Below are 57,671 nucleotides of genomic sequence, written 5' to 3'. Positions count from 1 at the left end.
TGGTCGAGGAGAGGGACTTGAGCTCTTCGGATACATCGACGACTGCCACGCCTCCAGCGTAACGGCTCCGCCAGGCGGGGTGCGCCGTGGCTGGAACGGGGCTCTGGCTCACCGGCGCCCGGTGCGGGCGTCCCTGGGGGCTCCGCCCCCAGGCCCCCGGACTGTGCCCACCCACCACCCGACTCGGTCTCTCAAGAGGTGACCCACTTCGAGCCCGTCCGATTCGGCCGGCCGAGAAGTGCATCACCCCAGTCCCTCCGACTCGGTCCCGCAAATCCTGGGGCGCATCAATCAGCCCGTCCGGCGTCTGAGGACGAGGCCCCTTCAGGGCCGAAGCGGGGGTCTGGGGGCGCAGCCCCCAGAGACGGGACGGGTGGGGGCGGCGGGGGCGAGAACCCTCAAGGCGAAGCCGGTGCCGAGTTCTTCGTGTCCGGGGAGTTCGCTCCGGAGTCGTCGCCCGACGTGGCCACCCACGTACCGACCCCCACCGCCGCGATCAGCGCCACCGCCGCCGCCCCGAGGGTCAGCCGCCTGCGCCGGGTCGCCGCCCGGTGCCGGGCCGAACCGGGACGCGGGGCGCCCGCCGGGCGCGGGGCCCGTGCCGTGCCGCGCGGCCCGCCGGCGAGTTCGTCCGGCGCGGGTACGCGCATCGAGGTGTGGGTGTCCCGGTTGGAGTCGGCGGGCTTGGCGCCCGGCACCAGCGGTACGGCACCGCGCCGTACCCGCTCGCCGCGCGCGGGCGTGGCCACCGGGGCCTCCTCCGGCTCCGCGTCCTCCTGCTCGGTGTCGGGCTCGTCGACGTCCAGCGGGGGCATCCCGGCCAGCAGCGGCAGCTGTTCGCGCAACCGGGCCGCGAGCTCGGAGGCGCGCAGCCGGGACGCCGGGGCCTTCGCCAGGCACTGGACGAGCAGCGCCCACAGCTCCTCGGGGATCCCGGGCAGCGGTACGACGGTCTCGGTGACATGGCGTCGCAGGACCGCGCCGGGGTGACCGCCGCCGAACGGGGTGAATCCGGCGAGGAGTTCGTACAGGACGGTCGCCAGGGCGTAGATGTCGACGGCCGCGCGCGGGGGCAGGCCCTCGACGATCTCGGGGGCGAGGTAGTCGGGGGTGCCGATGATCTTCGTGGCACGGGTGCGGCGCGGGGAGTCGATGAGTTTGGCGACCCCGAAGTCCGTCAGCAGCGCGGGGTGCGCGCCGCCGGGGCCGAGCGGGCCCTGCATATCGAGGAGCACGTTCTCCGGCTTGACGTCCCGGTGCACGACGCCGGCCGCGTGGGCCGCCGCGAGTCCGTCCGCGATGTCGGCGACGATCGCGACCGCCGCCTCGGGGGCGAGCCGGCGTTCCCGGTCGAGGCGGGTGCGCAGGTCGGTGCCGCGGACCAGGTCCATGACGAGGGCGAGGTCGTTGCCGTCGACGACCAGGTCCCGTACGGACACGATGTTCGGGTGCTCCAGGCCGAGCAGGGCGGTGCGCTCCTGCACGAAGCGGCCGACGAGCTCCTGGTCGGACGCGAGGTCCTCGCGCAGCAGCTTGACGGCGACGGGCCCCTCGGGACCCTCGCCCAGCCACACCGTGCCGGCGCTGCCCCGCCCCAGGATCTGGTTGGCGGTGTACCGGCTGCCGATCTTCCGTGCCAAGACTGCTCCATCCAGACGCGTGTTGTCGTTAAAACTACGCGTCGGATGAGCCAACCTTCACCGCGGAGGCGGAAATCACCCACTGGGTGTCGACAAATCACCAACACAACGCCGGACTTGGGGCTTTACGGCCGTCGGCCAGCGGTCAGTTGCCCCCGGCGGAACTCAGATCCTTGACCCAGCCGCTCACCTGGCCGACGACGTGGCTGATCTCCCGCCAGTAGCTCCTGCCGGTGCCGATCCAGTCCTGCAGCGGGGTCAGCTCCCAGACCAGCCAGCCCGCGACGAACAGCAGAATGATCGTGAAAAGGCAGCCCTTCAGGCAGCCGAGCCCGGGGATCTTCATCGGGTTGGCGCTGCGCTGCCGCGGCTGCCGGGGCTCGCGCGCCGGTTCCTGGGGCCGCTGCTGCTGGGGCTGCCTCGGCGGGGCGTACTGCTGCGGCTGTTGCTGCTGCGGATAGCCGTAGCCCTGCTGCGGTTGCTGGCGCTGTGAGGGCCGCTGCTGCGGGCGCTGCTGGGCGGCCCGTCGGGGCTGCTGCGGCTGCTGCTGCGGGCGGGAGACCTGGCGCTGGGGGCGGCGGCGCAGCGGGTCCTCGCCCGGGTCGAGGTAGGGCTGGAACTGCGTCTGTTCGTTGCGGTCGCGGGCGGCGCGCAGTTGGTTCTGCCAGGGGTGCGGCTGCTCGGGGCCGGGGCCGGACTGGTTCTGCTGGCCCTGTTGTCCCTGCTGGCCGTACGGGTTCTGCGGCATGACCGTGGTGGGGTCGGCCGCGCCCCGGTTCGGCAGCACGGTGGTCGGGTCGGCGGCACCCAGCGGGCCGCCGGTGTGCGGGAGGACGCTGGTCGCCGCGTTCGGGTCGAAGCCGCCCGCGCCGTGCGAGAGGACCTGCGTCGGGTCGGCGGCGCCGGGTACGCCCGGTACGGCCGCGGGGGCCGGGTCGGGCGCCAGCAGCCTGCCGACGTTCTCGGCGGCGGCGATCTGCGCGGAGTTCGCGTGCACGCCGATGCCCTCGGCGACGGTACGCAGGCCGCGGGCGAGGTTCTCGGCGCTGGGCCGTTCGTCCGGGTTCTTGCGCAGGCAGCGCTCGATGACCGTCCACAGCGGGTCGGGGACGGTCGAGGGACGGCGCGGTTCGGCGCTGAGGTGCTGGTGCAGGACTTCGAGGGCGGAGCCGCCGGAGAACGGCGGGTGGCCGGTGACCAGCTCGTACATCAGGATGCCGGCGCCGTAGATGTCCACGGCGGAGGTCTGCGGGCGGCCCTCGGCGGACTCCGGCGCGATGTACGCGGGTGTGCCGACGAACTCGTGGGTGCGGGTCAGGCCCGGGGAGTCGGCGAGGCGGGCGATGCCGAAGTCGGTGAGCATCGGGTGCATCTGGCCGCCGTCCTGCTTGAGCAGGACGTTCGCCGGCTTCAGGTCGCGGTGGACGACGCCGTCGGCGTGGCTGGCGGCGAGCGCGTCGGCGATCTGCGCGGTGAGCAGCGCGGCGCCGACCGGGCTGAAGGGGCCGTTCTCGCGCAGGTACCGGTGGAGGTCGGGGCCCTCGACGATGTCCATGACGAGCGCCAGGAGATCGCCCTCGACGACCAGGTCGCGGACCCGGACGATGTTCGGGTGGGTCAGGCGCAGCAGCACCGACCGCTCGCGGAGGAACCGCATCACGATGTCGGGATCGCTCGCGAGTTCTTCCTTGAGGACCTTGATCGCGACGGTCTCACCGGGCTGACCCTGGACGGCCGCCTCGGCGCCCGCGGTCTCACGCTGGCGGGCCCGCCAGACGGTGCCCGTGGCGCCGCGTCCGAGCGGCTCCTCCAGGAGGTACTTGCTGCCTACCGGCCGCACGTCTGCGCTCCCTGCTGCTTGCCTGTGTTCCGGTCCACTGTAGTGCCGCCCCTCTTGGGGCTACCTACGTAAGCATCGCCGTACATGTTCGAAGGAAAGACGCTCACCCCGGTCTCCCGGTTGCCCCAATGGTCACCGAAGCCGGACATGACCGGTCTCACTCGATCACCGGTGCGGCACTGGTCAGGCACTTTTGGGGACAGAGCTGACCAATCAAGATCACTTGCTGCCGGGCCCCGGGCGCGTTGTCAGTGGCAGGTGCGAGGATGCCTGCAGAACTGGCCGATGTGCTCGTGTTGGGGTGGGGGGAAATCCGCGCCCGGGCAGGCAGAAGGGACCGCTGACGGCGATGCAGATCCGGCTGACCGTCGTAGACCCGCTGGGGCCGCCCGCGCAGCCGCGGGGCCGCTCCGCGAGCTGCGACGTGCTGGTCACCGCGCCCGCCGGCACGGCCCTGGCCGCAGTGGCGTCGGCGCTGGCCTCGGCGGTCTCCGCCGACCCGTCCGCGCCCGAGCGGAGCCGTGAGTCCGGAGCCCCGATCGTGCTCTACGCGGGCGTGGAGCGCCTGGACACCCAGCGCTGCACGCTCGGCGAACCCCCGCTGACGGACGGCGCTGTGCTCTCCCTGGGCGCCCCCGCCGAGCCCGAGGCACACCCGGAGCTGGACGACGCCCCGACCCAGCTCCATGTGGTCGCGGGCCCGGACGCGGGCGGGGTGCATCTCCTGCACGGCGGCCAGATCCACATCGGCCGCTCCGCCGACGCCGACGTCCCGCTGGACGACCCGGACGTCTCCCGGCTGCACTGCGCGGTCACGGTCGACCCCGGCGGCCGGGTCTCGGTCGCCGACCTGGGCTCGACGAACGGCACCACACTGGCGGGCACGCGCGTGGGCACCCGCCCGGTGCGCTTCGCCCCGGGCGCGCTGCTGCGGATCGGCGAGTCGGCCCTGCGGCTGACCCCGTCCGGCGGCCCGGGAGCGCGCGCCGAGACAACCCCCGACGGCGAGGGCCACGTGCGCGTGTCCCCCGGCACCCCCGCGGTCCTCCGCGCGCAGCCGCCCGTGGTGCCCGGCCAGGGTGCCGCCCCGAGCATCGAGCACCGCGTGGTCCCCGACGGCGGGGACACCCACGCAGGCCGCTTCGGGGCACTCGGCGAGGGCCCCGGGGACGAGCGCGCCGAGGAATCGTTCTCCGCGCGGACGACGACCTCCCGCATCCGCGCGCGCGACGAACCCGGCGACGACGGACGCAAGGGCACCCCCCTCAGGGGCACCGAGGTGCCGCAGGGTGTGCGCAGGCGCGGCGGCATCGGCAAGTGGGCCCGCCGCCTCACGGGCGCACGCGGTGAGTCACCCGCCGAGGACCCCGATTCCTCGTACGACATCCCGTACGGCGATTCCCACGACTCCTCCGACGGGGAGGGCGCCGGCAAGAACGCGCCGACCCCGCCCGTGCCCGCCCAGCAGCCGGACACCTGGCCCGATCCGGCCGCCCTGCTGCTCACCGCCCTGGGTCCGGGACCCCGGCTGTGGGAGCGCGGCCCCGGTCATCCCGAGGCGCTCACCGTCCGGCTGGGCACCGCCGACCGGGCGACACCGGACGGCTCGGCGCTGCTGCCCGCGGTGCCGGTGACCTCCGGGCTCCGCGAGGTCGGCGCGCTGGGCCTGGCCGGTCCGCGCGCGCGGCTCTCCGGGCTGGCCCGCGCGGTGGTGGCGCAGCTCGCCGCGCTGCACTCGCCCGACGCCCTGGAGATCGTGCTGATCAGCACGGACCGGGCGCGTTCGGCGGCCGAGCGGACCGCCGAGTGGTCCTGGCTCGGCTGGCTGCCGCATCTGCGCCCCGGGCACGGCCAGGACTGCCGCCTGCTGCTGGCCTACGACCGCGAACAGGCCACGGCCCGCACCGACGAACTCCTGCGGCGCCTGGAGGACCACGCCACGGACACGCACGTCGGGGGCCGGCCGAGGGCCACCTACGGGAGCTCCCTCGACGCCGGCCGGCGTACGCCGGGGATCGGCGCGCAGCGCGGTCCCGCGGAGGGACGGTCCGGCGCCGCACGGCATCCGGAGGACCGTCACCGGCCGGCCGTGAGCGCCTCCACCGCGTACTCAACCACCGACGACGCCCATCACGACCGCTCCGGCGCACCCGGCCCGCACGCTTTCGACGACCCGGGCTCCGGCGCCACCCGGCCCCGTTCGTCCGAGGCCGCCGACGCCGTGCGCGGGGCCGTACACCGCCCCTCCTGGGCCCGCACCGACGACGGGGACGGTTCGGCGGACGGGTTCACGGGGCCGTACACCGTGCTGGTGGTGGACGGTGACCCCGGTGGGGCCGATGTGCGCGAGGCGGTTGCGCGGCTGGCCCACGACGGGCCCCGGGCGGGCATCCACGTCGTGTGCCTCGCCGAGACGGAGGCGGCCTCGCCCACGTCACCGGTGACGGAGACCTACGAGGCGGCCTGCGCGGCGGCGCCGACGTTCCGGGAGTGCGGCGCGGTCGCGCTGCTCAGCGGTGACGTGGCGACGGCGCTGCGGCTGCTGCGGGTCGCGCACGACAAGGCGCAGCAGCCCGGTACGGCGGAGGGACGCCCTGGTGCGCCCGCCTCGCACGTGTCCGATTCCCGTTCGGCGGACTCCACTCCCGTGGGCCCCGTCGGCGAAGGCACCGTAGCCGCCGTGGACGCGGTCTCGCTCGCGTGGGCCGAGCGGTTCGCGCGGGCGTTGGCGCCGCTCAGGGCGGACGGTCCCGTCGGCGAGCGGCACGCGCGTGTGTCTGCGCCGTTGCCCCAATCGGCGCGGCTGCTGGACGAGTTGGGGCTGGCCCGGGCCACCCCGGCGTCCCTGCTGGCGCGTTGGGCGGACGCGGGTGACGACAAGGACGCGCTCGGCGGCCGGGCCTGGGCGGTGTTCGGGGCCGGACCGCGCGGGCCGGTCAGCGCGGACCTCGCCGCCGAGGGACCGCATCTGCTGATCGAGGGCCCGCCGGGCAGCGGGCGTACGGAGTCGCTGCGGGCGGTGGTCGCCTCGCTCGCGGCGGCCGAGCGTCCCGACCGGCTGGGCATCGTGCTGATCGACGGCCGGGACAGTGTCGGCGCGAGCAGCGGTCACGGCGAGGGCCTGCGGGTCTGCACGGACGTACCGCATGTCACCACCCATCTCACGGCCAACGACCCGGTGCGGATGCGGGAGTTCGCGCAGTCCCTGAGCGCGGAGCTGAAGCGGCGGGCCGAGCTGCTGGGCCGGATCGGCTTCGCCGAGTGGCACTCCCGGCACGAGGTGTCGGGCCGGATCGTCGCCCAGCGGGGCACGTCCGGTGCCGGGGATCTGGAGAGTCCCACGAGTTCGACGATCCGGCTGCGCCCGGCGGCGGCCCGGCAACAGACGGAGGCGGCACCGCCGTTGCCCCGGCTGGTGGTGGTCGTCGACGACCTGGACGCCCTGGTGAAGCCGCCGTTGGGCTCTCCGGGCCGCCCCGCAGCCGGTTCGGTCATACGCGCGCTGGAGGCGGTGGCCCGCGAGGGCGAGCGGCTCGGCGTGCACCTGGTGGCGGCCGCCGCGCTGGACGCCCGTACCGCCGAGACGGAACCCGCCCGGCACGCCACGCTCCGGGTCACCCTCGACCCGACGACCCAGGGTCCGGAGGAACCGGCGCCCGGCCGCGGTCGCCTGACCCTCCCGGACGGCCGGAGCACGCCTTTCCAGGGCGGTCGCGTGACGGGCCGTATCCCGCGCACGGCGACGCTCCGCCCCACGGTCGTGCCGCTGGAGTGGCAGCGGATGGGCGACCCCCCGGCCCGCCGCCCGGTCCGCGAACTGGGCAACGGGCCCACGGACTTGGCGCTCCTGGCCAGCGCGCTGGAGCGGGCGACACGTTCGGTGTCGGCGGCGGAGGTCCCGTCACTCCTCTGATCGTTCACAGATTGCCCACACAACCCCACGTCACGACCCAGTCACGATCCCGGCCTTGACAGCGGACGCCATCTTGCCGCGTTCAAGCACCGGGCGTAGACCAGTGCGCACGGAAGCGTTCGAGCGTTCGACGAGGAACGAAGAACGGGGCAGTGATGCGCAGCACGAGCAGCACAATCCGGACACGTACCACCGTACGTACAGCGGCAGTTGTCGCCGCGGGGGCACTGGCGCTCTCGCTGACCGCCTGTGGAGGCAGCGACAACAAGAGCGACAGCGGCAAGTCCAGCACCCCTTCGGAGAGCACCGGCACGGTGACCCTCCCCAAACTGAACGGCCAGAGCCTCGAAGTGGCCGCCGTGTGGACGGGTGCCGAGCAGAAGAACTTCAAGACGGTCCTCGCGGAGTTCGAGAAGCGCACGGGTGCCAAGGTCACCTTCGTGCCCGCCCAGGACCCGATCATCAACTTCCTCGGCTCGAAGATCGCGGGCGGCCAGCCGCCGGACGTCGCGATGCTCCCGCAGCCCGGCGCCATCAAACAGGCCGTCGACAAGAAGTGGGCCAAGCCCCTCGGACCCGAGGCGCTCGCGGAGTTGCAGAAGAACTACTCGCAGGGCTGGCAGGACATCGGCAAGGTCGGCGGCAAGCAGTACGGCGTCTACTACAAGGCCGCCAACAAGTCGCTGATCTGGTACAACGCCAAGGTCTTCGCGAACGCGGGCGCCAAGGAACCCAAGACCTGGCAGGAGTTGCTGACCACCGCGCAGACGGTCTACGACTCCGGGGTCACCCCCTTCTCGATCGCGGGCGCGGACGGCTGGCCGCTCACCGACTGGTTCGAGAACGTGTATCTGTCGCAGGCGGGCCCGGAGAAGTACGACCAGCTCGCCCAGCACAAGATCAAGTGGACGGACCCCTCCGTGAAGGAGGCGCTGACCACGCTGGCCCAGATCTGGGGCAAGAAGGCGTACATCGCGGGCGGTCAGAACGGCGCGCTGCAGACCGAGTTCCCCGCCTCGGTCACCCAGACCTTCACCGGCGGCGACCAGCCGAAGTCCGCGATGGTCTACGAGGGCGACTTCGTACAGGTCAACATCGGTGAGACGAAGGCGAAGGTGGGCACCGACGCCAAGGTGTTCCCGTTCCCGTCGGTGGGCTCCACCGCGCCGGTGGTCTCCGGCGGCGACGCGGCCGTCATCCTGAAGGACTCCAAGGCGGCCCAGGCGCTGGCCACGTTCCTGGCCTCGCCGGACGCGGCGACGATCCAGGCGAAGCTGGGCGGCTATCTCTCCCCGAACAAGAACGTGCCGGACTCGGCGTACCCGAACGCGGTGCAGCGGACGATCGCCAAGTCGCTGATCGCGGCCGGTGACGACTTCCGCTTCGACATGTCCGACCAGGCCCCGCAGTCCTTCGGCGGTACCCCGGGCAAGGGCGAGTGGAAGGACCTCCAGGACTTCCTGAAGAACCCGACGAACATCGCTGGCACGCAGGCGCAGTTGGAGAAGGACGCGGCGGCGGCGTACGCGAGCGGGAGCTGAGCCCGAGATGGCATCGGCAGCGGCGGAGGCCCCCCAGGCCTCCGTCCCTCCCCGCAACCGCAAGAGCGTGACCGGCACCCGCAGGACCGTGGCAGTGCTGTTCCTGCTGCCCGCCCTGGTGCTGCTGGGCGCGCTCGTGGTCTACCCGATCGGGTACTCGCTGGTCCGCAGCTTCGGCAACCAGGCCGGCGACGGTTTCGCCGGATTCGACAACTACAAGGCCCTGTTCACCGACGACGGCATCCGCACCGCCCTGAAGAACAACATCATCTGGGTGATCTTCGCGCCGACTGTCGCCACCGCCCTCGGTCTGATCTTCGCGGTGCTGACCGAACGGGTGCGCTGGGGAACGGCGTTCAAGCTGGTCGTCTTCATGCCGATGGCGATCTCGATGCTCGCCGCCGGCATCATCTTCCGGCTCGTCTACGACCAGGACCCGCACAAGGGCGTCGCCAACGCGGTGTGGGTCGGCATCCACGACACGTTCGTCTCGTCGTCGGCGTTCCCCAACGCCCACCCGGGCCGCCAGTCCCCGCTGAAGGCGGACCACGGTGGCTTCATCACCAGTACGACGGTCCACACCGGCCGGACCGTCACGCTCCCGCTGGTCGGCGTCGCCCCCGACCAGATGCCCGACAGCGCGAAGAAGGCCGTGGCGGCCGGGCCCGAGCCGGGGAAGATCACCGGCACGACCTGGCAGGACTTCACCCGCGGCAAGGGCGTCGGCAAGCTCGGCGCGGTCGACCCGTCCGAGCTCGGCTACGGCGGGATGCGCATCGAGGCCGTCAAGGACGGCAAGGTGGTCGCCTCGACGAAGGCCGCGGGCGACGGCACCTTCACACTGCCCGCGAGCGCCGACGGGTCCCAACTCCGGCTCCCGGCAAGCAACTTCAAGCAGCCGTACAACGGCGTCGAGTGGCTGGGCCCGTCGCTGGTCACGCCGGCCATCATCGGGTCGTACGTGTGGATGTGGGCCGGGTTCGCGATGGTGCTGATCGCGGCCGGACTCGCGGGTGTGCCAAGGGAGTTGCTGGAGGCGGCGCGGGTCGACGGCGCCAATGAGTGGCAGGTGTTCCGGCGGGTCACGGTGCCGCTCCTCGCACCGGTGCTCGCGGTCGTCGTCGTCACGTTGATGATCAATGTGCTGAAGATCTTCGACCTGGTCTTCATCATCGCCCCGGGCTCCTCGCAGGACGACGCCAACGTGCTCGCCCTTGAGCTGTACCGAAAGGGCTTCTCGGAGGGCCAGCCGGGGATCGCCAGCGCGATTTCGGTGTTCCTGCTCCTGCTGGTGATTCCGGTGATGCTGTTCAACGTTCGCCGGCTCAGGCGGGAGGTGCGGCGATGACGACAGATGCCGGAACTCTGGGAAAGACAGGGCCTGTTGAGGTCGTCAAGGCGCGGGAGTCGCTCGGTGGGCGGCTCGCGGCGGCGGCGAGCGGCGGGCTGGTCCGGGTGTTCCTGATCCTCGTCGGCCTGTTCTGGCTGGTGCCGACGATCGGGCTGTTGCTGTCCTCGCTGCGCAGCCCGGAGGACATGAACGCGAGCGGCTGGTGGAAGGTATTCAGCCAGCCCTCCCAACTCACCTTCCACAGCTACAAGACGCTCCTGGAGAACAGCGACATCACCAGCTCGCTGTGGAACACCGTCCTGATCACCGTCCCGGCGACGATCCTGGTCGTGGTGATCGGCGCGCTCGCGGGCTATGCGTTCGCGTGGATGGAGTTCCCGGGCCGCGACTGGTGGTTCCTGGGCGTGGTCAGCCTGTTGGTCGTGCCGGTGCAGGTGGCGCTGATCCCGATCGCCGAACTCTTCGGAAAGATCGGCCTGTTCGGGACCATCTTCGGGGTGATCCTGTTCCATGTGGGCTACGGTCTGCCGTTCGCGGTGTTCCTGCTGCGGAACTTCTTCGCGGAGATCCCGCGCGAGTTGCTGGAGGCGGCCCGGCTGGACGGAGCCGGTGAACTACGCCTGTTCGCCCGGGTCGTGATGCCGCTCGGCGGGCCCGCGATCGCGAGCCTGGGCATCTTCCAGTTCCTGTGGGTGTGGAACGACATGCTGGTCGCGCTGGTTTTCACCAAGTCCAGCACCCAGCCGATCACGGTCGCACTGCAGACCCAGGTACGCCAGTTCGGCAACAACATCGACGTGCTGGCACCCGGCGCGTTCATCTCCATGGTGATCCCGCTGGCCGTGTTCTTCGCGTTCCAGCGGCAGTTCGTGTCCGGCGTCATGGCGGGCGCGGTCAAATAGCTATAAACCGCACATAGTTCAAGGGGTGGGCCGTCACCGGCCCGCCCCTTCGCGTTCACCGCGCGTCCCCCGTATGCCGTACACGGCGTAACCAAGTCACTCCATCGGCCGTTCCCGGGCAGAACGCCCGCGCCGACCGACCCATGGATGTCCCTTGCCCAGGTTCAGTGTCATTGTCCCCGCGTACAAGGTCCAGGCGTACCTGCACGAATGCCTGGAATCGGTGCTCTCCCAGTCGTATCCCGATCTGGAGCTGATCGCGGTCGACGACTGCTCGCCGGACGCCTGCGGCGCGATCATCGACGAGTTCGCGGCCCGAGACGCCCGCGTACGCGCCCTCCACCTCCCCGAGAACCAGGGCCTCGGCCGCGCCCGCAACGCGGGCCTGGAACAGGCGACCGGCGACTATCTGGTCTTCCTCGACAGCGACGACACGCTCACGCCCGACGCGCTGCGGTCGATCGCCGACCGCGTCAAGGAGACCGGCGAACCCGACGTCCTCGTCTTCGACTACGCCCGCACCTACTGGTCCGGGGAGGCCCAACGCAACAAGGTCGCCGCCCAGTTGACCGAACAGGGCCCGGCCCCCTTCCGGCTGGAGGACCGCCCCGGCCTGCTTCGCGTCATCATGGTCGCCTGGAACAAGGCGTACCGCCGGGAGTTCGTCGAGCGCGAGGGCTTCGCCTTCCCGCCCGGCTACTACGAGGACACCCCGTGGACCTACCCGGTGCTGATGGCGGCGGAGACGATCGCGACCCTCGACCGGGTCTGCGTCCACTACCGCCAGCGCCGCCAGGGCAACATCCTCGGCACCACCAGCCGTAAGCACTTCGACGTCTTCGACCAGTACGACCGGGTCTTCGCGTTCGTCGACGCGCGCCCCGAACTCGCCCAGTGGCGGCCGGTGTTGTTCCGCCGCATGGTCGACCATCTGGCGACGGTGTTCACCAAGCCGGACCGGCTGCCGCGCGGCACCCGCGCCGAGTTCCTGCGCAAAGCCCGTGCCCACTACCGCCGTTACCGCATCCCGGGCACCTCGGTCCCGCTGCGTACCCGGATGCGGCACACGTTCGTGCACTTCGGCGTGCACCGCACGTTCCGGGCCGTGCAGAAGGCGATGAGCTGGCGGCGGCGGGCGGTGAAACTCACCGCCAAGCTGATGCGCAACCTCAAAGCGGCGGTGCTCCAGCTCCACTACCACGTCCAACTCCGGCTCCCGCTACGGGATCGCGCGGTGTTCGCCGCCTACTGGGGGCGCGGCCACAGCTGCAACCCGGGCGCGCTGGAGACCGCGTTCCGCACCCACGCCCCGCACATCCGCACCGCGTGGATCGCCCGCCCCGAGCACCACCACACGATCCCGGCCGCCACCCGCAGGCTGCGCCCGAACACGGTCGCCTACTGGACCGCGCTCGCCCGCTCCAAGTACCTGGTGAACAACGTCAACTTCGACCGCCGGCTGGTCAAGCGCCCCGGCCAGGTGCTGATCCAGACCCAGCACGGCACCCCGCTCAAGCACATGGGCCTCGACCTCCAGGAACGCCCGGCCGCCGCACGGGACATGGACTTCGGCGAACTCCTCAAGGGCGTCGACAAGTGGGACCACGTCCTGTCCCCCAACCGCCACACCACCCTGACCTGGGAGCGGGTCTACCCCGGCAGCTACACCACGCTCGCCTACGGCTATCCCCGCAACGACGTGTTCCAGCAGGCGACTTCGGCCGACGTGCACCGCCTGCGCGAGTCGCTCGGCATCCCGCAGGACGCGATCGCGCTCCTCTACGCGCCGACCCACCGCGACTACCGCCGCGTCCAGCGCGCCCACCTCGACCTCGACCGCGTACTGCGCCGCCTCGGCCCGCGCTTCGTCGTGCTGGCCCGCGCCCACTACTGGCACGAGGGCCCCCTCGCCCCCGCGTCCGGCCGGATCATCGACGTCACCGACCACCCCAGCGTCGAATCGCTCTGCCTGGCCTCGGACGCGCTGGTCACCGACTACTCGTCCCTGATGTTCGACTACGCCAACCTCGACCGCCCGATCGTCATCCACGCCGACGACTGGGAGGCCTACGAGGCGGCCCGCGGCACCTACTTCGACCTGCGCGCCTTCCCGCCGGGCGCGGTCGCGCGCAGCGAGGACGAGCTGATCGACATCTTCGCGACCGACCACTGGCGCGGCTCCCGCTCGACCCAGCTGCGCACCGCGTTCCGCGAGCGCTTCTGCCCCTACGACGACGGCCGCGCCGCCGAACGGGTCGTACGCCACGTGGTGTTGGGCGAGAGAGACCTCCCGCCGGTCGTCCCGCTCGCCGACCGCCACCCGGTCCCGTCGGCCGCCGCGAGCCTCACACGCTCCCCACTCGCCACCGTGCCGCAGCCCACGGCCTCCCAGCCCGTCACCGACCGCCTCTGAACGCCGTTCCCACACAGGGAGTTCGCATGCCGTCAAGTCCCTCGCGCCCCACACCGACGCGGCCGTCCACCTGGCGTCCGACCGGGCGCCCCGGCCGCGCGCACTGACCCGGAACCTCCCCTCCGGCCCACTGGAGAAAGAACAGAATGCCCCGCTTCAGCATCATCGTCCCGTCCCACGGGGTCGCCGGCCGGCTCTCCCAGGCCCTGGACTCGGTCCTTGCGCAGTCCTACGGCGACTTCGAGCTGATCCCGGTCTGCGACGCCCCCGGCTCCCCGGCCGCCGACGTCGCCGACACCCACGCCGGACGGGACTCCCGGGTGGCCTCGGTGCACTCACCACCCTCGGCGGGCCTGAGCGGGGCACGCAACACCGGCCTGCGGGCGGCGACCGGCGCCCACGTCCTGTTCCTGGACGGCGACGACACCCTCGCCCCGGGCGCGCTGGCCGCGCTGGACGCCCGCCTCACGGAGACCGGTGACGTCGACGTCCTGTACTTCGAGCACGAGCGCACCCCGTGGTGGGAGGGCGAGCCCACCAACCCGGCAGCCCCGCTTCTGGCGAAGACCCCGGCCGGCGCCTTCCCCCCGTCCCAGCCACCGCAGTTGACGGGCGTTCAGCTCCCGGCCTGGAGCGCCGCCTACCGCCGCGCCTTCCTCACCGACCACCAGCTCACGTTCCCCGAGGGCCCGTTCACCGATCTCGGCTGGGGCGGGCTGGTCACCCTCGCCGCCGAGCGGGTGGCGGTGCTGCGCTCGGTGGTCGTACGGCATCTGCTGCGGCGACAGGGCAGCCGGCTCAACCTGCCGGGCGCGCACCACCACCAACTCCTCGACCAGGTCGACATGGTGCTGACGCGTGCCGCCGGGAGCGAGCTGTCCGGCGCCCTGTTCGAGCAGCTCTTCGCGGTGGTGCTGAAGACGGCCTCCCGGCCCGAACGCCTCCCTTCCGGACACCGCGCCTTCTTCCGGCGGGCCGGGCGGCTGTACCGCTCGCACCGGCCCGCCGGTTTCCACGCGCCCGGCGGGAGTGTGGGAGTTCAGCACCGGCTGCTGGCGTCGGGCGCGTACTCGGCGTTCCGGGCGCTGCGCGGCGTCAACCGGTCGGCCTCGGAGGCGGCCGAGCGGGTCCCGCGCCCCCGGATGCTCCGCACCCGCCTGCGCTACGCGCGCGACCTGCGCCGCCCGCTCGACCCCAACCTGGCCGTCTACTGCGCCTATTGGGGCCGGGGCTACGCGTGCAGCCCGGCCGCGATCCACGCCAAGGCCGCTGAACTCGCCCCGCACATCCGCTCGGTGTTCCTCGTCGAGCCGGACGCGGTGAACGCCGTACCGAAGGGTGTCGAGCACGCCGTCATCGGCAGCCGGAAGTACTGGGAGGTGCTGGCGCGGGCCAAGTACCTGGTGAACAACGCCAACTTCGCGGAGGGCGTCGTCAAGCGGCGCGGCAGCGTGCATGTGCAGACGCAGCACGGGACCCCGCTGAAGAAGATGGGCGTCGACCAGTCGACGTACCCGGTGGTGGCCGCGGCGACCGGCAGCTTCGCCAAGTTGCTGGGCCGGGTGGACCGTTGGGACTACAACATCTCCTCCAACCGGCACTCCACGCAGATGTGGGAGCGCGCCTTCCCGGGCTCCTACGAGGCGCTGGAGTACGGCTATCCGCGCAACGACGTCTACTACACGGCGACCGCCGACGATGTGGCCCGCATCCGGAGGGAGTTGGGTGTCCCGGAGGGCAAGACGGCCGTCCTGTACGCGCCCACCCACCGCGACTACCGGGCCGGCTTCGACACCGGGCTCGACCTGGAGGCCTTCTGCGCGGCGGCCGGTGAGGACGTGGTCGTGCTGCTGCGCGCCCACTACTTCTACGACCAGGGACGCGCCAGGAGCAGCGGCCGGATCATCGACGTGACCGGGCACCGCTCCTCCGAGGACGTGTGCCTGGCCGCCGACGCGCTGGTCACGGACTACTCGTCGATCATGTTCGACTACGCCAACCTCGACCGGCCGATCGTCGTGTACGCCGACGACTGGGAGGTCTACCGGGAGACGCGGGGCGTCTACTTCGACCTCATGGAGGCCCCGCCGGGCCCGGTGACCCGCACGCCCGAGGAACTGGCCCAGGTGTTCCGCGAGCGCTCGTACGCGAACAGGGCGTCCACCGCCCTGCGGGCCGAATTCCGGTCCCGTTTCTGCGAGTTCGACGACGGACTGGCCGCCGAGCGGGTCGTACGCCGGGTGTTCCTCGGTGAGCCGCCGGAGGCGGTCCCGCCCGTGATCCCGCTCGCGGAGCGCGTCCCGGCCCCCGCCGCCACCCTCGTAAGGAGCTGAACCCGAAGTGCCCCGCTTCAGCGTCATCGTCCCCGTCTTCAAGGTGCAGGGCTTTCTGCGCGAGTGCCTCGACTCGGTCCTGGAGCAGTCCTACCGGGACATCGAGGTGATCGCCGTGAACGACTGCTCGCCGGACGGCTGCGGCGCGATCCTCGACGAGTACGCGGCCCGCGACCCACGCGTACAGGTGCTGCACCTGCCTCAGAACGTCGGCCTCGGCCGCGCCCGCAACGCCGGAATGCCCCTGGCCACCGGCGACTTCCTGTTCTTCCTCGACAGCGACGACACCCTCACCCCGGGCGCCCTGCGCGCGATGGCCGACCGGCTCGACGCGAGCGGCGACCCGGACGTCCTGGTCTTCGACTACGCGCGCACCTACTGGTGGGGCGGCACCCGGCGCAACGTCCTCGCGCACGTCCTGACCGAGGTCGACGACACCTTCACGGTCGCCGAACACCCGGAGATCCTCGACCTGTTGATGGTCGTGTGGAACAAGGTGTACCGCCGGGAGTTCGTGCACAAGCACGCCTTCGAGTTCCCGCCGGGCTACTACGAGGACACGCCCTGGACGTTCCCGGTGCTGCTCAGCGCCGAGCGGATCGCCACCCTCGACCGGATCTGCCTCAACTACCGGCAGCGGCGGCAGGGCAACATCCTCTCCACCACCAGCCGCAAGCACTTCGACATCCACGACCAGTACGAGCGGGTCTTCGCGTTCGTCGACTCCCGCCCGGAGCTGGCGAGTTGGCGCCCCTGGCTGCACCGCAAGATGGGCGAGCACTGTCTCGACATCCTCGGCAAGCCGGACCGCCTGCCCCCGTCCGACAAGGCCGAGTTCTTCCGCCGTACGGCCGAGCTGTTCGCCAAGCACAGGCCGGCGGGCGGGACGGTGGACCCCGAAGTCCGTGTCCTGGAGGGCAGTTACGCGCTGTACCAGGTCAAGCGGCAGACGGGGCGGGCCGCCCGGCAGCTCGAACGGCGGGCGATGCAGGCACGCAAGTCGGCGGCCGGACGGGTCAAGGGCGGCCTTGCGGCGCTGCACGCCCGCCGGTCCCTCGACCCCAACCTCGTCGTGTACTCGGCCTTCTCGCACCGCGGGGTCCTCGGCGATCCGGCCGCCGTCTACTACAAGGCGAAGGAGATCGCACCGCAGCTCCGGGGCGTGTGGGTCGTACAGGACGCGGAGCAGGCCGCGCTGCTCCCGCCGGACGTCGAGCACGTCCTGCTGAACACCCCGCGCTTTCACCAAGTCACCGCACGGGCCAAGTACTTCGTGAACAACGTCAACTGGCCCGGCACCCTCACAAAGCGCCCCGGCAGCGTCCACATCCACACCCACCAGGGCACCCCGCTCAAGTACATGGCGGCCGACCTGCTGGACAAGCCCGGTGCCCGCTACGGCGTCGACGTCCCGCAGATGCTGCGCCGCGCCGACCGCTGGGACCACAGCCTGGTCGCCAACCGGCACTCGGAGCTGGTGTGGGAGCGGGCGTACCCGTGCCACTTCGCGTCGGCGCGGACGGGCAGCCCGCGCAACGACGTCCTCGTCGGCGCAACACCGTTAGCGGGGGCGGCAGTTCGGGAGCGGCTCGGTATTCCCGCCGGCCACACCGTCGTGCTGTACGCGCCGACCCGCCGCGAGTACGTCCGGAGCGGCCACGTCGACCGGCTCGACCTGGCCCGGTTCGCGGAGGATCTCGGCCCGGAACACACCCTCGTCGTACGTCTGCATCCGTCGTTGTCGACCGGTCCCGCGCGGGGCATGGGTCTCGCGGATCTGCACCGGCGGGGTGTGCTGGTCGACGCGACCGACGAACCCTCCGTGGAAGACGTCATGGTGGCGTCCGACGCACTGGTCACCGACTACTCGGCCCTGATGTTCGACTACGCCAACCTCGACCGCCCGATCGTCATCCACGCCGACGACCGGGAGGCGTACGCGGCGAGCCGGGGCACCTACTTCGACGTCACCGCCGCACCACCCGGCCATGTGTCCGGTTCCTACCGGGAGTTGGCGTGGCTGTTCGCCTCAGGTGCCTGGCGGGACGAGGACTCGACGCGGCTGCGGGCCGAATTCCGGTCGCGCTACTGCGAGTTCGACGACGGGAACGCCGCCGAGAGGGTCGTACGGACACTGCTGCTGGGTGAGGACGACTGGCGGCCGCCGGCCGGATCCGTCACGCGCGTGCCCTCCCCCGCCGCCGGTCACGACCAGTTGGCGTCCTCATGAGGCCCCGCACGTGGGTGCTGGTGCTGGCCGCCGTGTTCGCGGTGCTCCAACTCGCCAATGTCACCGGCCGGGACACCCCCGACACCAAGAACTACCTGTCGTACGCGCTGAGTCTGAGCGGTGCGAGCAAGCACGAGGCGGCGACCGTCGCCATCGACTACTACTGCGCGAGCAGGGGGGACACCGCGCGGCGCGACCAGAGCGTGAACGTGCTGAACTTCCACGGCAAGGACCCGGCCGCGCGGGTCGCGAAGAAGTGCCGGGCCGCCCAATGGCGGGTGGTCGACGCGCAGTTGCGGGCCGGGAACAGCGGCGGGTTCATCACGCCGTTCATGCCCGAGCGATTCATGCGGATCTTCGAAGTACGGCCCGGGTACCCGGTGTTCCTGGTCCCGTTCGTCACGCTGCTCGGGCCGGTGTGGGGGCTGTGGACGTCGAGCGTCGTCCTCACGATCGCGGGCGGGATCCTCGTGTTCCTGATCCTGCGCACGCTGTCCGTGTCGGTCCCGCTCGCGCTGACCGGGCAGGCCCTCTACTACGTCCTGCCGTGCGGGACGACCGCGATGCGCCCCATGACCGAGGGCCTGATGACGGCCCTGACTCTGGCAGCGGTGTGGGGCTGCGCGCTGGTGTCGACGGGACGCCGTACGCGCGCCGGACTCGCCCTGGTCGGCGGCTCCTTGCTCCTGCTCTTCACGGTCAAGCACTCGCAGGCCCTGTTCCTCGGACTGTGCCTGGCCGGTGCGGGCGCGCTGATCGCCGTACGGCAGCGGCAGCGGGCGTGGGTGGTGGTCGCGGCACTCGGCGCGGCGGCGGCAGTAGGAACCCTGCTGCTGGCGGGACTCCTGCACTACCCCTCGCAGACCGACAGCCTCCAGGATCTGCTGACCGATCACTACGCGCTGCCCGACCGCACCCGGCTGTACCCCGAATTCCTGCACCTGGAAGCGAACTTCTGGCTGGAGTGGACGCGGCAGCAGCTGTGGCAGCCGGTGCTCGCGGCGGCGCTCGGCGCCGGTGTGTGGGGTGCCGCGCGGCGGCCGGTGTTCGGGGCGTTCCTGATCGGAGCCGCGTTCACCGGGATCCTCACGCAGGCCGCGCACCCGGACATCAGTGTGTGGGGCGGACGGCTGATCGTGCTGGTGTGGCTGCTGCCGGTGGTGGGGGTGCCGTTGTTGCTGGAGAGCGTGGTGCGGGGCACGGCGGTCGTCGCGGTGCCGGTGCAGGCGCACGGGCAGCAGGCTCAGCCGGTCCGGTGACGCGGTCGACCCCGGCGACGAGGTGATCAGCGCTCGTCGCCGGGGTCGTAGAAGCGTCGTACTCGATATGACTACTCGATGACGAGGTCGACCTCGATGTTGCCGCGGGTGGCGTTCGAGTAGGGGCAGACCTGGTGGGCGGTCTCGACCAGCTTGCGGCCGGTCGCCTCGTCCACCGTGTCGGGGAGCTCGACGCGCAGCGTCACCTTGAGGCCGAAGCCCTCGCCCTGCTTGCCTATGCCGACCTCGGCGGTCACGGCGGCGTCGGTGACGTCGACCTTCGACTGCCGGCCGACGAGGCCGAGGGCGCTGCCGAAACAGGCGGCGTAACCGGCGGCGAACAGCTGCTCAGGGTTGGTGCCCTGGCCATTGCCGCCCATTTCGACCGGAATGCCGAGCTGAAGGTCGATCTTGCCGTCGTTGCTGACCGCGCGGCCGTCACGGCCGTGGGTGGCGGTGGCTACGGCGGTGTAGATCGCGTCCATGGAAAACCATCCCTCTCGGAAATCTTTACGAGGCGTTCGGCCCAGGTGTCCGGGCCCCCTCACGACGGCAAGTAGAGCACACAATTCAATTGCACACAACTAAATGGCTCGCTAGCGCTATCCTGGAAGCATGACCACCACTCCCGCCGACACGCCCACCAGCGACTGGCTCCGCCTGGACCAGCAGATCTGCTTCTCCCTGAACGCCGCGTCACGCGCCTTCGGCGGCGTCTACCGCGTGCTCCTCAAGGATCTCGGGCTCACCTACCCGCAGTACCTGGTGATGCTGGTGCTGTGGGAGCACGGCGAGCTGCCCGTCAAGAAGCTCGGCGAACACCTGCGACTCGACTCCGGCACCCTGTCCCCGCTGCTCAAGCGGCTGGAGACGGCCGGCCTGGTACGGCGTGAGCGCAGCGCCCGCGACGAGCGCTCGGTGGAGGTACGGCTCACGGACGAGGGTGTCGCCCTGCGCGAACGCGCCCTCGACGTGCCGCGCCGCATCCTCGGCGCGACCGGCTTCGACGTCGACGAGATCCGCGCACTGCGCGCCCGCCTCGACGAACTCACCGACGCGCTGGACTCGGCGGCGCTGGAGCAGGCGTGACCATGTCCTGCGGGGGCGTTCGGCGGATGTAGAGGGCCAGCTTCACGCGGCCGCTCACGTACTGCCGCCGGCGCGCGAACTCCCCGTCCACGACGTCGAGTTTGACCCGGTCGACCGGGTCGCCCGGCACCCAGCGGGACGGCAGCAGATTCGACTGCGCGACGATCCACACCCGGTCCACACCGGCGAGCCTGGCCTCCAGCTCCCCCGGCGCCACCTCACGCCCGCTCAGCGTCCCGGACCTCGCCCCCGACTCCGCCAGCGCCAGATCCCGCACCCCGGCGAACGGCCCCGGATACGCCAGCGCCGTCACCCGCCAGAACGACGGCAGGAAGAGAACCGGGTCGCCGGGGCTCAGTTCGTGACCGGCCAGAGCGGAGACCTCGGCGAGGTTCTCTGGGCGGTGGGCCGCCAGGCGGTCGTTGCGGTAGGCGGGGAGGCCGTGGAGGAAGGGCACGGATACGGCCAGCACGCCGGCGAGGGCGATGAGACGGGTACGGGCAGGCCGTTTCGGGGGGCGCGGTGTGGGACTCTGTGGGGGGCTCGCGGCTCCCGTCGTGCGGTCGATTCCGGTCAGCGGTGGGTGAGTTGCGGCTCCGGGGTGGTGACCGCCCGGGGCCAGGGCGCCGACCAACTGGGGGCGGCGTTCGGCCACGGCCACCCGGCCCGCCCCGTGGGCGACTTCCGGACGCAGGAGACTGCCCAGCCACAGCCGCCCCACCACCCCCACCAGCCAGTCCGCCCCCGCCGCCACCAGCAACGGCGCCCCGGCCAGCGCGTACAGCACATACCGCTCATGGAACAGCGGCCGGAACTGCGAGACCGTCAGCAGGATCACCGGCGGCACCACCAGCAACGGCAGCGCGACCGACGCGAGCCGTCCCGCGCCGAGTCCCAGCAGGATCAGCAGGACCGAGGTCCAGAAGACGACTCCGGTCGGGGCGACGGCGAGGAAACCCCGGGCCAGCCGCTCGGTCGTGTCCCGGTCCGGCACCCGCAGCCACGCCACCTGCCCCGACTGCCGCTGGGACACCCACACCAAGGGCAGCAGGATGCCCACCGCCGCACCAGCCGCACGCCCCCAGCCGGCCCACACCGCCCTGGGCACCCGCGCCGCCCCCAGGGTCAACGCGTGCGCGCAGAGCACCAGTACGGCGAACTCGTGCAGCAGGAAGGTCACGGCGAGGACAGTGCCGTAGGGCCACCAGGACCGCCCTTCCAACGCCCGTACGAGGAGCAGCGTCGCCCCGGCGACCCCGGCCGCGACGATGGCGTACGACCGGCCCTCCTGCGCGTAGTGGCCGATCAGCGGGGTGATCGCGTAGAGCAGGCCGGCCCAGAGGCCGACCCGGGGGCGGGCCAGCCGTACGCCGAGGGCCGCGACCAGGCCCGCCGTCGCCGCCGCGCCGCACACCGACGGCAGGCGGAGGGCGACCTCGCCGGGGCGGACGGCGAGGACGGCGTGCATGAGCAGGTAGTAGAGGCCGTGCACCGCGTCGACGCCGTGCAGCAGCCGCCAGATCTGCGGCACCGTGCGCCGCGCCACCAGGAATGTGACACCCTCGTCACCCCACATACCGCCGCGGTCGAGCCCCCACAGCCCCAGCGCGAGCATGACGGCCACCGGCACGGCGACGGCCACGACCTCCGCACGTGTCCGTCGCCCGCGCCCGTGCCCGTACTCACCCTCAGCTTGGCTGTCCACCTGGCTGATTTTGTACCGTTAGCAAGCTCTTACCGACGATTGACGGTGTATTAGCATTCCTGCGGCATTCACCCGGCTTACGATCCGCTGTGATGAACGCCGTCCGCAGACACCGCCTCCCCGCCCTCACGCTCGCCTGGCTCGCCACCCGCGCGGGAATGCTGCTCCTCCTCGCGCACAACGGCCTGCCCCTGCTCGGCCGGGGCGCCGTCGCCCGGGAGGTGTGGCGCCTCTACTACCACTGGTACGGGGTCCTGTCCCAGGGCGCGTTCCCGGCCAACGACCACCTGTGGCAGTACCCGCCGGGGGCAGGACCGATCCTGTTGGCCCCGTCGCTGCTGCCGGGTCTGACGTACTTCCAGGCGTTCGTCGCCTTCACCCTCGCCACCGACGCGGTGATCACCGCGGTCCTGGCCCGCGCGGGCACCCGCCCCGGCCACAGCCTGCGCGGCGCCGCCTACTGGATCGTCTGCCTTCCCCTCCTCCTGCACATGCCGCTCGTCCGCTACGACGTGCAGGTCACGGCGTTCGCCGTCATCTCCCTGTTGACGTTGTCGCGCTCCACGCGCGCGTGCGGCGCGTTCGCGGCACTGGGCGCACTGGTGAAGGTGTGGCCGGCGCTGGTGCTGCTGGGGGTGCCGAGGGGGCGGGCAACACGGTCGGTGTGGTCGTGGGCGGTGGGGACGGGGGTCTTGTCGCTCATGATGCTCGTAGCCTTGTTCAACAATCCCTTCGCCTTCTTGCGCCAACAGGGCGGCAGAGGCGTACAGATCGAGTCACTGGGCGGCACGCTTCTCGGCCTGGCGACCCACGTCGGCTGGCCGGGGCGGGCGCGCTACCAGTACGGCGCGATGGAGTTCACGGGACCGCACGTCGCCGCCGTCGCCGACGCCTCCCTCGCCCTCACGGCGGTCGCCTTCGGATTCCTGCTGCTGTGGCGGATCCGGGCCCGCCGCTGGACCGACGCGACCCCCTACGACGCCGCGCTGAGCGCCGTCCTGCTGTTCACCGTGACCAGCCGGGTGATCAGCCCCCAGTACATGATCTGGCTGCTCGGCCTGGCCGCCGTCTGCCTGACCTCCCGGCACACCGTGCAGCGCCCGGTGGCCGCGCTGATCGTCGCGGCGACCGCGATCAGCTCCGTCGAGTTCCCCGCCCTGTACGGCGACGTCATTCACAGCACGTGGACGGGCTGCGCCCTGATGGTCGTACGCAACGGTCTGCTGGCCGCCGCGGCCGTTCTCTCCTTCGTCCGTCTGTGGCGGTCGTCGAGGGCGGTTCCGGCGACGCCGCACGCGCGCGTGCGGCCCTCCGGCCCGCACGGGGAGTCCCAGCAGTTGACCGCGGCACACTCCGGCGCCTGATTGACTGAGGCCCGGGGAGCGTGAGGGACGCGCCTCCACTGATCGAGTGACGGAGGGGACGGCCGCACATGACCTGGCTGATCACCGGCGGAGCCGGCTACATCGGGGCGCACGTCGTGAGGGCGATGACCGAGGCGGGCGAACAGACCGTCGTCTACGACGACCTGTCCACCGGCATCGCCGCGCGCGTGCCCGACGGCGTGCCCCTGGTGCAGGGTTCGGTCCTGGACGCGGAACTCGTGGCCCGCACCCTCGCCGACCAGGACGTCACCGGAGTCGTCCATCTGGCGGCGAAGAAGCAGATCGGCGAGTCGGTCGACCAGCCGCTGCGCTACTACCGGGAGAACGTCGAGGGCCTGCGCGTCCTCCTGGAGGCGGTGACCACGGCCGGTGTCCCGTCCTTCGTGTTCTCGTCCTCGGCGGCCGTCTACGGCATGCCGGACGTGGAGGTGGTCACCGAGGAGACGCCGTGCGTGCCCATGTCGCCGTACGGCGAGACGAAGCTGGCGGGTGAGTGGCTGGTCCGCTCGACGGGCCGGGCGACCGGTCTGTCCACGGCCTCACTGCGCTACTTCAACGTGGCCGGAGCCGCGAGCCCCGAACTCGCGGACACGGGCGTCTTCAACCTCGTCCCCATGGTCTTCGAGAAACTGACCGAGGACGCGCCCCCGCGCATCTTCGGCGACGACTACGCCACCCCGGACGGCACCTGCGTCCGTGACTACATCCACGTCGTCGACCTGGCCGAGGCCCACGTCGCCGCGGCCCGCGCCCTCCAGGCCTCCCCCGGCCGCGCCCTCACCCTCAACATCGGCCGCGGGGAAGGCGTTTCGGTCCGCGAGATGATCGACCGCATCAACGCGATCACCGGCTACGACCGACCCCCGACCGTCCACCCCCGCCGTCCCGGCGACCCGGCCCGCGTCGTCGCCTCGGCCGACCGCATCACCACCGAACTGGGCTGGAAGGCCAAGCACGACGTCCAGGACATGATCACGTCGGCGTGGGAGGGGTGGGTACGGCTGCATCCGGGGGCCGCGCGGGCCTGATGGGCAGTTCCTCCAGGGCGGAGCGCGCCGTGGGCGCCGTCCTCAGCTCCGCCGTGGGCGACGCGCTGGGCGCGCCCTTCGAGTTCGGGCCCGAGGGCGTCTTCTCCGCCCGCTTTCCGGCACCCGGTCACGGCGGCGAGATGTGCGGGGGCGGGGGCTGGGACCCGGGCGAGGCCACCGACGACACACAGATGGCCGTACTGGTCGCGGAGTCGCTGCTGGAGTGCGACGGGCTCCGGCTCCCGGACATGTTCGGGCGGTTCCGGCGATGGGCGGCGGCCGACCCGAAGGACATCGGCCTGCAGACCGAGGCCGTGCTGGGCAGCGGCGACCCCTGGGACCTGGCCGCCGCCCTGCACTTCCAGACCAGCCAACGGGGCGCCGGGAACGGCGCGTTGATGCGCGCAGCCCCGTCGGCCGTCCGCTTCTCCCGCGCGGGACGCGACGCCACGATGGACGCCGCCCGCCGCATCTCCGCCCTCACCCACGGAGACCGCGCGGCCTGGGAAGGCACCGCCGCCCTCCACGAGTTGATACGCGTCGCGCTGGAGGACCGCGACCCGCTCGACGCCGTCGAGGAGACCCTCGGGCACGTGCACCCCGACCACCGGGAGCGGTATGCCGTCGTCCTCGCGCCCGGCTGGCACCCCGGCCTGGCAACGGAGTTCAACGGTGCCGTCTGGCCCTGTCTCGGCTCCGCCCTCTGGGCCGTACGCACCACGTCCTCGTACGAGGAGGCGCTGCGCGCCGCGATCGACCTCGGCGGCGACACGGACACCGTCGCCGCCGTGACGGGCGGGCTCGCCGGGGCGGTGTACGGGAGCGCGGCGATCCCTGAGCACTGGAGCGAGGCCCTGCACGTACCGTTGCCGGGGTTCGGCGGGCGGGTGCTGCGGGCGGCCGAACTCGGCGAACTGGCGCGGCGGTTGGACCGACCGGAAGGCTGACTCGCCGGGTCGGTCGAGCTCTACAGCGCCTTCAGTCCCGCCGTCGTGGCCCGGGCCAGCGACCCCAGGTATCCCTTCGGCAGCTTCGGGCTGCGGATCACCACGGCACGCCAGTACAGGGGGCCGGAGATCAGGTCCAGAGCCAGGTCCTCGTCCATGCCGGAGCGGATCTCACCGCGGTGTTCCGCTGCCGCGAGGATCTTGCTGGCCACGCCCTCCTGACCCTCGCGCAACGCCTTCTGCATGGCGTCGGCGATCTCCGGGTTCCGGGCCGCCTCGGCCTGCAGGTCGGGGATGATCTGCGAGGCCACCGGGTGACGCAGGGCCCGCGACGTCACCTCGTACAGCATCCGGAGGTCACCCTCCAGCGAACCGGTGTCCGGTGTCGGCAGCCCCATCACCGCGATCGCCGACACGACGTCGAGCACCAGGTGCAGCTTCGAACGCCAGCGGCGGTACACCGCCGTCTTGCCCACCCCGGCGCGGCGCGCGATCCCCTCGATCGACATCCGGGCATACCCGACCGCCGCCAACTCCTCGAAGACCGCCGCCCGGATGGCTTCGGTCACATCCTCGCGGAGTACGGCCGCCCCGGCGGGGGTCCGGCGGCGCTGACGTGTCTTGGGCTCGTCGGCGTTCGTCGTCATAGCTCAAGCATAGGGGCGTTGCGACGAAACGGTTGCGTTCCGACGCGGGTGGGGCGCGTCGCGACGAAACGGGCGACCCCGACGACCCGATCACGTCCGTCACGACGAAACGGTTGCGTTCCGACGCCGAATCGGCCTACGCTCACGTTGCGACGATACGGTCCCGTCCCGACGTAAGGGAACGTAAAGAGAAGCGTAAGGAAACGCCGGGCAACGGAACACGGCAGCCGGACGCGCGCACCCCCTCCCCCCGAGCGAAAGCAGCGGATGTGAGCCAGGTCCTCCACACACCGCCCCATTCGCCGGCCCCGGCCGACGAAGACGACCTCGCGGCGCTCGCCGCCCGCCACGGCCTCACGGTCAGTGGCGCCCGCCCCTCCCTGCCCGAGTACGTCCGGCAGCTGTGGGAGCGACGCCACTTCATCACCGCGTTCGCCACCGCCAAGCTGACCGCGCAGTACAGCCAGGCGAAGCTGGGTCAGATCTGGCAGGTGATGACACCGCTGTTGAACGCGGCGGTGTACTACTTCATCTTCGGTGTGCTGCTGGGCACCAAGAAGCACGTGCCCGACTACATCCCGTTCCTGGTGACGGGCGTGTTCATCTGGACGTTCACACAGAGCTCGATCATGGCGGGCACCCGGGCCATCTCCGGCAACCTCGGCCTGGTCCGGGCGCTGCACTTCCCGCGGGCCGCGCTGCCGATCTCGTTCGCGCTGCAGCAGCTCCAGCAGCTCCTGTTCTCGATGGCCGCCCTGGTCGTCATCCTGATCTGCTTCGGCGTGCCGATCAGCTTCTCCTGGCTGCTGGCGATCCCGGCGCTGATCCTGCAGTTCACGTTCAACGCGGGTGTCTCGATGGTCATGGCGCGGATGGGCGCGAAGACACCGGACATCGCCCAGCTGATGCCGTTCATCCTGCGCACCTGGATGTACCTCTCCGGCGTCATGTGGAGCATCTCCAAGCTGACCAAGGGCGACAACCTGCCGCACGCGGTGACGATCGCCCTGGAGACCAACCCGGCGGCGGTCTACATCGACCTCATGCGCTACGCCCTGATCGACAGCTTCCACTCCAGCCAGCTCCCCCCGCACGTGTGGGCTGCGGCGACGGGCTGGGCACTGGTCGCCGGCGTCGGCGGCTTCATCTACTTCTGGAAGGCTGAGGAGACGTACGGCCGTGGCTGAGCAGACCATCGAGTACCACACCGAGCGGACCCCCGTGGCCGCCGACAGCACCATCCCGACCGTCGTCTGCGACGGCGTCGACATCATCTACCGGGTCAACGGAACCGGCGCCGGACGCGGCTCCGCGACCGCCGCCCTCAACCGCATGCTGCGCCGCGAGAAGGCCGAGAAGGCGGCGGGCGTGCGCACGGTGCACGCGGTCAAGAAGGTGTCCTTCGTCGCCTACAAGGGCGAGGCGATCGGGCTCATCGGCACGAACGGCTCCGGCAAGTCGACCCTGCTCAAGGCGGTCGCCGGCCTGCTCCCGGTCGAGAACGGCCGTATCTACACCCACGGCCAGCCCTCACTCCTCGGCGTCAACGCGGCACTGATGGGCGACCTGACCGGCGAGCGCAACGTCTATCTCGGCGGCCTGGCCATGGGCATGTCCCGGGAGCAGGTCAAGGAGCGCTACCAGGGCATCGTCGACTTCTCCGGGATCAACGAGAAGGGCGACTTCATCACGCTCCCCATGCGGACGTACTCCTCCGGCATGGGCGCCCGGCTGCGGTTCTCCATCGCCGCCGCCAAGGACCACGACGTCCTTCTGATCGACGAGGCGCTGGCCACCGGCGACCGGTCGTTCCAGCGGCGTTCGGAGGAGCGGATCCGCGAGCTGCGGCAGCACGCGGGCACGGTCTTCCTGGTCAGCCACAACAACAAGTCGATCCGCGACACCTGCGACCGCGTGCTGTGGCTGGAGCGCGGCGAGCTGCGGATGGACGGGCCGACGGAGGAGGTCCTGGAGGCCTACGAGAACTTCACGGGCGGGGCCGACAAGCCCAAGGAGAAGGCCGCCTAGAAGTCCTTCCGGGCGTCCTCGTCCTGGAACACCCAGGTGCGGTAGACCAGGAAGCGGAACGCCGACGCGAGCACGATCGACAGGGCCTTCACGGCATTCGCCCCGAGCGGACCGTGGAGGCCCAGTCCGTGGTAGCCGACGTAGAAGAGCCAGCTCTCCATGAGGACGCCGATGCCGCTGAAGGCGAAGAACAGCGCGACGCGGCGGGCGCCGGGGGCGTCGCGGTCGCGGTAGGTGTAGTAGCGGAAGCCGAGGTAGTTGGCGCCCATCGCGACGCAGCTGGCCAGGACGGTCGCGAGCATCGCGGGCCAGCGCAGGCCGTGCAGCAGGGCGTTGAAGACCGCGAAGTTGACCAGGACGCCGCTGCCGCCGACGATCCCGAATTTCACGACTTCCAGGACGACCTTCCGCACCGGCCGGACGGGGGCGGCGGTCGCGCGTTCCTCGGTGAGGTTCAGAGTCACATCACCAGGCTTAGCGGGGCTGGGTAAGCGCTCGCCCTGATTACCCCTAAGGCACCCCATGAAAGGCGCCCCGAGCCATTGCGGCCCGGGGCGCCTGTGTCGTCGTAGCGATCGTGGTGACTACGACGCGACGGTCGTAGGGACTACGAATGCGTCCGCAGCAGGGTGCGCATCGTCCGCATCGCCACCGACAGGTTGGCGAGGTCGAACATCTCCGAGCCCTGGATCTCGTCCAGGGTGGTGCGGGCGCGGCCGAGGATCGCGGCGTTCTTCTTCTCCCACGCGGTGAAGCGCTGCTCGGGGGTCGAGGTGCCGTTGCCCGCCGTGAGGATGTCGGCGGTCAGGGCCGCGTGGGCCGCGTACAGGTCCTCGCGGATGGAGGCGCGGGCCATGGACTGCCAGCGGTCCGCGCGGGGCAGCTCGATGATGCGGTCCATGAGCTGGGCGATGTGGAGGCGGTCGGCGAGGTCGTAGTAGACCTCGGCGACGTCCATCGGGTCCTTGCCCGTGCGGTCGGCCACCGAGACGATGTCGAGCGCCGGGAAGGCGGAGGAGAAGCCGGCCACGCGGGTGGCGAGTTCGGCGGGGACGCCGGCGCCGGTCAGCTCGTCGTAGATCTGCTGGTACCACTCCAGGTCCGCGCCGCGCAGCAGCTTGGGCAGCTGGGACCAGACCTGCTCGACGCGCTCGCCGAAGAAGTCGACGGTCTCGGCGAGCTGGAGCGGCTGCGGCCGGTTGTTGAGCAGCCAGCGGGTGCCACGCTCGCACAGACGGCGCGAGTGCAGCCGGATGCGGGTCTGGACGGGTGCCTCGACGGTGTTGTCGAGTGCCTCGACACCGTCCCACACCTCGGCGGCGTGGAAGATCGCGCGGGCCGCGGTCTGCGCCCGGACGATCTCCTCCAGGGAGGCCCCGGTCTCCTCGCGGAGGCGGTGCAGGAAGCTCGTACCGCCGGTGTTGACCGTGTCGTTGACGAGGACCGTGGTGACGATCTCGCGGTGCAGCGCGTGGGTGTCGATCTGCTCGGCGAACTTCTCGCGCAGCGCGGACGGGAAGTAGGCGTGCAGCAGGGTGCGCAGGTAGGGGTCGTCGGGCAGCGTGGTGTGCAGCAGCTCGTCCGAGACCGTGATCTTCGTGTACGCCAGCAGGACTGCCGTCTCGGGACCGGTCAACCCCTGCCCCTGGGCGAGGCGTTCGCGGATCTGGCGGTCGGTGGGCAGGAACTCCAGGGCCCGGTCGAGGTGGCCCTCGCGGACCAGGGTGCGCATGAAGCGCTGCTGGGCGTGGAGCATGTCCTTGGACTGGGCGAGCGCGTTGGCGATCGCGGTGTTCTGCGCGTAGTTGTTGCGCAGGACGAGCGCGCCGACCTCGTCGGTCATCTCGGCGAGGATCTTGTTGCGCTGCTTGACGGTCATGTCGCCGTCGGTGACCAGGCCGTTGAGCAGGATCTTGATGTTCACCTCGTGGTCGGAGGTGTCCACGCCCGCGCTGTTGTCGATCGCGTCCGTGTTGATCTTGCCGCCCTGCTGGGCGAACTCGATCCGGCCGAGCTGGGTCAGGCCCAGGTTGCCGCCCTCGCCGACGACCTTGACGCGCAGATCGGCGCCGTCGACCCGGATCGCGTCGTTGGCCTTGTCACCGACGTCCGCGTGGGACTCGGTGCCGGCCTTGACGTAGGTGCCGATGCCGCCGTTCCACAACAGGTCGACCTGCGACTTGAGGATCGCCTTCATGAGGTCGGCCGGCGTCATCTTGGTGACCTTGCCCTCGATGCCGAGGGCCTCGCGGACGTGGGCGTTGACCGGGATCGCCTTCGCGGTACGCGGGAAGACGCCCCCGCCGGCCGACAGCAGGTCGGTGTTGTAGTCGGCCCAACTGGAGCGCGGCAGCTCGAACATGCGGCGCCGCTCGGCGTACGAGACGGCCGCGTCCGGGGTCGGGTCGAGGAAGATGTGCCGGTGGTCGAAGGCGGCGACCAGGCGGATGTGCTCGCTGAGCAGCATGCCGTTGCCGAACACGTCACCGGACATGTCACCGACACCGACGACCGTGAAGTCCTCGCTCTGGGTGTCGACGCCCAGCTCCCGGAAGTGCCGCTTGACGGACTCCCAGGCACCGCGCGCGGTGATGCCCATCTTCTTGTGGTCGTAGCCCGCGCTGCCGCCGGAGGCGAAGGCGTCACCCAGCCAGAAGTTGTAGCTCTCGGCGACCCCGTTGGCGATGTCCGAGAAGGTCGCGGTGCCCTTGTCGGCGGCGACCACCAGGTAGGTGTCGTCCTCGTCGTGCCGGACGACGTCCGCCGGGGGGACGACCTCGCCGGCCACCAGGTTGTCGGTGATGTCGAGCAGCGCCGAGATGAACATCTTGTAGCTCGCGATGCCCTCGGCCAGCCACGCGTCCCGGTCCACGCTCGGGTCCGGCAGCTGCTTGGCGACGAAGCCGCCCTTGGCGCCGACCGGCACGATGACGGTGTTCTTCACCATCTGCGCCTTGACCAGACCGAGGATCTCCGTCCGGAAGTCCTCGCGCCGGTCCGACCAGCGCAGGCCGCCGCGCGCGACCTTGCCGAAGCGCAGGTGCACGCCCTCGACGCGCGGCGAGTACACCCAGATCTCGTACGCCGGACGCGGCGCGGGCAGGTCCGGGATGGCCTGCGGGTCGAACTTCATCGAGACGTACGCGTGCGCGTGCCCGCCGCGTGCCTCCTGGAAGAAGTTGGTGCGCAGGGTCGCCTTGATGACGGTCAGGAAGGATCGCAGGATGCGGTCCTCGTCGAGGCTCGCCACCTGGTCGAGCGCCGCGTCGACCTCTTCGAGAAGGGCGTCCACGATCTCGCGCCCGGCGCGCTGCCGGTCCGGCGACATCCGCGCCTCGAACAGGGAGACGAGCAGCCGCGTGGTGTGGACATTGTTGCGGAGGGTGTCCTCCATGTAGTCCTGGCTGAAGGTGGACCCGGCCTGCCGCAGGTACTTGGCGTACGCGCGCAGCACCATCGCCTGCCGCCAGTCGATGCCGGCACTCAGCACCAACGCGTTGAAGCCGTCGTTCTCCGCCTGCCCGGTCCAGGTCGCGGCGAACGCCTCCTGGAACCGCTCGCGGCCGTCGTCGCCGAGATAGTCCCCGTTGCCGTTCTGCGACTTGGGCATCCGCAGCCCGAAGTCGTAGATCCACGCCGTCGTACGGTCCGAGCAGCGCAGTTCGTACGGCCGCTCGTCGACGACCTCGACGCCGAGGCGGCTGAGGACCGGCAGGACGGCGGAGAGGGAGACCGACTCGCCCTTGCGGTAGATCTTGAAGCGGCGTTCGTCGGGGGCGGCGCCCACCGGCTCGTAGAGGCTCAGCGCGAAGGCCTGCTCCTCGGTGAGCTGTTCCAGGTGGACCAGGTCGGCGACGGCGGCGCGCGGGTTGTGGTCGGCCTTGTAGCCCTCGGGGAAGGCGTTGCTGTAGCGGCGCAGCAGTTCGGCCGCGCGCTCCTCGCCGCACTCGGCGTTCAGCGCCTCGCCGAAACCGTCGGCCCAGGAGCGGGCGGCCTCGACCAGGCGGGCCTCGATGCGGTCCTTGTCGGCGTCGGACAGCTCGGGCAGTTCGGTGCCCTGCGGGACGCGGACCACGAAATGCAGCCGGGAGAGGATCGACTCGGTGTTCCAGGCGGTGAAGTCGACGCTGGTGCCGTCGAGCTCCTCCTTCAGGATGTCGATGATCCTGAGGCGCACGCCGGTGGTGTAGCGGTCGCGCGGCAGGTAGACGAGGGCCGAGTAGTAGCGGCCGTACTCGTCCTGGCGGAGATACAGACGCAGGCGCCGGCGCTCTTGCAGGTAGAGCACGGACGTGACGATCGAGCGCAGTTCGTCGACCGGGGTCTGGAACAACTCGTCGCGCGGGTACGTCTCCAGGATCTGCAGCAGGTCGCGCCCGTCGTGGCTGTTGGGCGAGAAGCCGGCGCCGTCCAGCACCTCGTCGACCGTGCGCCGGATCACGGGAACCCGGCGGACGGACTCGGTGTAGGCGGCGGAGGAGAACAGGCCCAGGAAGCGGCGCTCGCCGACGACCTCGCCGTTCTCGTCGAACTTCTTCACACCCACGTAGTCGAGGTACGACGGCCGGTGCACCGTGGAGCGGCTGTTGGCCTTCGTCAGGACGAGGAGCTTGTGCTCGCGGGCCTTGGCGCGGGCGTCGGCCGGGAGCCGCTCGAAGGACGGGCTCACCGGGTGGTGGTCCTCGCCGGCGTGGAGCGGGTCGGAGCGCAGGATGCCGAGACCGGTGCCGGGGACCGCGGCCAGCGAGTCGTCCTGGCGGAGCTGATACTCGCGGTAGCCGAGGAAGGTGAAGTGGTCGGCGGCCAGCCAGCGCAGCAGCTCGCGGGCCTCGCCGACCTCGCTGGAGGGCAGGTCGGAGGCGGTCGGCTCGGCGGGCAGCTCGTCGGCCATCCGCAGCGCCAGGTCGCGCATCTTCTCCCAGTCCTCGACGGCCTCGCGGACGTCGGACAGGACGCGCAGCAGGTCGGCGGTGATCTGCTTCAGGTCGGCGCGGTCGGTCTCGCGGTCGATCTGGACGTGGATCCAGGACTCGGTGTGCGCGTCGTGCGCCGGCTCGCCGGTGGGCGGGGTGGTGAGCACCTCGATGAGCTTGCCGGTGAGGTCGCGGCGGACGACGACCTGCGGGTGGATGACGACGTGGATGCCCCTGCCCTGGCGGGTCAGTTCGTTGGTAACGGAGTCGACGAGGAAGGGCATGTCGTCGGTGACGACCTCGACGACGCTGTGGCTGCACGTCCAGCCGTTCTCCTCGACCGTCGGGGTGTGCACCCGCACGTTCGCCGTGCCCTGGGGTCGGGTCTCGGCCAGCCGGTAGTGGGAGTAGGCGGCGCCGAAGACGTCGACCGGGTCGCGGTCGGCGAGGTCCTCCGGGGCGGTGTGCAGGTAGTAGCGCTGGAGGAACGCGAGCACGGTGTCCCGGTCCGGGGTGCTCCCGTCCGTCTTCCCGGTCGGTAGGTGCCCCCCGACCGGGCTGTTCTCAGCTACCCGGGCAGCCCGTTCGAGCAGCTCGGCCTTGGCTTCGTCCAGCTTGGTCTGCATTGTCCTCTGGCTCCTGTCGCGCGCCGTTGCGTGACGTAGAAGGAAGTTCGATGTCTTCCCCTGCGGCTCGACGCCACGGCCCGGGGTGTCCGGTCTGCTCAGACGCTATGCCGCAAGGTGAGATGAGCGGTGGGTTATCAGCCATTTTCGGCACGCCCGAAGGGTGTGACGCTGCTCTCTGCCGCGCCGGTACCCGGAGTGTGCACGGCGTCCTGGGAGCCCTTGGAGCTCCGTCCCGCCCGCGCGGACCTGTGGGACAGGCCCTGGGACCAGCGACCGCCGCCCGGTCACGGATGTCGTCCGTGGTCGCCGGGCGCAGAGCAGGGGCGACGATGCCCCCGCGAAATATCGCGCTGATCACGCCACAAGGCTATCGCTCCTCACCGGGGGCTCGTCATGAGCCGGTTGTGTACAAAACAGAGGGTGGAACTTTGACGTTATGCACAGGGGCGTAGAGAGTGAAATCGTCGTATTCACGGGCAGTCGGGACGGTGGCGGCGTCCGCGCGGCGCGAGCCCTTGGCAAGCACTCCGGCGCGCGGCACGTTGCTCATGAGCCGTCGGGCTCTTTGGACTCACGACACCTGACGGAGACGTACGCCACGGCCACGGAGGAGCGCACCGACATGACAGCGAAGATCCTCATCGTCACCGGCGACGCAGCGGAGTCGCTGGAGGTCCTCTACCCCTACCAGCGTCTGCGCGAGGAGGGCTACGACGTCCACATCGCGGCCCCCGAGCGCAAGCAGCTCCGCTTCGTCGTCCATGACTTCGAACCCGGCTTCGACACCTACACCGAGAAGCCCGGCTACACCTGGCCCGCCGATCTCGCCTTCTCCGAGGTCGATCCCGGCCAGTACGCCGCCCTCGTCATCCCCGGCGGCCGGGCCCCCGAGTACCTCCGCAACGATCCCGAACTCCGCAAGATCCTCAAGTCCTTCTTCGACACGGACAAGCCCGTGGCCCAGATCTGCCACGGCCCCCTGCTCACCGCCGCGATCGACGGCCTGCGCGGCCGGCGCGTCACGGCCTATCCCGCCCTCGAACTCGACATGCAGTCCGCCGGCGCGACCTTCCAGGACGCCGAGACGGTCGTCGACGGCACGCTGGTCTCCGCCCGCGCGTGGCCGGACCACTCCAGCTGGATGCGGGAGTTCCTCACGGTGCTGCGGGCGAAGGCACCGGTGACGTGATCCGCGGGGCGCGGTGCCCCCTGGGGCGCGGCGTCTCCTGAGGCACGGTGACCCTTGAGGCGCCGGGCCTGTTGGAGCGCCGGGTCTCTTGAGACGCCGTGCCCCGTCACCCCCGCACCACGGGTCGCCGTTACGCCGCCAGGCGCTCCGCCTCCGAGACGGCCTCCGCCAGCGAGTCCACCACGGGCACGCCGACCACTTCGAGGCTGGCCCGGCTGTGCGAACCGCCGGTGTACAGCACGGCCCGCGCCCCTACGTGCAGGGCGGCCACGGCGTCGTCGGCCGCGTCGCCTATCACCACCGTGCGCGCGGGGTCCACGTCGGTCAGTGCTTCGAGGTGCCGCACCATGTGCTCCGCCTTGCTGCCGCCGGAGGGTCCGGTGCGCCCGTCGACCCGTATGAAGTGCGGCTCTATCCCGAACTCCCGCACCAGCGGGACGAGTTCGTCATGGACGTACATGCTGAGGATCGACTGGCTGCGCCCCGTCGTCCGCCAGCCGGCGAGCAGGTCCGCCGCGCCCTCGGTCAGCCCGCAGACGACCCGGTGCTCGGTGTAGTACCGGTGGAAGGTGTCGTCCATGACCTCCCACTCGGCGTCGGTGGGCAGCCGCCCCAGCAGCCGCTCGTAGAACTTCGGCACCGGCACGCAGTACAGCGTCCGGTACTCCTCCATGGTGATCGCCCTGAGCCCCAGCTCGGCGAACGCCGCGTTCGTCGCCCCGATGATCGCGTCATTGTCGTGGAACAGCGTGCCGTTCCAGTCCCAGACGATGTGCGCGTTTGCTTGCATCCCCATGCCAAAAACGTACCCGCCGCCACTGACAATCAAGACAACCGCAGGTCAACGGCCATTTCCGGTCGGCTGACCGCCGCCGGACGGGCTCAGTCGGCCAGCCCGACGAGGTTCGGGATCTCCTGCGTCGCGTACCAGAGCAGCTCGTGGTCCTCGGCCCCGTCCACGACGAACTGCGCGTCGTCGTCCCCGCGGTCCGCCGCCGTGAGCGCGTCGGCGGCGGCACTCACGTCGTTCTCCGCGTCGCCCAGATCCACGTGTACGGCCGCCGCCTTGGCCAGCGTCACGGTTCCGCTCACCCGCACTTCGCCGAGCGCCGCCGGGTCGAGTCCGCGGTCGGGGTCGGCGTGCGCCGCGCCGTCGGGTACGTCGACGGCGACCACGACCCGCCGCCGCGGCGCTTCGGCGTCGGCCGCCAGCAGCCGCAGCGAGGCCAGCGCGGCCCGGTTCAGCGCCGCGTACTCCAACTCCTCGATGTCGTCGGAGAGATACCACTCGCGCAGCGCGGGTGTGACGGCGTACGCGACGAAGGGTCCCGTCCCCAGCTCACCCGTCTTGTACGCCTCGGCGAGACCGGGGAGGGTCAGGGGGACGTAGACGCGCATGGCTGGCCGCTTTCGTAGTCGGAGAGTGCCTCGCGAAGGACGGTGCCATACCTCCGTGAGGGCCTCCAGGATACGTGCGCGCGTCCCCCATCGAGTCCCCACCCGCACCACTGGAGGCGTCCACCCCACGCCGGAAATTCACCCGGGGCACCCCCGCGCCGATGGGCCCGGAGGTCCATCAATCACTCGGATAAGTGAACAGTCCGGCCCCTCCGACCCGCCCCTCCCTGTCCTTGCCACCCCCGTCCACGGCCCCGTACAAGATCCCCAACCAGCAAGTTACTTCCCGGTACATCCCGGGCCGATCACAGGGGACCCCCATGCACAAGGTCATGACCAGGACCGCCCAGCACACCCCGACCCGCCCCCCGACCCGCCGCGACCCACGCCGCCCGGGTGCGGCTTCGCCGCGCGGACAGGGCGGTGGTGCGTCCCGTACGACGACCGGCGAGGCCCCACCGATCGTGTCGGCCGCCGTCGGGGACTCGCTGCTCACGACGCCCGGGACCGGAGCGGCCGACAACGCAACCCCGGCGGCCCGCGCGACCTCTCCCGCCGCGATGCCAGGCCGGGGCGCGACCCGCACGGCCCCCGGGGACGGCCGCCCACCGACCGCCCCGGGCCGCAGCCAGCGTCCGCCGACGGCGACCCCAACCGACCGGGGTGCGGCACGCACGTCGCCCACAGCCGCGTCCGGCCGGGGTGCGGCTCCTGCGACGCCCGCGGTCGCGTCCGGCCGGGGCCCGGTCCCTACGGCTCTCGCACCGGCGCCAGGTCGCAGCACAGCCCCTGCCGCGCCAACTCCCGCCCCGGGCCGGCCCACGCCCCGCACCGTGCCCGCCCAGGCCGCGCCCGGCCGCGTTCCGCAGCCCCGCCCCACCGACCTCTTCGCCGACCGTCTCCTCGCCGTACTGAGCGGCCAGCGACCCGTCCACTGGATGCTCCGGCACACCGCCGGCCGCGCCTACGACGAACTGATCCGGCTCGCCGAACACGGCCCCCTGCGTGCCACCCGGGGCACCCGCCCGGTGGTCCGCGACATCGGCTACTACGTTGCCGGCCCCGGCGCCGTGGAGGCCTTCGCCCGGATCAGCGCCGGTGACCAGGTACGGGCCATGGCCTTCCGGCTGGAACGGGGCGTGGACCTCCGCTGGCGCTGCACTGCGGTGGAACTGGGCGGTCCGCGCGCTCCGCACTCCCCGGACGACGACTGACGAGGGCTCGCGCGGCCGACGGCGGTCGACGGGCGGGCGCGCTCGCCGCAGCCCGCGCACACGCGCACGCCGAAGGGCCGGGCACCTTCACGATGCCCGGCCCTTGAAGGTCCTTCGAGCCCTCCGCGGTCATTCACCAGGGAGCGGCCCCGACCACCACTCGGTCCCGCACCCGGAGACGCTCGTCACCGAGTTCGCGGAGCGACCGTCACTTCTTGCGACGGCTGCCCCGGCGCCCCTGCTTGCGGCGCTCCGCGCGCGTGAGGCCGTCCGCCTCGGAGCGCACCGGCTCGTCGTCGCTGGTGAAGTCGCCCTCGACGATGCCGCCCTCGCCGTCCACGCTGGGCGCGGAGAAGTGCAGCCGGTCCGGCCGCTGCGGGGCGTCGAGCCCCTTGGCGCGGATCTCGGGACGGGCGCCCGCCTGCGCGGGCACCGTGTCCTCCTTGTCGAGCGACGGCTTGTCGTCCTCCACGGGGACTTCCTCGACCTGCTGCTCGACCTGGACCTCCAGGTTGAACAGATAGCCGACGGACTCCTCCTTGATGCCGTCCATCATGGCGGTGAACATGTCGAAGCCCTCGCGCTGGTACTCGACCAGGGGGTCCTTCTGGGCCATCGCGCGCAGGCCGATGCCCTCCTGGAGGTAGTCCATCTCGTAGAGGTGCTCGCGCCACTTGCGGTCCAGGACCGACAGCACGACCCGGCGCTCCAGCTCACGCATGATTTCGGAGCCGAGCTGCTCCTCACGGCCCGAGTACTGCTCGTGGATGTCGTCCTTGATGGACTCGGAGATGAACTCGGCGGTCAGACCGGCCCGGTCCCCGGCCGCCTCCTCCAGCTCCTCCACGGTGACCTTCACCGGGTAGAGCTGCTTGAACGCGCCCCACAGCCGGTCGAGGTCCCAGTCCTCCGGGAAGCCCTCGGTGGTCTCCGCGGTGATGTACGCGTCGATCGTGTCGTCCATGAAGTGCACGACCTGGTCCTGCAGGTCCTCGCCCTCCAGAACGCGGCGGCGCTCGCCGTAGATGACCTCGCGCTGCCGGTTGAGGACCTCGTCGTACTTGAGGACGTTCTTGCGGGTCTCGAAGTTCTGCTGCTCGACCTGCGACTGGGCGGACGCGATCGCGCGCGTGACCATCTTGTTCTCGATCGGCACGTCGTCCGGGACGTTCGCCATGGACATCACGCGCTCGACCATCTGGGCCTTGAACAGGCGCATCAGGTCGTCGCCGAGGGAGAGGTAGAAGCGGGACTCGCCCGGGTCGCCCTGACGGCCGGAACGACCGCGCAGCTGGTTGTCGATACGACGCGACTCGTGCCGCTCGGTGCCGAGGACGTAGAGGCCTCCGAGGTCCTTGACCTCTTCGAACTCGTCCTTGACCGCCTGCTCGGCGTTCTCCAGGGCGGCGGGCAGGGCCTGCGCCCACTCCTCGATGTGCTCCTCGGGGTCGAGGCCGCGCTGCCGCAGCTCCGCCTCGGCGAGGTCGTCGGGGTTGCCGCCGAGCTTGATGTCCGTACCGCGGCCGGCCATGTTGGTGGCGACCGTCACGGCGCCCCTGCGGCCGGCCTGGGCGATGATCGGCGCCTCACGGTCGTGCTGCTTGGCGTTCAGCACCTCGTGCTGAATGCCTCGCTTGGCGAGCTGCTGCGAGAGGTACTCGGACTTCTCGACCGACGTCGTACCGACGAGGATCGGCTGCCCCTTCTCGTGCTTCTCGGCGATGTCGTCGACGACCGCCTCGAACTTCGCGACCTCGGTGCGGTAGATCAGGTCGGACTGGTCCTTGCGGACCATCGGCCGGTTGGTCGGGATCGGGACGACGCCGAGCTTGTAGATCTGGTGGAACTCGGCGGCCTCGGTCATCGCCGTACCGGTCATGCCGGAGAGCTTGCCGTAGAGGCGGAAGAAGTTCTGGAGCGTGATCGTGGCGAGCGTCTGGTTCTCGTCCTTGATGTCCACCCCTTCCTTCGCCTCGATCGCCTGGTGCATGCCCTCGTTGTAGCGGCGGCCGGCGAGGATACGGCCGGTGTGCTCGTCGACGATCATGACCTCGCCGTCGATGACGACGTAGTCCTTGTCCTTCTTGAAGAGCTCCTTGGCCTTGATGGCGTTGTTCAGGTAGCCCACCAGCGGGGTGTTGACCGACTCGTAGAGGTTGTCGATGCCCAGCCAGTCCTCGACCTTGGAGACGCCGCCCTCGTGGATCGCGACCGTGCGCTTCTTCTCGTCGACGTCGTAGTCGCCGGTCTCCTCCAGGCCCTTGAGCGGGTTGCCTGCCTCGCCCTTCTTCAGGCGGGTGACCAGCTTGGCGAAGTCGCCGTACCACTTGGTGGCCTGGTCGGCCGGGCCGGAGATGATCAGCGGCGTACGGGCCTCGTCGATGAGGATCGAGTCGACCTCGTCGACGATCGCGAAGTTGTGGCCGCGCTGCACCAGTTCGTCCTTCGACCACGCCATGTTGTCGCGCAGGTAGTCGAAGCCGAACTCGTTGTTCGTGCCGTAGGTGATGTCGCACGCGTACTGCTCGCGGCGCTGGGCCGGGGTCATGTTGGCGAGGATGCAGCCGACCTCGAGGCCCAGGAACTTGTGGACGCGCCCCATCATCTCGGAGTCGCGCTCGGCCAGGTAGTCGTTGACCGTGATGAGGTGGACGCCGTCCCCGGAGAGGGCGTTCAGATACGCGGGCAGGGTGCCGACCAGGGTCTTGCCCTCGCCGGTCTTCATCTCGGCGACATAGCCGAGGTGCAGCGCGGCGCCACCCATCATCTGCACGTCGTAGTGACGCTGGCCGAGGACGCGCTTGGCGGCCTCGCGCACGGTGGCAAACGCCTCGGGCAGCAGGTCGTCCAGGGTCTCACCATCGGCGTAGCGCTGCTTGTACTCCTCGGTGAGGGCCTTCAGCTCGGCGTCGGAGAGGTCGACGAAGTCCTCTTCGATGGAGTTGACCTGGTCCGCGATGCGGTGCAGCTTGCGCAGGATCTTGCCTTCGCCTGCACGCATGATCTTCGAGAGGACGGACACGGGGGTTGGTCTCCTTGCCGGTCGGGCCTGGGACGGTCGGTTTCCAATGACATGGCTGAGCAACGGCCATCGTATGCGAGGACCCCGCCACGCCGGGAGCCTGCTGGGGACGCCGACCGTCCACTACTTCAAAAACGCTTCAAAGGGGACAACGGCCGGGAGTCGCCGATGGTGCCGCGCCGTTCCGAGGAATTGCGCGAAATGTGATCACTCGCTCACGCAGCGCAAAATCATGGCGTCCTTGTGCGCCCCCGAGCAGAATCGGCCGATGGAACCCGTCACGCTCACGACCGACCGTCTCCTCCTGCGCAGCGTCGGCCCGCAGGACACAGATGTCGTGTACTCCGCGGCCCAGGACCCCGAGATCCAGCGCTGGACGACGATCCCTTCGCCCTATCTCCCGGAGCACGCCCGGAGTTTCACCGAGCAGCTGGTCCCCGAGGGGTGGGCGAACTGTTCGATGTTCACCTTCGGTGTCTTTCTCCCCGAAGGCGAGTTGGTGGGCATGCTCGCCATCACGATGCGTTCCCTGGGCGTCGGCGAGGTCGGCTTCTGGGCAACGAAGCAGTACCGGGGCAACGGCTACATCACCGAGGCGACCGTCGCCGTCTCCCGCTGGGCGTTCACCCGGCTGTCGATCGACCGCGTGGAATGGCGCGCGGAGGTCGGCAACAAGGGCTCCCGCGCGGTCGCCGAGCACGCCGGTTTCACCGTCGAGGGCACGCTCCGCTCCGCGATCAACAACAAGGGCGTACGGCGGGACTGCTGGGTCGCCTCCCTCCTCCCGTCGGACCTGGGCCTGCCCTCGACCGCGCCGTACCTGCCCGTGCAGCCGTAGAGCGGTAGATCCGCAGGCCGGCACGGGCTGTCAGTGGCACCCTCTATCGTGCGGAGACATGACGAGTGCCCCGCGCCCCACGACCGACCTGTCGGCAGCCGACGCCCGCCGCATCGCCCTGCGCGCACAGGGTTTCCTCGGCGCCCCCGACCGCCGCGCGGGCGTGCGCGGCGTGCTCCGCCATCTCGGCGCGGTCCAGCTCGACACCATCTCGGTCCTCGCCCGCTCCCACGAACTCATCCCGTACGCCCGCCTCGGCGCCGTCCCCCGCAGGACGGTCGAGGACTCGTACTGGACCCAGACCCACGCCTTCGAGTACTGGTCCCACGCGGCCTGCATCCTCCCCGTCGAGGAGTGGCCCCACTTCGCCTTCCGCCGCCGCGCCTACCGCGGCCGGCCGCATTGGAACCACGACCTCCCGGACGGCACCTACGACCAGGTCATCAAGCAGCTCCGCGCCGAAGGCCCCCTCACCTCGACCGAGTTGGGCGGCGCCAAGCGCACCAGCGAGTGGTGGGACTGGTCCGGCGCCAAGGTCGCCGTGGAGCGCGCGCTGATGTACGGCGAGGTGGTGTGCGTGGAGCGTCGCGGCTGGAAGCGGGTGTACGACCTCGCCGAGCGCGCGATCCCGGATCGGCTGCTGCACGACGAGCTGGATGACACGGAGTGCCTTCGCCGTCTGGTCGGCCTGGCGGGCCAGTCACTGGGCGTCGGCACGCGCGCGGACATCGCCGACTACCACCGTCTCAAGGGCGAGCAGGTCGACGCGGTGATCGCCGACTCGGGTCTGGTACCGGTCACGGTGGAGGGCTGGGGCAAGCCGGCCTGGGCCGACCCGGCGGCCCTGGAGACCGCCCCGCGCGGTCGGCATCGCACCACGCTCCTGTCCCCCTTCGACTCCCTGATCTGGGAGCGGGCACGTACGGAGCGGATCTTCGGCTTCACCCACCGCCTGGAGGCCTACGTCCCCAAACCGAAGCGGATCCACGGCTACTTCGCGATGCCGGTCCTCGCCGGCGGCCAGTTGGTCGGCCGTGTCGATCCGGCTCGGGAGGGCCGCACCCTGGTGGCCAAGCAGGTCACCCTGGACGGCGCGAAGGCCGTCCCGTCCGTGGCGCAGGCCCTGGTCGAGGCCGCGAGCTGGGTGGACTGCACGGAGGTACGCGTGGAGCGGGTCGACGCCCCCGAACTGCGCGCGCCCCTCGCCGGAGAGCTCCTGCGCCTGCTGGCGTGAGAGGGGTCACCGGATTTCGAGGATCTTCTCCCGCATCGCGTAGACGACGGCCTCCATCCTGGAGTGCAGCTGCAGCTTCTCCAGGATGTTGCGCACATGGTTCTTCACGGTGTTCTCGGAGATGAACAACTGCTTGGCGATATCGCGGTTGTTCATACCGGTGGCGACGAGTTTGAGAACCTCCAGCTCACGGTCGGTGAGCCGCGGCGCGGGCACCAGTCGGCGCTCGTCGGTGCGCTGGATCATCGACTTGAACTCGGTGAGCAGCTTCGACGCCATGGAGGGGCTGATCTGCGACTGCCCGTCGGCCACGGCGCGAATGGCGGTGGCCACCTCGTCGGTCGAGATCTCCTTGAGGAGATATCCCGTCGCGCCCGCCTTGATCGCGTCGTAGAGATCGGCCTCTTCGTCGCTGATCGTCAACATGATGATCTTCGCGCTGGGTGCCACCTCCTTGATGGAGGTGCACGCCTCGATCCCGCCCCGCTTCGGCATCCGTACGTCCATCAGCACGATGTCCGGCAGCAGGTCCGCGGCCTTGTCCACCGCCTCGGCGCCGTCGCCCGCCTCGCCGACGACCTGGATGTCCTCCTCGGCCGCCAGCACGATCTCCAGGCCTCGGCGGAAGAGGGCGTGGTCGTCCACGACAAGGACTCTGATCGGCTCCTTGCGTGTCGAGCCCGCTTCCGGGCCCATGGCGACGACGCCATCGGCATCCTCGACATGCATCGGTCCGAAGCTGTCCGCCATCGTTCCTCCCCCTGAAGGCTGTGGCCTGTGGTCCTGCGCCATCGCCAACCCAAGGCAGCGGCCCACCGGTTGGGCCCTGTGCGGCCATGATTCCATGCCCGGACGACAGTGCGGTCACGGAGCGGGGCGCGAAGTGGTCGCACACCGGTGCCCCTGGGGGCGCACACGCGCTCCAGGGGCACCGGCTCAGCTGTCGCCGGGTGGTTCAGCCGCCCAACGTGCCGCCCGCCGCGGGCGGTTGCGCCTGGGTGACCATCGGGTCCGTGCTGAGGTGGATGACGCCGTAGTCGTAGGCGTGCCGTCGGTAGACGACGCTCGGCTCCTTGGTCTCGGAGTCGACGAACAGGTAGAAGTCGTGGCCGACCAGTTCCATCTCGTAGAGGGCCTGGTCGAGAGACATCGGAGAGGCGACGTGGGTCTTCTCGCGGACGATGAGAGGGCCTTCGCCCTTCACTTCCAGCGAGCCGATCTTCTTGGTGGGCACGCCGTCCGGCTGCTCGTCGGGGACGGCGTGGCCGTTGCCGTTGAGCGTCGCCGCGCCCGGGACGTGGTCCGGGACCTCGGCAGCCGTTAGCCGACGGGCACCGCGGCGCGTGTGACGCTTGTCGTGCTGCTTGCGCAGCCGGGCATCCAGCTTCTCCGCCGCGAGGTCGAGCGCGGCGTACGGATCGTTGGCCGATGCCTCCGCCCGGATCACCGGACCGCGGGAGCGGAGTGTGATCTCCACTCGGTCGCAACGGTCGGCCTGTCGGGGGTTGGGCTCCTTGGACACCTCGACGTCGAGGCTGATCACCTTGCCGTCGAGCTTCTGGATCTTCTCCAGCTTCAGCTTCTCGGCCACGTGCTTGCGGAACCGCTCGGGCACCTCGGTCTTGCGGCCCTTGACGACGATGTCCACGCAGAACTCCGTTCCCGGATCACTCCGCTTCGCTGCGGAGCGTCTCCCTTTTGCACCAGGCTCCGGTCACCCCGGAACCTCGGACTCGGTGACTTCCACCTCCTCCTCCCCCATGGGCAAGATCTCCACCCCATGGCCACGGGTGATTGCAGAAAACCCGCAGCACGGCATTCGGATAGGAGAGGTGCGGCCTGCGCCTTTCTCTCACAACCGAACATATCTCGCCCGGACGGATGTCGTCACCCTCTACCGCGGCGTACCTCCGTTCAGGTGAATTGGTCCTGTCATTACCTGCAACGACGCGAGTTTGCAGTCAGTTCCGGTTTATTTCGAAGGAATCTGGCGACGCAGCGATCACGGCTGCGCAGATCAGGTCACCGGGGCCGTTCACACCCACGATTCCCGGTGCACTGAGTGCCATGTGACTCCCCTTCTCCTTTGATGCCTGCATCTGTTCCCCTCTGCCTTCCCGGGACACACCCGCGTACACAGCCGTAGTTGCTCCAACTGCTCCTCCTGGTCCATCGCGGGTGATCCCCTCACGCACGGCACGCGCCGCCTCCCACAACGAGGCCCCCGTCGTCATCAGGTCGTCGACGAGCACGACCGGACCGCCCACCAGCAACCGGGCACCACCCGCGACCAACTCCAGGGCACCGGCCAGATTGTCCAGCCGCTGCCGGGAGTTGAGCCCCGACTGGTCGGCCACCCACCGCCGCTGCCGCAGTACGGCCACCACCCGGGCCGACGTCCCGCTCCGCCGCAACTCCCCCGCCGCCGCGAGGGCGATCCGCCGCGCCGGATCATGCCCACGCGCCCGCACCACCCCACGCGCGGAGGGCACGGGAACAAGCAACACCGGCGCCTCGACAGCGCTCCGGAGCGGCGGGCCGCCCACGCCCGGCCCGGGTCTCCCCGCAGGTGCCCGCCGTGCGCCCACGGGTGCCTGCCGCGCCCCCGCCGGCCCCTCAGCCCAGTCGTCCCACTCGCGCTCGTCGCCCTCCTCTCCCAGTTCACCGAATCCGGGCGCCCAGTCCCCGTCCCGCCCCGCCGAACCTCCACCCCACCCCGCCGGACTCCCGCACTGCCCCGCCAACCCCCCGTCCTGCCCCGTCACAGCCCCATGGCCCCGCACACGGCACTCCCGGAGCCCCGCCCGCACAGCGCCCGCGAGAGCGGCGCCCAGCGGCCCCGCGAGGGCCAGTGAGCCTCGTTCCTTGTGGGCGAGGAGCATCGCGCGCACCTCGTCCGCGTAAGGAGCCGCCGCATACGTCGCCGGCAACCCGGACGGCTCGGGCACCGGTCGCACCCGGCTCGGTACGGCCCCGCTCAGGGCGGCACGGCACTTCGGACAGAGCACCGTGCGAGGCGTCCCGCAGCCTCCGCACTCGGCCGGCAGCACCAGATCCGTGAGGTCCCGCCACCACCCCCGCATGGCCACCACTGTGCCAACGCCCTCGCCGACCGGCCACCCCTGTGGACAACCGGTGGACGCCTGCCTGTGGACAACCCCGCGCAACCGCCGACAGCCGCCCCCCACACGAGTGCCGCCCCACCCCGGAACATACGAACGGCCGCCTCCTGCCGAGCCTCAGCCCGACCGAAGACGGCCGTTCCCCACTTCCTCACCCCAGATCAACCGGCAAGCACCGCAACCCAGTTGGGCCAGTGATCACCCTCACCCCGGGTAAACCGGCGCCGACCCCGTCTTGACCACCTTCTGCCACTGCGCCCCCGTGGGCAGCCGCACGATCCCGTCCTCCGAGTAGGCCACCAGCGGCAGCTTGTCGTCATCGGACGCGGCGATCTCCTTCACGCCGGTCAGGGCGGTGGGCGCCGGGCCCTCGGGTGTGGAGCCGTCGACCTGGACGTACCGCATCTGCTGCACGCCGCCCTTCGCGCGTCCGACCACCACGAGCCGACTGTCCCCGGCCCACGACATGGCCGTGATCTCCTCCAGGTCCGGGGTCGCGGAACGCAGTTCGAGGACCGAGACCACCGGCTGCTCCCCGGTCGCCCCGCTCCGCTGGATCCGCCCGATCAGCAGGGACCGCTTGCCGTTCTTCTCCACGACGAGCGCGATCCGCACCCCGTCGGCCGCCACCCGAACCGACTCGATCCGGCCGTCCAGCCCCACCGTGTCGACGGCGATCGGCTGGCCGGCGCCGTTCTGCAGCACGAGCAGCCGGGGGTTCTTCGGATCCCGGTCGGCCACCCAGAGGTCGCCCTGGACATCCCAGCTGGGAGCTGTCAGCCGGTCGGCCACCGTCTTGCCCTGGCTGGTCAGCACGGGGTCCCCGAGCGACGCTCCCGACACCATCGACCCGACGTAGAGCGACCTCCCGTCGAGACTGACCCCGGCCCCGCTCTCCTCGTCGCGCGACACCGCCACCGACCCCAGCGGCTTGGTGCCCTCGCCCAGCGCACCCGGCACCGCCTCGGTGTGCGTGCCCCTGCTGCCGCCGGGTATGCGCACCAGGCGGTGCTTGTCGTCCAGGAAGTACAGGTACACCGGGCGGCTCACGGGGCCGCGTGCCACGAGGGACTCCGCGCTGCCCTCGGAGTACAGGCACAGTTGCGCGCCGTTGGCGGCCTGCAGCTCGACCTTGTCCACCGTGGGGGTCATGGTCTGCAGCGTGTAGAGAATCTGGGTCGCCATCTCGTTGCACCGGGTCAGCCCCACTCGCGAGGCCTTCTGGTTCAACGGGACGGTCAGCTTGTTCTGGTCGTCGGGGGTCAGCGAGGTGACCCCCTTGCGCAGGGCCGTCCCGGTGGGGAAGCTCGACCTGACCACGGGCCCGAGCCAGCTGGTGGGCCCGTCGAGGAGCGAACGCACCATCTGCGTCATGGGGTCCACCCGCCGCCGTACGAACACGGGGTCCGCCACGGCGATCGGCTGCGAGGGTGTCCCGACCGTCGTGTTCGACGCGAAGTAGTACTTGTTGACCGACATGTAGTTGCGCTGGAAGTCCGAGCTGCCCATGACGACGCCCTGGGGCAGCCCGTCGATGCGCCACTGTCCGCTCTTCGCGTCCTTCGCCAGGTGCACCCGCTGGCTGTACTGCCCGTCCGCCGGCGAGTACGCCTGCTGCGAGTCCACCGTGGCGACCCGGTCACCGGTCAGTGCGTACGTGAAGGCGTCGCTGTCCTCCCGGCCGCCGGGAGGACGGACGACCTCCGTGCTCGGCCCGTCGGCGAGCACCGTGGTTGACGCCTCCGGCTGCCAGTTCCGCGCCGCCTTGGCGGTCAGGTACAGGCGTGCCGTCTTGTAGTTCGGATCGTCGCTGGTCAGCGCCTCCAGGAAGCCCTGCACTATTTCCGCCTGCGTCGCGTCCTCCTGGGGAGGCATCGCAAAAACCCGCACCTGGGTGTCCTGCCGCGGCGTCGACTCGACACCCCGGAGGTCCCCGCTGTCCGGCATCGAGGCACATCCCGCCAGCACTACGACGCCACACGCGACGTACGCCGCCGCGCGTGCCGGCTTTCGCCGGGCGCCCCCCTCGCGGTCAGCGCCCACGAGATGCCTCCCCCTGCTTGTTCGATTCCTCCGGCACGGCGCCCGGGTCCGTACCGCGCGTGGTGTCACTGCGAGGCGCGTCCGCGGTCCGGTCCTCCTGGCGCCGTGTGCCGCCGGTCGGCCGGGGCACCACGCGCGCGCCGTTGCCGGGCAGCGCCGTCGGGTCGGCTGTCGCGGTCGTGGCGGTCAGCCTCGGGGCGATCGGGGTCCGCGCGGGTATCGACGGCCCCTGATCACCCATCGGCTGCATCGGGACCGTCGCGCGCTTGTCGCCGCCCCCGCTCGGCAGACCGGCGTCATTAAGTCCACGATTACGGCGTGAGTCCTTGGGCTCCAGGGGTATCGGCGAGCCCCGCAGCGGTTCGTCCGCGGTCCGCGGCAGTGTCAGCCGGAACTGCGAACCGCCGCCCGGCTCACCCCACGCCTGCAGCCAGCCGCCGTGCAGCCGCGCGTCCTCCAGGGCGATGGACAGCCCCAGACCCGTCCCACCGGTGGTACGCGCGCGTGCCGGGTCCGCCCGCCAGAAGCGGCTGAATACCCGGGTCGCCTCGCCGGGCTTGAGCCCCACCCCGTAGTCGCGCACCGCGATGGCGACCGCCCCGCCCGCGGTGGCGAGCTTGACTATGACGTCCTTGCCCTCGCCGTGCTCCACGGCGTTGACGACGAGATTGCGCAGCACCCGCTCCACCCGCCGGGCATCGGCCTCGGCGACCACGGGCTGCTGGTCGCCGACCACGCGTATCTGTGTGCCCTTGCGCTCGGCGAGCGGCTCGGCCCCGCTGATGACCCGCCGTACGACCTCCCTGAGGTCTATCGGCTCGGCTTCCAGGGCCGCCGCTCCCGCGTCGAAGCGGCTGATCTCCAGCAGGTCGGCGAGCAGCGTCTCGAACCGGTCCAGCTGGTCGGCCAGGAGTTCGGCCGACCGCGCGGTCATCGGATCGAAGTCCACGCGCGCGTCATGGATGACATCGGCCGCCATGCGTACGGTCGTCAGCGGCGTCCGCAGCTCGTGTGAGACGTCGGAGACGAACCGGCGCTGCATCCGCGACAGGTCCTCCAGCTGCTGGATCTTCAGCTGGAGGTTCTGCGCCATCTTGTTGAAGGCCTCGCCGAGCCGGGCGATGTCGTCCTCACCGGTGACCTTCATCCGCTCCTGGAGACGCCCGGCGGACAGCCGCTCGGCGATTCCGGCGGCCATCCGCACCGGCGTGACGACCTGCCGCACCACGAGCCAGGCGATGGCCCCGAGGAGTACGACGACGAAGAGCCCGGCCGTCGCCAGTGTCCCCTTGACCAGACTGAGCGACTTCTCCTCCTGGGTGAGCGGGAAGAGGTAGTACAGCTGGTACGGGTTGTTGTTCGGGTCGTTGACCTGCTTGCCTACGACCAGCGCCGGCTGGGACTCCTTGCCGTTGCTGTAGATGATCCGGGTGTAGCTCTGGGCCGCCGACGTGTTGTCGTTGACGCGGGCGCGCAGGTCCTCGGGCACGCTGGCGGACGGGTCGACGTACCCGGAACCGCGCGGGCTGCGACCGCCGCCGCTGTCCGTGCCGGCCGGGAGCGTCACCACGTCGAAGGCTCCCTGACCGCCGCTGGACAACGACGACACGAGGTCGCTCATCCAGGAGATGACGTTCTGGGTGGAGTTCCCGTCGGTCGCGGATCCGTCGTCGGCGGTCCCGCTGGCCGCCTCGTCGGCCCGCTGCTTGGCCACGGCGAAGCCACCCGTGGCCTGGCTCTGCGAGGCCTTCACCTTGGCGTCCAGCAGGCCGTTGCGCACCTGGCCGATGACGACGAAGCCGAGCAGCAGGACGACGCCCAGCGACATCAGCAGGGTGGTGACGACGACCTTGAGCTGGATGTTGCGCCGCCACAGCCGCATGACTGGCAGCAGCGGCCGGCGCACCCAGCGCATGAACAGGCGGAGGACCGGGCTGCCCTGGACTCCGCCCTGCAGCAGGCCGCCCTCCAACAGGCGTGCCCAGCGGGAGCCCGCCGCCGTCCGGCCGACAGGCCGCTCCGCGCGGGCCCCGGTCCCCCCGGGTGCCGAAGCGGCACTGTCCCTGGACATGTCAGCTCGGTCCCGCCTTGTAACCGACGCCACGGACGGTCACCACGATCTCCGGCCGCTCCGGGTCCTTCTCGACCTTGGAACGCAGCCGCTGGACATGGACGTTGACCAGACGGGTGTCCGCCGCGTGCCGGTAGCCCCAGACCTGCTCCAGGAGCACCTCACGCGTGAACACCTGCCACGGTTTACGAGCCAGCGCGACCAGCAGGTCGAACTCCAGCGGGGTCAGCGCGATCGACTGCCCGTCCCGCTTCACGGAGTGACCGGCCACGTCGATGACCAGATCGCCTATGGCGAGCTGCTCGGGCGCCGGCTCCTCGGACCTCCGCAGCCGCGCCCGGATCCGGGCGACCAGCTCCTTCGGCTTGAACGGCTTCACGATGTAGTCGTCGGCGCCCGACTCCAGGCCCACCACGACATCGACGGTGTCGCTCTTCGCCGTGAGCATCACGATCGGTACCCCGGACTCCGCCCTGATCAGGCGGCACACCTCGATGCCGTCCCGTCCGGGCAGCATCAGGTCCAGGAGCACCAAGTCGGGCTTGCTCTCACGGAAAGCGGCCAGCGCCTTGTCGCCGTCGGCTACGAAAGACGGCTCAAAACCTTCACCACGCAACACAATGCCGAGCATCTCGGCCAGTGCGGTGTCGTCATCGACGACAAGGACTCGTCCCTTCATAAACGACATCATCCCATTAACTAAATCGTTACCTGTCGTGACCTGTCACACAGCTCTGCCAGCGCCTCCGCCGTCACTGGCGAAACAGCGCCTTCTTCGGTGACGATCGCCGTCACCAGCTCGGGAGGCGTCACGTCGAACGCCGGGTTGTACGCCTGGGTCCCCAGGGGTGCCACCGGAATCCCGCCTCCCGCTCCCGACACCGCCACTTGAGGTGACGTGATCTCCGTCACTTCGAACCCGGGGCGTTGCTCCACCTCGATGGACGCCCCGTCCGGCGTGTCCGGATCCACCGTCGTCACCGGCGCCACCACGATGAACGGCACATGGTGGTAGCGGGCGAGCACGGCGAGCGGATAGCTCCCCACCTTGTTCGCCACCGAACCGTCGGCGGCGATCCGGTCCGCCCCGATCAGCACCGCATCCACCTCCCCGGCCGCGAACAAGGAGCCCGCCGCGTTGTCCGTGAGCAAGGTGTACGCCATTCCGTTGCGTGCCGCCTCATAAGCCGTCAGGCGAGCACCTTGCAGCAACGGACGCGTTTCGTCCACCCAGAGCCGCCGTAGCCGCCCGTCCCGGTGCGCCGCGAGCGCCACCGCGAAGGCCGTGCCCTCACCGCCCGACACCAGCGCTCCGGTGTTGCAGTGCGTCAGAATCCGGTGCCCACCACCGGGCAACAGCTCATCAAGCAGGGCCAGCCCGTGTGCGGCCATCCGTGCGCTGGCCTCGGCGTCCTCCCGGTGCAACCGCCGCGCCGCCGCCAGCGCGGCCGCGGCCGCCTGCTCGGGATCACCCCCCTTGGCCACCGCGTCACGGTGCGCCGCCTGCGCCCTGCGCACGCCGACGGAGAGGTTCACCGCGGTCGGCCGGGCGCCCGCCAGCGCCACCGCGGCCTCGTCCACGTCGAAGCCCCGCGCGGCGGCGAGCGCGACGCCGTACGCCCCCGCGATGCCGAGCAGCGGCGCTCCGCGCACCACCAGCGAGCGGATCGCGTCCACCAGCGCGGAGGCGTCCGTGCACACCAGCTCGACCTCCTCGGCCGGCAGCCTTGTCTGGTCGAGCAGGACCAGCACAGGGCCCTCGGGGGGTTCGTCCCAGCGAATCGCGGGTATCTCGGTCGGCCGGCCGTCCTCGCCGGATTGCGCGTACTGATCAGCCATGCGGTCAGTCTGCCCCGTATCCGGCGGACAATTGAAGGTGTGCAGCCCATACCGCGGCCGGTCACCGGTCGACCGCCCCATGGCACGATGGCTGCCAACCTGCCGCCGCGCCCGCGGACGGGCACCGTGAAGGAGCGACGATGAACGACACTCCGGGCTGGGCCTCGCCCGGATCCGCCCCGCCCGACGGGCCCGAGCCCGGCGCCTCCGGTCCCACCGAGCCGACCGACGGCTCCGACCCCGCGCAGCCCGCGGACCAGCCCGGCACAGACCCGTCGGGCACCGGCCCGCAGTGGTCCAAGGAGCAGCCGCCACCCGTCCAGTGGTCCGCGCCCACCGGCGCCCCTGGCCAGGGGCAGGCACCGCCCCCACCGCCCGGTCCGGGCTGGGGCGGAGGCCATCCCGGCGGCCCGGCGGGCCCCGGGGGGCCTGGGGGATACGGCGGGCCCGGCGGTTACGGCGCTCCCGGCTGGGGAGCCGGTTGGGGTGGTCCCCCGCCCGCGGCCAAGCCCGGTGTGATCCCGCTCCGCCCGCTGGGCGTCGGCGAGATCCTCGACGGCGCCGTCTCCACCATGCGCACCTACTGGCGCACGGTCCTGGGCATCTCGCTCACCGTCGCGGTCGTCATGCAGACCATCGTCGTCCTCGTCCAGGGCTTCGCCTTCAGCGACCTCAGCAGCACCAGCGCCCTCGACGACCCGAACGCCAGCGCCTCCGAAGTCACCCGGGCGATGAGCGAGGCCTTCCTCAGCACCGGCGTCGTCTACCTGGTCGCCCTCATCGGCACGGTGATCGCCACCGCCCTGCTCACGGCCGTCACCAGCCGCGCCGTCCTCGGCAAGCCGGTCACCGCCACGGAAGCCTGGCGTGACGCCCGCCCCCAGGTGCTCAAGCTGTTCGGCCTGATCTGCCTGCTGATCCTCATGGCCATCGTCCTGATCGGCGTCCCCACCGTGCCCGGCATCATCGTGGCCGTCACGGGATCCCAGGACGGCGGCATCGCACTCGCCGTCATCGGTGGCCTCATCGGCTGCTTCGTCACCCTCTGGCTGGCGATCCGCTTCTCCCTGGCCTCGCCCGCACTGATGCTGGAGAAGCAGGGCATCGTGAAGTCGCTGAGCCGCTCCGCGAAACTGGTGCGCGGCTCCTGGTGGCGGATCTTCGGCATCCAGCTGCTCGCGCAGATCATCGCCAGCATCTTGTCCTCCATCCTCGTGATCCCGTTCGCCTTCATCGCCGGGGTGCTGAGCGGCGACGGCCTCAGCGGTCTCGTCAACGGCACCGGCGACGTCGGCTGGACGTTCCTCATCATCAGCGGCCTCGGCGCGGTGATCGGCCGCATGATCTCGTTCCCGATCACTGCGGGCGTCACCGTGCTCCTGTACATCGACCAGCGCATCCGCCGCGAGGCCCTCGACCTCGATCTTGCCCGTGCCGCCGGTGTCCAGGACTACGGCACCGCCGCCGGCCCCACCCCGGGGAGCTGATGCGGTGAGCCTGGCGGGGGGAGTTCTCACAGCGGTGCCCGCGGCGCTGCCGCACACCGTCGAATCGGCCACAAGGGCACTGCTGCGCGCCCACGGCACAGTCGTACGGGCGTCGGCCCTTTCGGGAGACGAGCCGCCGGTGACGATTCCGCGCGACCCCGCGCGGGAGGCTGCCCGGCGTGAACTGTCCAAGCAGATGTACCACGAGAACGACCCCAGCCTGGTGCAACGAGCCCTCGACGCCATCTCGCGCTGGGTCGACAAACTGTTCAGCAGGGCGTCGGAGGCGACACCCGGCGGAACGCTCGGCCTGATCGTCGTCATCCTGGTCGTCCTCGTGGTCGTGGCCGCCCTGTGGTGGCGCCTAGGCACCCCCCACCGCGAACCCGCCTCCGCCGCCGCCCTGTTCGACGACCGCCCCCGAAGCGCCGCCGAGCACCGCTCGGCCGCCGAGGCACACGCCGCCCAGGGACACTGGAACCCGGCCGTGCAGGAACGCATGCGTGCCATCGTCCGCTCCCTGGAGGAACGCGCCCTGCTCGATGTCCGCCCCGGCCGCACCGCCGACGAGGCGGTCGCGGAAGCCGGTCGCGCACTCCCGTCGCACATGGTCGAACTGCGCGCCGCCGCCGCGCACTTCGACGACGTGACGTACGGCGGACGCGGCGCGAGCGAGCAGTCGTACCGCCGCATCGCCGAACTCGACCGCGACCTTGAGCGGACCAGGCCCGTTCTCACGAGCAACGCCCACAACACGGCCCACCACACCAGCCAGGGGGCCGCCGAATGACCACGGAGGCCACGCTTCCCACCACCTCGGCCTCGCCCACCGTCCGCCAGGTGTGGACCCGCGCGCGTGGCATCGTCCTCGCGCTCGTGCTCCTCATGGCAGCCGCCGTCGCGATCGCCGCGATCCGCTCCGACGCCCGGCACGGCGACCTCGACCCGCGCTCCGCCGACCCCTACGGCAGCCGCGCCGTCGCCGAACTGCTCGGCGACCGGGGCGTGTCCACGCGCGTGGTCTCGACCCTGGCCCAGGCCCGCGCGGCGGCCGGCCCGGACACCACCTTGCTCGTCGCCGTCCCGGACCTGCTGACCAAGCGTCAACAGGCCGGTCTGCACGTGGCCTTCGCGAACTCCGGCAGCCGTACGGTCCTCGTCGCTCCAGGCGCTGCGTCCTTGAACCGGCTCGCCCCCAAGGTCACCGTGGACTCCGGGCCCAGCTTCGACTCGCCGCTCTCCCCCGACTGCTCGATGCCCGCCGCCCAGCGCGCGGGCGACGCGGAAACCGGTGACTACCGGTACACGACCACGGCCACCGACGCCGACGAGTGCTACCCCAGCGACGGCCGACCGACCCTGCTCCGGATCCCGGACGCCTCCGGGGGCGGCGACACCGTCGTCATCGGCGCGCCCGACATCCTCTTCAACAAGCGTCTCGACAAGCAGGGCAACGCCTCGCTCGCCCTCCAACTCCTCGGCTCGCGCCCCCATCTGGTCTGGTACCTCCCCTCGCTGTCCGACACCTCGGCCACCGACTCCGGCAGCCAGAGCTTCTTCGACCTGCTCCCTTCGGGCTGGCTCTGGGGCACCCTGCAGCTGTTCATCGCCGCAGCCCTGACCGCCCTGTGGCGGGCACGCCGACTCGGCCCCCTGGTACCCGAAAGACTCCCCGTGGCGATCCGTGCCTCCGAAACCGTCGAAGGCCGCGCCCGCCTCTACCGCAAAGCCAACGCCCGCGACCGCGCGGCCACCGCTCTGCGCTCCACCACCAGCACTCGCCTCGCCCCCCTCGTCGGCGTCCCCGTCTCCCAGGCGCACGCGCCCGAGGCCCTGCTCCCCGCGCTCTCCGCCCACCTCCACGGCGACGGACAGACACTGCACGCCCTCCTCTTCGGCCCGCCGCCCAGCGACGACGAGGCCCTCATCGCACTCGCCGACCAACTCGACGCCCTCGAAAGAGAGGTACGCCGTCCATGATGGACCCGACCACTGACAACGCCGGGACCACGGGGAATCCGGACACCGCCCGGGCCTCCCTCGAATCCCTGCGAGCCGAGATCGCCAAAGCCGTGGTCGGCCAGGACCCCGCCGTGACCGGCCTCGTCGTCGCCCTCCTCTGCCGCGGACACGTTCTACTTGAAGGAGTCCCCGGAGTCGCCAAAACGTTGCTCGTCCGCGCCCTCGCATCCGCGCTCGAACTCGACACCAAGCGCATCCAGTTCACCCCGGACCTGATGCCGAGCGACGTCACCGGTTCCCTGGTCTACGACACCCGCTCCGCTGAGTTCCGCTTCCAGCCCGGCCCGGTCTTCACCAACCTCCTCCTCGCGGACGAGATCAACCGCACCCCTCCGAAGACCCAGTCGTCCCTCCTCGAAGCGATGGAAGAACGCCAGGTCACGGTCGACGGCACCGCGCGCCCACTCCCCGACCCGTTCCTGGTCGCCGCGACGCAGAACCCCGTCGAGTACGAGGGCACGTACCCCCTCCCCGAGGCCCAACTCGACCGCTTCCTGCTCAAACTGACGATCCCTCTCCCTTCCCGCCAGGACGAGATCGACGTCCTCACCCGCCACGCCGAGGGCTTCAACCCCCGCGACCTGCACGCCGCCGGCCTGCGCCCCGTAGCGAACGCGGCCGACCTCGAAGCAGCCCGCGCGGCCGTCGCCAAGACGACGATCTCCCCCGAAATCACCGCCTACGTAGTCGACATCTGCCGCGCCACCCGCGAATCGCCGTCCCTCGCCCTCGGCGTGTCCCCGCGCGGCGCCACCGCCCTCCTCGCCACCTCGCGCGCGTGGGCCTGGCTCACGGGCCGCGACTACGTCATCCCCGACGACGTGAAGGCCCTGGCACTCCCCACCCTCCGCCACCGCGTACAGCTGCGCCCCGAGGCCGAGATGGAGGGCGTGACGGCGGACTCCGTCATCAACGCGATCCTCGCCCACGTCCCGGTCCCCCGCTGATGGCCCTCACCGGCCGCGCCGCCCTCCTCGCAGCCCTGGGCTCCCTCCCCGTAGGCATCTGGGAACCCAGCTGGACAGGCATCCTGGCCGTCAACGCCCCCCTGGCGGTGGCCTGCGCCTGCGACTTCGCCCTGGCCGCCCCCGTACGCCGTCTGAGCCTTAACCGGTCGGGCGACACCTCCGTACGCCTGGGCGAATCCGCCGACGTCACCCTGACCGTCACCAACCCGTCCCGCCGCCTGCTCCGAGCCCGCATCCGCGACGCCTGGCCCCCCAGCAGCTGGCTCCCCGGCACGGAATTCGCCGCTTCCCGCCACCGCCTGACGGTCCCGCCCGGCGAACGCCGCCGCCTCACCACCCGCCTACGCCCCACCCGCCGAGGCGACCGCCAGGCGGACCGGGTGACCATCCGTTCCTGCGGCCCTCTCGGCCTCCTCACCCGCCAGGGCACGCACGTGGCCCCCTGGGCAGTACGCGTCCTGCCCCCGTTCACCAGCCGCAAGCACCTCCCGTCGAAGCTAGCCCGCCTGCGCGAACTCGACGGCCGCACCAGTGTGCTGACCCGCGGCGAAGGAACGGAGTTCGACAGCCTGCGCGAATACGTCCCCGGCGACGACACCCGCTCCATCGACTGGCGCGCCACGGCCCGCCAGACCACGGTCGCGGTACGCACGTGGCGCCCCGAACGCGACCGTCACATCCTCCTGGTCCTCGACACCGGCCGCACCTCAGCCGGCCGCGTCGGTGACGCCCCCCGCCTCGACGCCTCCATGGATGCCGCCCTACTCCTGGCAGCCCTGGCATCCCGCGCCGGCGACCGCGTGGACCTCCTCGCCTACGACCGCCGGGTCCGCGCCCTCGTCCAGGGCCGCACAGCACGCGACGTGCTCCCTTCGCTGGTCAACGCAATGGCGACCCTCGAACCGGAACTCGTCGAAACAGACGCCCGCGGTCTGGCCGCCACCGCGATCCGCACGGCACCCCGCCGCTCCCTGATCGTCCTGCTGACAAGCCTCGACGCGGCCCCCGTCGAAGAGGGCCTGCTTCCCGTGCTCGCCCAACTCACCCAGCGCCATACGGTTCTGGTGGCGTCCGTGGCGGACCCGCACATCGCGCGCATGGCTACGGCACGTGGAACCACGGAGGCGGTCTACGAGGCGGCAGCAGCGGCACGCGCCCAGACCGAACGCGACCGCACTGCGGAAAAACTCCGCCGACATGGCGTCACCATCGTCGACGCGACACCGGACGACCTCGCACCGGCACTGGCGGACGCGTATCTGGCTCTCAAGGCTGCGGGACGTCTGTAATCCAGCGCTCTGCTGCTTTTCAAGCAGAGCGCTTTTCAGGACCCTTTAAACGCAGAAAACCCCTGTACCGAATAAACGGTACAGGGGTTTTCGCAATATTTGTTCGGCGGCGTCCTACTCTCCCACAGGGTCCCCCCTGCAG

General features: G+C 70.9%; 41 protein-coding genes (1 of these 41 running past the window's edge). 23 read left to right on the top strand and 18 right to left on the bottom strand.

What is annotated here, in order from left to right; translation table 11 throughout:
• From prfB to AB0I51_RS40515, 3 genes are all read right to left on the bottom strand, one after another.
• A protein-coding gene (prfB, locus tag AB0I51_RS40525; RefSeq protein WP_093627227.1) for a peptide chain release factor 2 crosses the window boundary here: on the bottom strand, positions 1-49 show its beginning. It extends 1,058 nt beyond the left edge of the window; 49 of the gene's 1,107 nt are visible here — the first part of the coding sequence; the start codon lies at positions 47-49; its stop codon lies off the left edge, out of view.
• Positions 50-398: 349 nt separating this feature from the next.
• Positions 399-1,640 (bottom strand): serine/threonine-protein kinase, encoded by a 1,242-nt coding sequence (locus tag AB0I51_RS40520; protein WP_362983399.1) that lies wholly within the window; start codon positions 1,638-1,640, stop codon positions 399-401.
• A gap of 145 nt (positions 1,641-1,785) precedes the next feature.
• Positions 1,786-3,480, bottom strand: coding sequence for a serine/threonine-protein kinase (locus AB0I51_RS40515; protein WP_362983398.1), 1,695 nt, complete (start codon positions 3,478-3,480; stop codon positions 1,786-1,788).
• A gap of 349 nt (positions 3,481-3,829) precedes the next feature.
• Between AB0I51_RS40515 and AB0I51_RS40510 the strand changes: the two genes are divergently transcribed.
• The 8 genes from AB0I51_RS40510 (at position 3,830) to AB0I51_RS40475 (ending at position 19,422) form a co-directional block, all read left to right on the top strand.
• The gene (locus tag AB0I51_RS40510; RefSeq protein WP_362983397.1) at positions 3,830-7,393 is read left to right on the top strand and encodes an FHA domain-containing protein; all 3,564 of its coding nucleotides are present in this window, start codon (positions 3,830-3,832) and stop codon (positions 7,391-7,393) included.
• A 155-nt stretch (positions 7,394-7,548) separates the two neighbouring features.
• Positions 7,549-8,934, top strand: coding sequence for an ABC transporter substrate-binding protein (locus AB0I51_RS40505; RefSeq protein ID WP_362983396.1), 1,386 nt, complete (start codon positions 7,549-7,551; stop codon positions 8,932-8,934).
• A 7-nt stretch (positions 8,935-8,941) separates the two neighbouring features.
• Positions 8,942-10,282 carry a sugar ABC transporter permease gene (locus AB0I51_RS40500; protein WP_362983395.1) on the top strand — a complete coding sequence of 447 codons (1,341 nt, stop codon included), beginning with the start codon at positions 8,942-8,944 and terminating at the stop codon, positions 10,280-10,282.
• Positions 10,279-11,187, top strand: coding sequence for a carbohydrate ABC transporter permease (locus AB0I51_RS40495; RefSeq protein ID WP_019065997.1), 909 nt, complete (start codon positions 10,279-10,281; stop codon positions 11,185-11,187). The genes AB0I51_RS40500 and AB0I51_RS40495 overlap by 4 nt, the downstream gene beginning before the upstream one ends.
• A gap of 154 nt (positions 11,188-11,341) precedes the next feature.
• A complete protein-coding gene (locus AB0I51_RS40490; protein ID WP_362983394.1) occupies positions 11,342-13,600 on the top strand; it encodes a bifunctional glycosyltransferase family 2 protein/CDP-glycerol:glycerophosphate glycerophosphotransferase in 2,259 nt (752 codons plus the stop codon).
• Between the two features lie 146 nt (positions 13,601-13,746).
• The gene (locus tag AB0I51_RS40485; protein WP_362983393.1) at positions 13,747-15,933 is read left to right on the top strand and encodes a CDP-glycerol glycerophosphotransferase family protein; all 2,187 of its coding nucleotides are present in this window, start codon (positions 13,747-13,749) and stop codon (positions 15,931-15,933) included.
• Positions 15,934-15,940: 7 nt separating this feature from the next.
• Positions 15,941-18,163 carry a CDP-glycerol glycerophosphotransferase family protein gene (locus AB0I51_RS40480; protein ID WP_362983392.1) on the top strand — a complete coding sequence of 741 codons (2,223 nt, stop codon included), beginning with the start codon at positions 15,941-15,943 and terminating at the stop codon, positions 18,161-18,163.
• Positions 18,160-19,422, top strand: a complete 1,263-nt coding sequence (locus AB0I51_RS40475; RefSeq protein ID WP_362983391.1) for a hypothetical protein — start codon at positions 18,160-18,162, stop codon at positions 19,420-19,422. Before AB0I51_RS40480 ends, AB0I51_RS40475 begins: the two co-directional genes overlap by 4 nt.
• A gap of 71 nt (positions 19,423-19,493) precedes the next feature.
• On the opposite strand, the gene AB0I51_RS40470 is transcribed toward AB0I51_RS40475, so the two are convergent.
• On the bottom strand, positions 19,494-19,907 hold the full coding sequence (locus AB0I51_RS40470; protein WP_362983390.1) for an organic hydroperoxide resistance protein: 414 nt from the start codon (positions 19,905-19,907) through the stop codon (positions 19,494-19,496).
• A gap of 130 nt (positions 19,908-20,037) precedes the next feature.
• Here AB0I51_RS40470 and AB0I51_RS40465 point away from each other — a divergent pair, with 130 nt between their 5' ends.
• Positions 20,038-20,511, top strand: coding sequence for a MarR family transcriptional regulator (locus AB0I51_RS40465; protein WP_362983389.1), 474 nt, complete (start codon positions 20,038-20,040; stop codon positions 20,509-20,511).
• Here AB0I51_RS40465 and AB0I51_RS40460 read toward each other — a convergent pair.
• Positions 20,471-22,126, bottom strand: a complete 1,656-nt coding sequence (locus AB0I51_RS40460; RefSeq protein WP_362983416.1) for a glycosyltransferase family 39 protein — start codon at positions 22,124-22,126, stop codon at positions 20,471-20,473. The two genes, AB0I51_RS40465 and AB0I51_RS40460, sit on opposite strands and share 41 nt — an antisense overlap.
• Before the next feature lie 182 nt (positions 22,127-22,308).
• Between AB0I51_RS40460 and AB0I51_RS40455 the strand changes: the two genes are divergently transcribed.
• The 3 genes from AB0I51_RS40455 to AB0I51_RS40445 all read left to right on the top strand — a co-directional run bounded on the left by AB0I51_RS40455 (position 22,309) and on the right by AB0I51_RS40445 (position 25,576).
• Positions 22,309-23,580 carry a glycosyltransferase family 87 protein gene (locus AB0I51_RS40455; RefSeq protein WP_362983388.1) on the top strand — a complete coding sequence of 424 codons (1,272 nt, stop codon included), beginning with the start codon at positions 22,309-22,311 and terminating at the stop codon, positions 23,578-23,580.
• A 68-nt stretch (positions 23,581-23,648) separates the two neighbouring features.
• Entirely contained in the window at positions 23,649-24,629 is a 981-nt protein-coding gene (galE, locus tag AB0I51_RS40450; protein ID WP_362983387.1) for a UDP-glucose 4-epimerase GalE, read from the top strand.
• Positions 24,629-25,576 (top strand): ADP-ribosylglycohydrolase family protein, encoded by a 948-nt coding sequence (locus AB0I51_RS40445; protein WP_362983415.1) that lies wholly within the window; start codon positions 24,629-24,631, stop codon positions 25,574-25,576. The genes galE and AB0I51_RS40445 overlap by 1 nt, the downstream gene beginning before the upstream one ends.
• Positions 25,577-25,596: 20 nt before the next feature.
• On the opposite strand, the gene AB0I51_RS40440 is transcribed toward AB0I51_RS40445, so the two are convergent.
• Positions 25,597-26,223 carry a TetR/AcrR family transcriptional regulator gene (locus AB0I51_RS40440; protein ID WP_362983386.1) on the bottom strand — a complete coding sequence of 209 codons (627 nt, stop codon included), beginning with the start codon at positions 26,221-26,223 and terminating at the stop codon, positions 25,597-25,599.
• A gap of 269 nt (positions 26,224-26,492) precedes the next feature.
• On the opposite strand from AB0I51_RS40440, the gene AB0I51_RS40435 reads away from it, so the two are divergent.
• Together AB0I51_RS40435 and AB0I51_RS40430 are read left to right on the top strand one after the other, a co-directional pair.
• Positions 26,493-27,410: an ABC transporter permease gene (locus AB0I51_RS40435; RefSeq protein WP_362983385.1), complete on the top strand. Its 918-nt coding sequence runs from the start codon at positions 26,493-26,495 to the stop codon at positions 27,408-27,410.
• The gene (locus AB0I51_RS40430; RefSeq protein WP_362983384.1) at positions 27,403-28,251 is read left to right on the top strand and encodes an ABC transporter ATP-binding protein; all 849 of its coding nucleotides are present in this window, start codon (positions 27,403-27,405) and stop codon (positions 28,249-28,251) included. Before AB0I51_RS40435 ends, AB0I51_RS40430 begins: the two co-directional genes overlap by 8 nt.
• Here the strand turns inward: AB0I51_RS40430 and AB0I51_RS40425 are convergent.
• A complete protein-coding gene (locus tag AB0I51_RS40425) occupies positions 28,248-28,715 on the bottom strand; it encodes a GtrA family protein (protein ID WP_362983383.1) in 468 nt (155 codons plus the stop codon). The genes AB0I51_RS40430 and AB0I51_RS40425 overlap by 4 nt on opposite strands.
• Positions 28,716-28,858: 143 nt before the next feature.
• Entirely contained in the window at positions 28,859-33,790 is a 4,932-nt protein-coding gene (locus AB0I51_RS40420) for an NAD-glutamate dehydrogenase (RefSeq protein WP_362983382.1), read from the bottom strand.
• A 625-nt stretch (positions 33,791-34,415) separates the two neighbouring features.
• Here AB0I51_RS40420 and AB0I51_RS40415 point away from each other — a divergent pair.
• Entirely contained in the window at positions 34,416-34,982 is a 567-nt protein-coding gene (locus AB0I51_RS40415) for a DJ-1/PfpI family protein (protein ID WP_362983381.1), read from the top strand.
• 130 nt (positions 34,983-35,112) lie between these two features.
• On the opposite strand, the gene AB0I51_RS40410 is transcribed toward AB0I51_RS40415, so the two are convergent.
• Together AB0I51_RS40410 and AB0I51_RS40405 are read right to left on the bottom strand one after the other, a co-directional pair.
• Entirely contained in the window at positions 35,113-35,778 is a 666-nt protein-coding gene (locus tag AB0I51_RS40410) for an HAD hydrolase-like protein (protein WP_362983380.1), read from the bottom strand.
• 86 nt (positions 35,779-35,864) lie between these two features.
• Positions 35,865-36,380, bottom strand: coding sequence for a hypothetical protein (locus tag AB0I51_RS40405; protein WP_362983379.1), 516 nt, complete (start codon positions 36,378-36,380; stop codon positions 35,865-35,867).
• 833 nt (positions 36,381-37,213) lie between these two features.
• Between AB0I51_RS40405 and AB0I51_RS40400 the strand changes: the two genes are divergently transcribed.
• Positions 37,214-37,594 carry an Rv3235 family protein gene (locus tag AB0I51_RS40400; RefSeq protein WP_362983378.1) on the top strand — a complete coding sequence of 127 codons (381 nt, stop codon included), beginning with the start codon at positions 37,214-37,216 and terminating at the stop codon, positions 37,592-37,594.
• 208 nt (positions 37,595-37,802) lie between these two features.
• On the opposite strand, the gene secA is transcribed toward AB0I51_RS40400, so the two are convergent.
• A complete protein-coding gene (gene secA / locus AB0I51_RS40395; RefSeq protein WP_362983377.1) occupies positions 37,803-40,616 on the bottom strand; it encodes a preprotein translocase subunit SecA in 2,814 nt (937 codons plus the stop codon).
• A gap of 268 nt (positions 40,617-40,884) precedes the next feature.
• Here secA and AB0I51_RS40390 point away from each other — a divergent pair, with 268 nt between their 5' ends.
• The gene (locus AB0I51_RS40390; protein ID WP_362983376.1) at positions 40,885-41,454 is read left to right on the top strand and encodes a GNAT family N-acetyltransferase; all 570 of its coding nucleotides are present in this window, start codon (positions 40,885-40,887) and stop codon (positions 41,452-41,454) included.
• Positions 41,455-41,512: 58 nt separating this feature from the next.
• On the top strand, positions 41,513-42,688 hold the full coding sequence (locus AB0I51_RS40385) for a crosslink repair DNA glycosylase YcaQ family protein (RefSeq protein ID WP_362983375.1): 1,176 nt from the start codon (positions 41,513-41,515) through the stop codon (positions 42,686-42,688).
• Positions 42,689-42,694: 6 nt separating this feature from the next.
• On the opposite strand, the gene AB0I51_RS40380 is transcribed toward AB0I51_RS40385, so the two are convergent.
• From AB0I51_RS40380 to mtnA, 7 genes are all read right to left on the bottom strand, one after another.
• Positions 42,695-43,438 (bottom strand): response regulator transcription factor, encoded by a 744-nt coding sequence (locus AB0I51_RS40380; RefSeq protein ID WP_026178126.1) that lies wholly within the window; start codon positions 43,436-43,438, stop codon positions 42,695-42,697.
• 205 nt (positions 43,439-43,643) lie between these two features.
• Positions 43,644-44,336: a ribosome-associated translation inhibitor RaiA gene (gene raiA, locus AB0I51_RS40375; RefSeq protein ID WP_362983374.1), complete on the bottom strand. Its 693-nt coding sequence runs from the start codon at positions 44,334-44,336 to the stop codon at positions 43,644-43,646.
• Between the two features lie 313 nt (positions 44,337-44,649).
• Positions 44,650-45,771: a ComF family protein gene (locus AB0I51_RS40370; protein WP_362983373.1), complete on the bottom strand. Its 1,122-nt coding sequence runs from the start codon at positions 45,769-45,771 to the stop codon at positions 44,650-44,652.
• A gap of 243 nt (positions 45,772-46,014) precedes the next feature.
• The gene (locus AB0I51_RS40365) at positions 46,015-47,853 is read right to left on the bottom strand and encodes an LpqB family beta-propeller domain-containing protein (RefSeq protein WP_362983372.1); all 1,839 of its coding nucleotides are present in this window, start codon (positions 47,851-47,853) and stop codon (positions 46,015-46,017) included.
• Positions 47,843-49,924: an MtrAB system histidine kinase MtrB gene (gene mtrB / locus AB0I51_RS40360; RefSeq protein ID WP_362983371.1), complete on the bottom strand. Its 2,082-nt coding sequence runs from the start codon at positions 49,922-49,924 to the stop codon at positions 47,843-47,845. Before mtrB ends, AB0I51_RS40365 begins: the two co-directional genes overlap by 11 nt.
• Position 49,925: 1 nt before the next feature.
• The gene (gene mtrA / locus AB0I51_RS40355) at positions 49,926-50,615 is read right to left on the bottom strand and encodes a two-component system response regulator MtrA (RefSeq protein ID WP_187284748.1); all 690 of its coding nucleotides are present in this window, start codon (positions 50,613-50,615) and stop codon (positions 49,926-49,928) included.
• Between the two features lie 8 nt (positions 50,616-50,623).
• The gene (gene mtnA, locus AB0I51_RS40350; protein WP_362983370.1) at positions 50,624-51,763 is read right to left on the bottom strand and encodes an S-methyl-5-thioribose-1-phosphate isomerase; all 1,140 of its coding nucleotides are present in this window, start codon (positions 51,761-51,763) and stop codon (positions 50,624-50,626) included.
• A gap of 140 nt (positions 51,764-51,903) precedes the next feature.
• Between mtnA and AB0I51_RS40345 the strand changes: the two genes are divergently transcribed.
• Genes AB0I51_RS40345 through AB0I51_RS40325 form a run of 5 tightly spaced genes read left to right on the top strand, consistent with a single transcriptional unit; the run spans position 51,904 to position 57,529 of the window.
• The gene (locus AB0I51_RS40345) at positions 51,904-53,250 is read left to right on the top strand and encodes a hypothetical protein (protein ID WP_362983369.1); all 1,347 of its coding nucleotides are present in this window, start codon (positions 51,904-51,906) and stop codon (positions 53,248-53,250) included.
• Between the two features lie 4 nt (positions 53,251-53,254).
• Positions 53,255-54,040: a DUF4129 domain-containing protein gene (locus tag AB0I51_RS40340; RefSeq protein ID WP_362983368.1), complete on the top strand. Its 786-nt coding sequence runs from the start codon at positions 53,255-53,257 to the stop codon at positions 54,038-54,040.
• The gene (locus tag AB0I51_RS40335; protein WP_362983367.1) at positions 54,037-55,230 is read left to right on the top strand and encodes a DUF4350 domain-containing protein; all 1,194 of its coding nucleotides are present in this window, start codon (positions 54,037-54,039) and stop codon (positions 55,228-55,230) included. The genes AB0I51_RS40340 and AB0I51_RS40335 overlap by 4 nt, the downstream gene beginning before the upstream one ends.
• Complete coding sequence (locus AB0I51_RS40330; protein ID WP_362983414.1) at positions 55,230-56,219, top strand: MoxR family ATPase; 990 nt, start codon at positions 55,230-55,232, stop codon at positions 56,217-56,219. The genes AB0I51_RS40335 and AB0I51_RS40330 overlap by 1 nt, the downstream gene beginning before the upstream one ends.
• Positions 56,219-57,529: a DUF58 domain-containing protein gene (locus AB0I51_RS40325; protein ID WP_362983366.1), complete on the top strand. Its 1,311-nt coding sequence runs from the start codon at positions 56,219-56,221 to the stop codon at positions 57,527-57,529. The genes AB0I51_RS40330 and AB0I51_RS40325 overlap by 1 nt, the downstream gene beginning before the upstream one ends.
• Positions 57,530-57,671: the final 142 nt, after the last annotated feature.

Origin of the sequence: Streptomyces sp. NPDC050549, assembly GCF_040655035.1 — a bacterium.
Classification (GTDB): Bacteria; Actinomycetota; Actinomycetes; order Streptomycetales; family Streptomycetaceae; genus Streptomyces.
This window is presented reverse-complemented; position numbering and strand designations above follow the sequence as displayed.

Excerpts from the sequence above, each read along its gene's own strand:
- AB0I51_RS40510 (WP_362983397.1), top strand. The coding sequence starts at position 3,830 with ATGCAGATCCGGCTGACCGTCGTAGACCCGCTGGGGCCGCCCGCGCAG.
- AB0I51_RS40505 (WP_362983396.1), top strand. The coding sequence starts at position 7,549 with ATGCGCAGCACGAGCAGCACAATCCGGACACGTACCACCGTACGTACA.
- AB0I51_RS40500 (WP_362983395.1), top strand. The coding sequence starts at position 8,942 with ATGGCATCGGCAGCGGCGGAGGCCCCCCAGGCCTCCGTCCCTCCCCGC.
- AB0I51_RS40495 (WP_019065997.1), top strand. The coding sequence starts at position 10,279 with ATGACGACAGATGCCGGAACTCTGGGAAAGACAGGGCCTGTTGAGGTC.
- AB0I51_RS40485 (WP_362983393.1), top strand. The coding sequence starts at position 13,747 with ATGCCCCGCTTCAGCATCATCGTCCCGTCCCACGGGGTCGCCGGCCGG.
- AB0I51_RS40475 (WP_362983391.1), top strand. The coding sequence starts at position 18,160 with ATGAGGCCCCGCACGTGGGTGCTGGTGCTGGCCGCCGTGTTCGCGGTG.
- AB0I51_RS40470 (WP_362983390.1), bottom strand. The coding sequence starts at position 19,907 with ATGGACGCGATCTACACCGCCGTAGCCACCGCCACCCACGGCCGTGAC.
- AB0I51_RS40465 (WP_362983389.1), top strand. The coding sequence starts at position 20,038 with ATGACCACCACTCCCGCCGACACGCCCACCAGCGACTGGCTCCGCCTG.
- AB0I51_RS40460 (WP_362983416.1), bottom strand. The coding sequence starts at position 22,126 with ATGCTCGCGCTGGGGCTGTGGGGGCTCGACCGCGGCGGTATGTGGGGT.
- AB0I51_RS40455 (WP_362983388.1), top strand. The coding sequence starts at position 22,309 with ATGAACGCCGTCCGCAGACACCGCCTCCCCGCCCTCACGCTCGCCTGG.
- galE (WP_362983387.1), top strand. The coding sequence starts at position 23,649 with ATGACCTGGCTGATCACCGGCGGAGCCGGCTACATCGGGGCGCACGTC.
- AB0I51_RS40445 (WP_362983415.1), top strand. The coding sequence starts at position 24,629 with ATGGGCAGTTCCTCCAGGGCGGAGCGCGCCGTGGGCGCCGTCCTCAGC.
- AB0I51_RS40440 (WP_362983386.1), bottom strand. The coding sequence starts at position 26,223 with ATGACGACGAACGCCGACGAGCCCAAGACACGTCAGCGCCGCCGGACC.
- AB0I51_RS40420 (WP_362983382.1), bottom strand. The coding sequence starts at position 33,790 with ATGCAGACCAAGCTGGACGAAGCCAAGGCCGAGCTGCTCGAACGGGCT.
- AB0I51_RS40415 (WP_362983381.1), top strand. The coding sequence starts at position 34,416 with ATGACAGCGAAGATCCTCATCGTCACCGGCGACGCAGCGGAGTCGCTG.
- AB0I51_RS40410 (WP_362983380.1), bottom strand. The coding sequence starts at position 35,778 with ATGGGGATGCAAGCAAACGCGCACATCGTCTGGGACTGGAACGGCACG.
- AB0I51_RS40405 (WP_362983379.1), bottom strand. The coding sequence starts at position 36,380 with ATGCGCGTCTACGTCCCCCTGACCCTCCCCGGTCTCGCCGAGGCGTAC.
- AB0I51_RS40390 (WP_362983376.1), top strand. The coding sequence starts at position 40,885 with ATGGAACCCGTCACGCTCACGACCGACCGTCTCCTCCTGCGCAGCGTC.
- AB0I51_RS40385 (WP_362983375.1), top strand. The coding sequence starts at position 41,513 with ATGACGAGTGCCCCGCGCCCCACGACCGACCTGTCGGCAGCCGACGCC.
- AB0I51_RS40380 (WP_026178126.1), bottom strand. The coding sequence starts at position 43,438 with ATGGCGGACAGCTTCGGACCGATGCATGTCGAGGATGCCGATGGCGTC.
- AB0I51_RS40370 (WP_362983373.1), bottom strand. The coding sequence starts at position 45,771 with ATGCGGGGGTGGTGGCGGGACCTCACGGATCTGGTGCTGCCGGCCGAG.
- mtrB (WP_362983371.1), bottom strand. The coding sequence starts at position 49,924 with ATGTCCAGGGACAGTGCCGCTTCGGCACCCGGGGGGACCGGGGCCCGC.
- mtrA (WP_187284748.1), bottom strand. The coding sequence starts at position 50,615 with ATGATGTCGTTTATGAAGGGACGAGTCCTTGTCGTCGATGACGACACC.
- mtnA (WP_362983370.1), bottom strand. The coding sequence starts at position 51,763 with ATGGCTGATCAGTACGCGCAATCCGGCGAGGACGGCCGGCCGACCGAG.
- AB0I51_RS40345 (WP_362983369.1), top strand. The coding sequence starts at position 51,904 with ATGAACGACACTCCGGGCTGGGCCTCGCCCGGATCCGCCCCGCCCGAC.
- AB0I51_RS40335 (WP_362983367.1), top strand. The coding sequence starts at position 54,037 with ATGACCACGGAGGCCACGCTTCCCACCACCTCGGCCTCGCCCACCGTC.
- AB0I51_RS40330 (WP_362983414.1), top strand. The coding sequence starts at position 55,230 with ATGGACCCGACCACTGACAACGCCGGGACCACGGGGAATCCGGACACC.
- AB0I51_RS40325 (WP_362983366.1), top strand. The coding sequence starts at position 56,219 with ATGGCCCTCACCGGCCGCGCCGCCCTCCTCGCAGCCCTGGGCTCCCTC.